Below are 56,778 nucleotides of genomic sequence, written 5' to 3'. Positions count from 1 at the left end.
TCCAGTACGTGCCGGAGCCGCACACGCTGCACTACGGCATCGAGCGCATCGGCTCGGGCGAGTGCCTGACCTGGCGGCCCGGCCCGGCCGGCGAGCGCACCGGCGGCGAGCTGACCAAGCGCCGCTGGTTCCGGCCGGTGCTGCGCCCGCAGCTGTCGGTGGACGACCCGAAGCGGCTGTTCGCGCAGATCCACGAGACGCTGCGTGAGAGCGTACGGCTGCACATGCGCTCGGATGTGCCGGTCGGCGCGTTCCTGTCCAGCGGCATCGACTCCACCGCGGTGGTGGCCCTGGCCCGGGAGTGGAACCCGAACATCCTGACCTTCACGGTCGGTTTCGACGTGCCGGGCTACTCCGAGATCGACGTGGCCCAGGAGTCGGCCCGGCACCTGGACGTGACCACCATCCCCACCAAGATCGGCGCCAGGGAGATGATGGAGGCGCTGCCGCGCATCGTCTGGCACCTCGACGACCCGGTGGCCGACCCGTCGCTGGTCCCGCTCTACCACGTGGCGCAGACCGCGGCCAAGCACGTCACCGTGGTGCTGTCGGGCGAGGGCGCGGACGAGTTCTTCGGCGGGTACGGCATCTACCGCGAGCCGCTGTCGCTGGCCCCGCTGACCCGGCTGCCGCACTCGTTCCAGCGCGGCCTGCGGGCGCTGTCCAAGGCGATCCCGCGCGGCATGCGCGGCAAGAGCTACCTGGAGCGGGGCACCATCCCGCTGACCGAGCGCTTCAGCGGCAACTCGCGGATCTTCACCGAGGACGCCGAGATCCGCCGCCTGCTGCGCCGCCGCGAGTCGGTCGAGGCGGCGGCCCGGTTCACCGACGTGACCGCGCCGCTGTACGCCGAGGCGGCCGCCGACGGCCTCGACGACGTGGCCACCATGCAGTACGTCGACATCCACACCTGGCTGCGCGGGGACGTGCTGGTCAAGGCCGACCGGATGTCCATGGCGCACTCGCTGGAGCTGCGGGTGCCGTTCCTGGACCGCGAGGTCTTCGCGGTGGCGTCGAAGATCCCGCTGGAGCTGAAGGTGCCGCCGCGCTCCAACGCGACGAAGTACGCCATGCGCAAGGCACTGGAGCAGGTCGTGCCGCCGGCCATCGTGAACCGGCCGAAGCTGGGCTTCCCGACGCCGACCCGGGTCTGGCTGGCCGGCGAGATGTACGACTGGGCCCGGGAGATCCTGCACACCTCGGGCGCCGACGACCTGCTCGACCTGAACTACGTCGACGGGCTGCTCAAGGAGCACCGGGCCGGGGGCGCGGACAACTCCCGCAAGATCTGGACGGTGCTGGTCTTCTGCGTCTGGCACTCGATCTTCGTGGCCCGCACCTTGGACCCGGGTGTGGCCCGCAACGAGTCCGCCCTGCTGACGAAACCCGTCGTCGGCTCCATGGTTTCCTGACCGTTACCGACGTGCCATGCTTGCTCTGACAACAGACGCCGCGTACGCGCCTGCGCTGTCACACCGTCCAGGTGGGACACCGCAGGCCGCGACCGGTGAAGCCGTCAGGGGAGGCGGGATGGCGCAGCCGGTCCTGGTGGAAGTCTCGTCCCTGTTGAGACCTGACGCGCTGGTCGCCGCCCGGGGACTCTGGCGCGCGCCGGGGCCTGGGCGCCTGCTGCACGCCGATGTCGCGGCCATGCCGGACACCGCGCTGCCCTGGCTGCGGGAACTGATCGAGGAATTCGGCCGCGACGCCGACCTGACCGTGCTGAGCATCCCCGACGTGAGCCGCCTGCACGGGCCGGTCCCGCCGCTGCGGCCCGCCCGCCGGCTGCGGGCCCTGGGTCGCGGGGCGGTGCTGCTGGTATGCGGTCCGGCCGTGTCGATCCTGATCTGCGACGACCCGGACGGCAGGCCCCGTGCGGACGGCCCCAGCGACGTCCTGATCGGACTGCCGGTAACGCCGACGTTACCGAACCTGCAGGCAGCACTGGGTTCCGGCGGTGTGCCGTGGGACGCACCGGGCTGGTTGGATCTAGCGAATCAGGCCGCCGCGGCCTAAGGTGCCTGAGTGCCCCTCGTACCTGACCCGGACAACGACGACACCGCGCCCGAAAGCCTCTTCGCCGTGCTGCGCCACGCGGTGCTGGACGGCCCCGGATCGACGCCGTCGCGGGTGCGCCACGTCGTCGCCCACGCCAAGCTCGAAGAGGTCTCCCACGAGCTGCGCGGCTATGTGGACACGATGCGCGAGCACGCCTGGCGCAGCACCGACGAGCAGGTACGCGACCTGCTGACCGTGGGCTGGTCGGAGGACCAGGTGTACGAGCTGACCGTGGCCGTGGCGCTGGGCGCCGGGCAGCGTCGGCTGGACGCGGGGCTGGCCGCGATCGCCCGGGCGCAGACCCGGCAGGCGGCCGCGCCCGCCGCCCCACCGCGGGCAGTGCCTGCCCAGGCCCTGCCGGTCGCGGAGGTGACGCGGCATGCGGCTGCCTAGCCTGAGCCGCTCCTGGCGCTTCAGCGACCGGGTCAAGCTGAAGATGATCAGGATCGCCAGCGGGCGACCGCCGGCCGACATCCTCAAGATCCTGCACTACCGCCGGGAGTACTTCGGCGAGCCGTTCACCGCGTGGGTGCACCAGGTGCTGCGCGGCCCGTCCGAGTGGAGCATCGGCGAGCGCGAGCTGATGGCCACCTTCGTGTCGAACCTCAACCAGTGCCGCTTCTGCGCGGGCAGCCACGGCGCGATCGTCGACGCGACGCTCGGATCGGAGCTGACCGCCGCCGTGCTGGACGACTGGCGCACCGCTCCGCTGCGGCCCCCGCTGCGGGCTGCGTTCGCGCTGCTGGAGACGCTGACCCTGCAGCCGGGCGAGGTCGGCCCCGAGCTGGTCGAGGCGGCCTACGAGCACGGCGTCACCGAGCAGGGTGTACGCGACGTGGTGCACGTCTGCGCGATCTTCTGCACCATCAACCGGATCGCCGACGCCGTCGACTTCGCGATCCCGGACGACAAGGGCTTCCAGGGCGACGCCTACCAGCTGCTCAAGCGGGGCTACGCCATCGGCTGAGGCTCAGCCGATGGTGTTCGGCGTGGCCGCGTCCAGCTGGGCGTAGCCGCGCCGGACCGCATGCTCGGCCTCGCGTTGCCCGGCCTCGCCCCAGCGGGCCAGCGAGCTGGCCGCGGCCACCTTGGCGACGTCGCCGCTGTCGCCGTGGGCCTCGCGGATCAGCCAGTCCAGGGCGGCCAGCTCGTCGTGGGCGATGGTGAGGAACTCCCGGTCGACGGGCTCGCCGTGGCCCGGCACCACCACCGTGTCCGGCCCGACCGTCCGGGTGAGCGCCACCAGCGTCTCCGGCCAGTCCAGCGGGTACGAGTCGGCGAAGCCCGGCGGGGCGCCCTCCTCGACCAGGTCCCCGGCGACGAGCACGTCGTCGACGCGTACCACCAGGTCACCGGCGGTGTGGCCGCGGCCGAGCCAGGCCAGGCGCACCAGCCGGCCGCCGATGTCGATCAGGTCCTCGTGCTCCACCGGGCTGTCCGGCGCGCGCAGCGTCACCCGGCCCAGCTCGCGGGCGATCCGCTCGTCGTCGGCCAGCAGCTCCTGCTCCCAGGACCGCTGCCACTCGCGGCCGTGCTCGCGCAGCTCGCGTACGCATTCGCGGTGCCCCCAGATCGGGGTGGACGGCCCGGCCAGCGTGGCGTTGCCGAAGCAGTGGTCGAAGTGGAAGTGCGTGTTGACGATGCCGATCGGCTTGGTGGTGACCCGCAGCACCGCCTCCTGCAGCTCGCGGGCCTGGGACTCGGTGGACAGCGTGTCCACCAGCAGCGCACCGGTCTCGCCGGTGATCAGCGTGCAGTTGACCCGCAGGTACGGGTACACCAGCACGAACACGCCGTCGGCGATCTCGGTGAACTCGGTCATGACGTAGTCGCCTTCTCCACGAAGCGGTGCCGGTCCACCAGGACCCGCTCCACCCGACCCTCCGCCGCCACCGTCTCGCCGTCGCGCACGGTCACCTCGAAGGTGAGCTTGCGGCCGTCGACCTTCGTCAGCAGCGCCTCCGCCACCACGGTACGGCCTACCGGCGTCGCCGACCGGTGATCCAGCTCGACACGCGTCCCGACCGTGGTCTGCCCGGACTCCAGCACCCGCGCGGTCGTCGCGACCGTGGCCGCCTCCGCCAGCGCGACCACCCGCGGCGTGCCCAGCACCGGGACGTCACCCGAGCCCAGCGCCTGCGCCGTGTCGGCGTCACTCACCGTCAACTGCACCTTCGCCGTCAGGCCTGCCGTGAGCTGCTGCATGCGCCACAGCCTAGGCGCTGTCCCGGCCGCCCGCACGCGACCGCGACGTCATCCGTTCGGGGCGGCGGAATCCGTGGTCACCCGGCACAGTGTCCAGTACACATTGGAGGTGGCGGTGCTGGTCGACTTCGACGGGGAGCGGCTGGACGTGGTCGCGGCCGACGGGCTCACCGCGGCGCACGCGGCCCAGATCCGGCAGGCGGTCTACGACGGGCGGCTGCTGCGCTTCCCCGACCCGGCGTGGCGGTGCGCCTACCTGGGCGCCGGCGAGGAGAAGGCCTGCTTCGGCGTACGCGACGCCGACGGCCGGATATTCGTGCTGGAGGTCATCGACGAGCGCACCTACCTCAACGGGCGCTTCGTCGGCGGGACCTACTTCGGCGACTACCGGGTGCCGGGGCTGGCCGGGGTGCCGAAGTCCGCGCGGGCGACCGTCGGGCTGCGCTTCACCGGCCTGGTCAAGGCCAGGCAGTGGGTACCCGGCCACGAGTGGGCGCGGTTCCCGTGGCGGCCGGACCGGCGCAGCCGCCTCGACGCGCTGCTCACCGGATACCTGCGGCTGGTCCTCGGCGGCCGCTACGACCGCTACCGGCGGCGGTACGCCGACGTGCACGAGCGCAACGTGCTCTTCGAGGTGCGCCCGGCGCGGGCCGGGGGAGTGCCGGTGCTCGCGCGGGACCTGTCCGGCCGTCTCCGGCTCATGCGGGTCGGCCTGCAGCCCATCGACCTGCGCTGAGCGGCTCAGACCGCGGCGACCCAGTAGAGCTGCTTGTGCCCGCGGGCCTCCATCTCGGCGGCCAGCGCCTCGGCCTCCTCGCGGGTCCCGCACCGGCGCACCTCGTACCGGTTGCCGTTGTCGTCCTGCCGCCACACGACCCAGCGGGGCGGGCTGCCTTCCGTGCTCATCTGTCTCCTCTGCGCGGGAATCGTCATTCTCCGTGGTAAAGCCGTTCGAGGTCGACCAGCTCCAAGCCGGGGTCCTCGGCGGCCAGCCGCTGGAGCGCGGGTGTGAATCCGGCGCGGCTGAACAGCAGCAGGCGGACCGGATCGGGCGTGACATTGCCCGGAAGCAGGTCGCGCACATGCCGCAGGCGGTGCAGTTCGGTCTCGCCGACCTGCTTCGCGGTGGCTTTCACCTCGCCGATGGCCAGCACCCGGCGCGGCTCGAAGGGCTCCTCCCGCATCGCGACGACGTCGATCTCGTGGCCCTGGCCGTGCTCGCGGCAGGCGACGACGGCGGAGCGCACCTGGTTGGGCCAGCCGCCGAGGGTCTGCTCGGCAGCATGGGCCTGGGTCCACTCCCGCGCGAGCTGCTCCAGGTGCGGGCCGTAGATCTTGGAACTGATCGTGTCGGCCTTGCTCTGCCAGACCCGCTTGCCCTGCCGGAGGGCGAACGCCGCATCGTTGCCGACGATGACCAGCTGGTGGAAGCGGATCAGCGGTTCCCAGATGCGGTAGGAGGGGCGCTGCCGGCGGAACGCGTCGTCGGCCCGCTCGATCAGCCGGACGCTCTCCAGCACCGCCAGCGGATGGCCGAGCGCGGTGTCCGGCCGGCCGAGGGCGTTGGCGATCTCGGAGCGGCGGTGCGCGCCCCGGCTGATCGCGGCGAGCACGGAGAAGTACAGCGCGGGGTCGGCGATCTCGCTCTGCTGGCGCAGCAGCACGTCACCCTCGTGGAACATGACCGAAGCCGGGTTGAGCAGGCGATCGACCACCCACTCGTCGAACTCGGCCAGTGTGTGCGGTGCGGTCTCCGACATGGCCGGGTAGGCAGGGGTTCCGCCGACCAACGCGTTGATGCGGAAAGCCAGCTCCGGGTCGCGTGCGCCCCAGAAGACGGCGGCGTCGCGGTAGCCGAGCGGGTGCACCAGCAGCTCAAGGGAAGCCCGGCCGCGCAGCGGCGCGGTGCCGCCCAGCACGTTGCGCATGGTCGTCATGGCGCTGCCGCAGAGGATGAGGCGGGCCTGGCTGCTGCCCCCGCGGTGATGCGGCTCCAGCGCGATCTGCAGGTGCGACGCGATGCCGTCGACGCTGTCCAACAGGTACGAGAACTCGTCGAGGACGACCGTGACGGGTGCGTGCTCGCCGAGGCGCAGCAGGGCGTCGATCGCATCCGGCCAGTTGGCGAACTGTGCCGGCGTCTGCCCGGTGAACTGGTGGTAGGCGGCGCTCAGGGCGGCGAGGTTCTGGTCGGCCGCCTGCTGGGCGGCGGTGAACATGAAGCCGCCGGTGGCGCGGGCCAACTGCGACAGCAGGAAGGTCTTGCCCTGCCGTCGGCGGCCGTAGACCAGGCCCAGCGACGCCGCCTTGCGGTCCTGGCTGACGAACCCGCTCAGCGCGTCCCACTCGTGGACGCGGTCGAAGAGTTCCCGGGGTTTGGCCACAGCGGGCTGCACTGCCATGGGCGGAAGTATAACTGAATTTATAGTAAGTCGAGTTATACCGTGGCGGCGCGAGCCGCTCGGGCGCGGGTGGTCAGCTCGTCGGCCCAGGTGAAGGCTTCGGCCAGCGGGCGGTGCACCGCGGCGGCCGGGGTCGCCCCGGCGACGTCGACGTAGACCGTGGCCAGGCCTAGGCGGCGCTGCCAGGGGCCCTCGGTTACCCGCACGCTCTGGATCCGGGCGTACGGCACCACGGTCAGCTGCCGGGTCAGCAGCCCGTCCACGGTGGCGAAGGCGTGCTCGGTCAGTCCCGCGGCCAGCACCCGGCGGCGCAGCGGGGCCAGCCAGCGGGCCTGCTGCGGCACCGGCGACAGGGCCAGCCTGGTGATGTCGAGTCCGGGCAGGGCCAGCGGCACGATCGTGCGGGCGGTGTCGACGGTGGCCACCGGCAGCAGCCGGTCGGTCTCGGCCCGGCTCTGCTGGCCGTCGGCGCCCACCGAGCTCTGCCCGGCCACGGCGAGGGTGACCCGCAGCCAGCCCTTGCCGCGCCACAGCAGCGGCCAGGTCACCGTCAGCGACTGGATGCGCCGCGGGCCGACCACCTGGCTGCGCGTCTCCAGCTTGCCGTGCCGGATGCGCAGGCGCTCGTCGGCGGCCCGCCCGATCCGGAAGTTCCAGAAGTTGAGGATGCGCATGACGGGCGCGCCGATGGTGCCCGCGACGGCGGTGACCATGCTGGCGACGGCGAAGACGCCGAACTCGCTGTTGAAGACGAGCTGGCCGACGATGTAGAGGACGGCCAGCGGGGTGAACATGACCGGCGGGGTCAGGAACTGGCTGAGCACCACGTCGTTGTTGTCGACCCGGTAGAGGTCGGGCTCCTCGGGCCGGGCCGCCTCGGGTTCAGCCGTCTCGGCGGCCGGGGCCGCGGTCCGGCTGGCCAGGGCCAGCAGCCGGGTACGCAGCGCGTCGGCCTCGGCCAGGGGCAGGAACGCCAGCGGGGCCTCGGCCTTGCCGGCGCCGGCCACATCGAGCTTCAGCTCGGCGAGCCCGGCCGGCCGGGCCAGCACCGGCTGCACCACCTCGATCGACTGGAGCCGCTCCAGCGGCACCGCCCGGGTGCGCCGGAACAGCGCTCCCTCGTGGATGCGCAGCTCCCGGCCGACCACCTCGTAGCCGGTGAAGCGCCAGGCGACGGCGGAGTAGAGCAGCACCAGCACCAGCAGACCGAGCAGCACCAGGGCGTACCTGTCCGGGCCGAGGTTCTGCAGGCCGCGCCAGGACACGGCGGCGACGACCAGGAACAGCGTGCGCACGCTCTTGAGCACCGGGCTCAGCGGATGCAGCCGCTGCCGGGCGATCACCTGCGGCGGGCCCGGCTGCTGCGGCACCGTGGCGGGCAGCGGCTGCTCCGGCGGGGTGGCGGGTGCGGTCACAGGCCCTCACCGGCGTCCTCGCCGAGCGCCGCGAGCCGGTCGCGCAGCCGGGCGGCCTCGGCGGGCTCCAGGCCCGGGATGGTCGCGTCGGACGCCGCGGCGGCGGTGTGCAGCTGCACGGTGGCCAGGCCGAAGGAGCGCTCCAGCGGGCCGGCGACGACGTCGACGTACTGCATGCGGGCGTACGGGACGATGGACAGGTGCCGGACCATGCGGCCGTGCCGGACCAGCAGGTCGCGCTCGCGCTCGGCGTAGCCGTAGGAGCGGGCGGCGCGCACCGCCACGGTGCCCCGCACGACGGTGAAGAACAGCACCACGGCGGCCGCGAGCAGCGCCCACCAGGACGTGGTGAAAGCCCAGATCACGCCGCATACCGCGAGCATGATCGCAGTGCTGATGGCGACCCGGGTCAGCTCCAGCGCCACCAGCCGCGGCGAGACAGGACGCCAGGCCAGCTCGCCCGGCCACGGGTCGAGGGCGCTGCGAGACGCGGTGTGCAGGGGTGCTTCCAGGCGCGGCTCGGTCACGTTTCGACGATAGACGATCAGGCCAGGGGCAGCGTCTCGCGCAGGAAGCCTCGCGCGGACAGGAAGTCGGCCAGGGTCGGCCGGTGCTCGTCGCAGGCGAGCCAGGTCTTGCGCCGCTGCGGATCGTGCAGCTTGGGGTTGTTCCAGCGCAGCTCCCATACGGCTGCGGCGCGGCAGCCCTTGCGTGAGCAGATCAGGGGAGCCTCGGCCTCGATCACGTCGTGGAGCCTACCCGCGCAACAAAAAAGCCCGAGCAGGGCTCGGACTGTGTTTGGCGTGCCGGGCGGCCACGGGGGAAGCCGCCCGGCAACGCACGAATATTAACCACGCGCCGGGCGCGGAGGGAAGAGCGGTGGCGCATCCGTTCGGATGAAATCAAACGCCGGGTCAAACAGACCCGGACAGCCGATGGTTTCGCCGGAATAACGGCACTATGCCGCATAAGTCTGCTGTTCATGCGAGGCTGGGGCAGGTCAGGAACCCGTCGGTAACGAGGAGCCGTGGTGCAGCCCATCACCTACGACAACGCCGCCGGCCCCGCGCTGACCGGCAGCGCCGAAGCCGGCCCCGCCGCGGCCGCCACCCCGGCCCAGGACGCCACGCTGCTGGAACGCGCCCTTTTCGAGGTCAAGAAGGTCATCGTCGGTCAGGACCGGCTGATCGAGCGCATGTTCGTGGCCCTGCTCGCGCGCGGGCACTGCCTGCTGGAGGGCGTGCCCGGGGTGGCCAAGACGCTGGCCGTGGAGACGCTGGCCACGGTCGTGGGGGGCTCGTTCGCGCGGGTGCAGTTCACGCCGGACCTGGTGCCCGCGGACATCGTCGGCACGCGCATCTACCGCACCGGCAGCGAGCGCTTCGACGTCGAACTCGGCCCGGTGTTCGTCAACTTCCTGCTCGCCGACGAGATCAACCGGGCCCCGGCCAAGGTGCAGTCGGCGCTGCTGGAGGTCATGGCCGAGCGGCACGTGTCGCTGGGCGGGGTGACCCACACGGTGCCGGACCCGTTCCTGGTCATGGCCACCCAGAACCCGATCGAGCAGGAGGGCGTGTACCCGCTGCCCGAGGCGCAGCGGGACCGGTTCCTGCTGAAGGTGCTGGTGGGCTACCCGACCGACGTCGAGGAGCGGGAGATCGTGTACCGGATGGGCGTCGCGCCGCCGCGCGCCGTGCCCGTGCTCACCACCGAAGCGCTCCTCGGCCTGCAGGAACGCGCCGATCAGGTCTTCGTCCACAATGCTCTGATCGACTACTCGGTGCGCCTGGTGCTGGCCACCCGCGCCCCGGCCGACCACGGCCTGCCCGACATCGCCCGCCTCATCCAGTACGGCGCCAGCCCGCGCGCCTCGCTCGGCCTGGTCCGGGCGACCCGGGCGCTGTCGCTGCTGCGCGGGCGCGACTACGCGCTGCCGCAGGACGTGCTCGACATCGCCCCGGACATCCTGCGCCACCGGCTGGTGCTCAGCTATGACGCGCTGGCCGACGAGATCCCCGCCGACTACGTGGTCAGCCGGGTGCTGGCCGCGGTGCCGCTGCCGTCCGTCGCACCGCGGCAGCAGGCGGCATGAGCGGTCGGATCGCGGGCGGGGAGCGGGCATGACCGCGGCCGCGCCGGAACGCACCGGCGGCGAGGCGGCGCTGCGGCGGCTGCAACTGCTGGTCAACCGACGCCTCGACGGCCTGCTGCAGGGCGACTACCTGGGCCTGCTGCCCGGACCGGGCAGCGAGGCGGGGGAGTCGCGGGAGTACCGGGCGGGCGACGACGTGCGGCGCATGGACTGGCCGGTCACCGCCCGCACCACGGTGCCGCACGTGCGGCTGACCGTGGCCGACCGGGAGCTGGAGACCTGGCTGGCCGTCGACCTGTCGCCGAGCCTCGACTTCGGCACCGCCCGGATGCTCAAGCGCGACCTGGTGCTGGCGGCGACCGCGGCGATGACCCACCTGACCGTACGCGGCGGCAACCGGGTCGGCGCGGTGATCAACGCGGGCGGCCCGGAGCTGGTCCGCCGCCCGGCGCGGCCCGGCCGGCGGGAGGCGCAGGGGCTGCTGCGCACGGTGGCGCGCCTGATCGACGAAGGCGGCGCGGCACGGGCCGAGCAGCGGCCCGCGGACAGCCTCGCGCCCCTGATCGAGGCGCTGAACAGCCCGCCCCGGCGGCGCGGGCTGGCCGTGGTGATCTCGGACTTCCTCGACCCGCCCGAGCGCTGGGCCTGGCAGCTGCGCAAGCTGGCCACCCGGCACGAGGTGCTGGCCGTCGAGGTGCTCGACCCGTGCGAGCTGGAGCTGCCCGCGGCGGGCGTGCTCGAGCTGCGCGACCCGGAGACCGGCGCCCTGCACGAGGTGCAGACCGGCGACCGGGACCTGCGCCGCCGCTACGCGCAGGCCGCGGCCCGGCAGCGCGAGCTGATCGCCGACGCGGTGCGCACCGCCGGGGCGCGCCAGGTGCGGCTGCGCACCGACTCCGACTGGCTGCTCGACCTGGTGCGGTTCGTCGCCGCGCAGCGTCACCGCCGTACCCGCGGGGGGAGCCGATGATCCGTTTCCTGGATCCGATGTGGCTGCTGGCACTGATCCCGGTGCTGGCGCTCGCCGGTGCGTACGCCGCCCGGCATCTGCTGCGGCGGTTCCGCCGGGACACCGCGCTGCCGTTCAGCAATCTGGAACTGCTGCGCACCCTGGTGCCCCGTGGGCTCGGCTGGCGACGCCACGTGGCCGCGGGGCTCTTCCTGGCGGGACTGTTCTCGCTGGTGACGGCGCTGGCCCGGCCGTCGGTGGAGGTCGAGGAGCCGCTGGAGCGGGCGACCATCATCCTGGCCGTCGACGTGTCGCTGTCGATGCAGGCCGACGACGTGACACCGACCCGGATCGAGGCGGCGCAGGAGGCCGCCAAGCAGTTCGTGCAGGAGCTGCCGACGTCGTACAACCTGGGGCTGGTGTCCTTCGCCAAGTCGGCGAACGTGCTGGTCTCGCCGGGCAAGGACCGGGCCGCGGTGACCGACGCCATCGACGCGCTGGAGCTGGCCGAGGCCACGGCGACCGGCGAGGCGGTGTTCACCTCGCTGGACGCGATCAAGGCGGTGCCGGGAGCGGGGGCCGAGGGGCCGCCGCCGGCCAGGATCGTGCTGCTGTCCGACGGATACCGCACCTACGGCCGGGCGATCGAGGACGCGGCCGCCGCGGCGGTCGAGGCCAACGTGCCGGTCACCACGATCGCCTTCGGCACCGACGCGGGCATGGTGGACATCGCCGGGCAGCTGCAACGGGTGCCGGTGGACCGGCAGGCGCTGGCCGAACTGGCCGAGACGACCGGCGGCTTCTTCTACGAGGCGGCTTCGGCGGCCGAGCTGACCCAGGTGTACCAGGACATGGGTTCGTCGATCGGGCACAAGCGGGTGCCCAAGGAGGTCTCGCAGTGGTTCGCCGGGGCGGCGCTGCTGCTGGGACTCGGCGCGGGCGCGCTCAGCCTGCTGTGGACCTCACGCCTGCCCTGACGGACGACGCTGCGCCTGCTCTACACCCGTCCGCGCAGCCGTCGAGGTGCTGCGCGGGCGGGTGCAGAGCAGGGTGGGTACGGCGCGCCGGCATCGTCGCGGGCGCGCTGCCGGTGGCGCTCAGCGCGCGCCGACCAGCAGGAAGATGGCTGCCACCCAGGTCGCGGCGAGGGTGAAGCCCAGCGGGGCGAGGTAACGGCTCATGACCTACTCCGGTGACTGTGTTGTACAGGCAACTACAGGGACACGCGGGTGTTGAGTCATGACCAGGTCAGGCGCAGCCCTCCCAGCCGGTGGAAGACACCGGCCCGGTTTTCGACGGGAGGACGCGCGGGGATGCGAGAGTCAGGCGCGGTCAGCGCGTTGCGGCTCGCAGGACCCGGCCATGACTCGGAGGATCGCTATCTCGCATAGCGATCACCTCCTTAGGCCGTAATCCGGGCTCGCAAACGTGGTGATCATACCGTATGGGCGATCGTGAGCCGCATCAGCCGTACCGGCAGGGTTTCCGTGTCCACCCGGACGGGTTGTCTGTGGGAACTCCACAAAGATTATAGTCGGATTTAGTCACGCCCCCGTACCTGCCGCCCTCAGCGCAGCGCCCTAGGCTCAGGCGGAACAACCTGATCGCGAAGGAGTAACCGTGTCTCGTACCGTCCTGGTCACCGGCGGCAACCGGGGTATCGGCCTGGCGATCGCGCAGGCGTTCGCCAAGCAGGGCGACCGCGTGGCGATCACCCACCGGGGCACCTTCGACCAAGCGCTGGCACCGGAGATCCTGGGCGTCACCTGCGACGTCACCGACCCGGCAGCGGTCGACGCGGCGTTCACCACCGTCGAGAACGAGCTGGGCCCGGTCGAGGTGCTGGTCGCCAACGCCGGCATCACCGACGACACGCTGCTGATGCGCATGTCGGAGGAGCAGTTCGGCCGGGTGCTCGACACCAACCTGAGCGGCGCCTGGCGCTGCGCCCGCCGCGCCTCCACCAAGATGGTCCGCGGACGCTGGGGCCGCATGATCTTCATCTCCTCGGTGGTCGGCCTGTACGGCGGAGCTGGGCAGGTCAACTACGCGGCCAGCAAGGCCGGCCTGGTCGGCATGGCCCGCTCCATCACCCGCGAGCTGGGCACCCGCAACATCACCGCGAACGTGGTGGCCCCCGGCTTCATCGAGACCGACATGACCGACAAGCTCACCGAGGAGCGCAAGGCCGAGATCCGCAAGGCCATCCCGGCCGGCCGGATCGCCGCGGTCGACGAGATCGCGGGCGTGGTCACCTGGCTCGCCGGCGACAGCGCCGGCTACATCTCCGGCGCGGTCATCCCGGTCGACGGCGGCCTCGGCATGGGCCACTGACGGTCCTTCACCACCGTGCTCGACAAGAATCGAATGAGGAGTAGACGTGCTGCTCGAAGGTAAGCGCATCCTGGTCACCGGCGTGATCACGGAGCAGTCGATCGCGTTCAACGTCGCGAAGATCGCCCAGGAGCAGGGCGCGACCGTGGTGCTGACCGGGTTCGGCCGCCTTTCGCTGGTGGAGCGGATCGCCAAGCGGCTGCCCGTCACCGCGCCCGTGATCGAGCTGGACGCGACGAACCCGGAGCAGCTGGCGGCGCTCGCCGACAACGTGCGCGGCTACGTCGACGGGCTCGACGGCGTGGTCCACTCGATCGGCTTCGCGCCGTCGACCGCGCTGGGCGGCACGTTCCTGCAGACGCCGTGGGAGGACGTGGCCACCGCGGTGCACGTGTCCACGTACTCGTACAAGGCTCTGGCCATGGCCACCCTGCCGCTGATGACCAACGGCGGCTCGATCGTCGGCCTGACCTTCGACGCCACCGTGGCCTGGCCGGTGTACGACTGGATGGGCGTGGCCAAGGCCGGCCTGGAGTCGGCCTCCCGCTACCTCGCCAACTACCTCGGTGACCAGGGCATCCGCAGCAACCTCGTGTCGGCGGGCCCGCTGCGCACGATGGCCGCCAAGTCGATCCCGGGCTTCGAGAAGTTCGAGGAGTCCTGGACCGAGCGCGCCCCGCTGGGCTGGAACCTCACCGACACCGCCCCCACCGCCAAGGCCGTCTGCGCGCTGCTGTCCGACTGGTTCCCCGCCACCACCGGCGAGATCATCCACGTCGACGGCGGCTACCACGCCCTCGGCGCCTAGCCGCCCCCGCTGCCGCAACTCTTAAAGAGTTGTGCTCTCCAGGCGTCACTCAGGCCGCGACTCTTTAAGAGTTGCGGCCTGAAGTGTGACGTGGCGATGACGGCGGGTGGGTGGTGTGTGGGCGGTCCGGGTGGGGTTCTAGCCTTTTACGCATGTACGACGCCTTCCTGCTGTTGTCGTTCGGCGGTCCGGAGCACCCGGACGAGGTGCTGCCGTTCCTGCACAACGTGACTCGGGGGCGCGGCGTGCCCCCGGAGCGGCTGGCCGAGGTGGCCGAGCACTACCTGCGCTTCGGCGGGGTGTCGCCGATCAACGAGCAGTGCCGGGAGCTGGTCGCCGCGATCCGGGCCGACTTCGCGGCCAACGCGGTGGACCTGCCGGTGTACTGGGGCAACCGGAACTGGCGGCCGATGCTGGCCGACACCCTGGCCCAGATGCGCGACCACGGCATCGAGCACGCGGTGGCCCTGGCGACCAGCGCCTACGGGTCGTACTCGTCGTGCCGGCAGTACCTGCAGGACATCGCCTCGGCGCGGGCCGCGGTCGGGCCGCGCGCCCCGGTGGTGGACAAGCTGCGGCACTTCCACGACCACCCGGGATTCGTGGAGCCGTTCGCCGACGCGGTCGCCGCGGCGCTGACGACGCTGGACCCGACCCAGCACGAGAAGACCCGGCTGGTGTTCACCGCGCACTCGATCCCGGTGTCCATGGCGGAGTCCAGCGGCCCCTGCGGCGGGCGCTACGAGGCGCAGCTGCGCGAGACCGCCCGGCTGGTGGCCGAGCGGGGCGCGCCCGGCCTGACCTGGGACCTGGTGTGGCAGAGCCGCTCGGGCGCGCCGCACATCCCGTGGCTGGAGCCCGACGTCAACGACCACCTGGAGGTGCTGGCCAAGGAGGGCGTGACCCAGGTCGTGGTCAGCCCGATCGGGTTCGTCTCCGACCACCTGGAGGTGCTGTGGGACCTCGACGAGGAGGCCGCCGCGACAGCCCGCCGGCTGGGCCTGGGCTTCGCGCGGGCAGGCACGCCCGGGGCCGACCCGCGGTTCGTGGCGATGGTGCGCGACCTCGTGCTGGAGCGGATGGCGCCGCCGGGCGACCGGGCGCGCACCGCGCTCGGTAGGCTCGAACACTGGGATGTCTGTGCGAGCAACTGCTGCCCGCCGCCGGTGCGCAGCAACAGAGAGGGAACCCGATGACCGACCGCAAGCCGATCGCCGCCTGGTTGACCGACATGGACGGCGTACTGGTCCACGAGGGTGAGCCGGTGCCGGGCGCGCCGGAGTTCATCGGCCGGCTGCGGGCGTCGGGCGTGCCGTTCCTGGTGCTCACCAACAACTCCATCTACACCCCACGTGACCTGCACGCGCGCCTGACCCGGCTGGGCTTCGACCTGCCGGAGTCGGCGATCTGGACGTCGGCGCTGGCCACCGCGCAGTTCCTGGCCGACCAGCGGCCGGGCGGCACGGCGTACGTCATCGGCGAGGCGGGCCTGACCACGGCGCTGCACGCGGCGGGCTACATCATGACCGACTACGAGCCGGACTACGTGGTGCTGGGCGAGACCCGAAACTACAGCTTCGAGGCGATCACCACGGCGATCCGCCTGATCAACAAGGGCGCCCGGTTCATCTGCACCAACCCGGACGCCACCGGACCGTCCAACGAGGGCGCGCTGCCCGCCGCGGGCTCGGTCGCCGCGCTGATCACGAAGGCCACCGGGATAGAGCCGTACTTCGTGGGCAAGCCGAATCCGATGATGATGCGCTCGGCGCTCAACAAGATCGGCGCGCACTCGGTGCAGGCCGCCATGATCGGCGACCGGATGGACACCGACGTGCTGTGCGGCCTGGAGGCCGGGCTGCACACCATCCTCGTGCTCACCGGCATCGCCACCAAGGCCGATATGGAGCGCTACCCCTACCGCCCGTCGCGGGTCATCAACTCCGTCGCCGACCTGATCGACGAGGTCGAGCCGCTGAAGGAAGCGGAGGTCGCGCCGGCCTGACGGTCGGCCCACCCCGCGTCTATGTGATGGGAGCGCGGTCGGCCCCGCGGGTCAGCCCTCGAACGGGGCGTTGCAGGCGGCCATGAGGGCGGCTCGGCACGCGCCAGCGAGCGGGCGCAGCGCCTCGTCGCGCTGCTGGGCCTCGAAGCTGTTCAGCGCACCGCCCGGCGCGGCCTGACCGGCCAGGGTGAGCACCCGGTCCAGCACGCAGGCGCGGGCGTAGAGCCGCCGGGCGCGCGGGTCGTAGCCCGGGGGCAGGTCGGTCTCCGCGTCGGGCTTGCGCAGCGCCTGGAGCGCCCCGGCCAGCTCCGGGCGCCACTGCGCCACGTCCAGGCGTACCAGGCGGGTGGTGGTCTCGGTCAGCGCCAGGCTCAGCGCGCCGTCGGCCTCGCGTACCCCCGGCAGCACCCCGTTCGGGACCTCGGGCAGCTCGAACGCGCGCCACAGCACCGTGGTGAAGGTGACGCCCGACCCGGACGTGTGCTGGCGGGTCTCGGGCACCAGGCCGAGCCGGCTGGCGATGACACCCTCGCCGTTGACCAGGGCGTGGCTCGTGAACGGGCCGGGGCCGGGCAGGCCGCGCGGGTCGCCGGGTGCGGGCAGCACCAGCCGGATCTCGTCGGGGTGCAGCTTGGCCAGCGCGGGCAGGGCCTCGCGCAGCTCGACCTCCTCGCGCCACTGGCCGGGCAGGTCGCGCACGTGCTGCTCCTCCTCGGCGGTGAGGTCGTCGAGGATCTCGTCGAAGGACACCAGTCCGGCGCGCCAGGCCCGGGTCCACGCGACGAAGCGGGCGGACCGGCGCGTGGTCAGGGTCACCTGCGCTGCGGGGGACATGCCGACCAGGGTACGTGCTGTTCCTGGGGTTTGTCCCGGACCGGCGCGTCATTGAGCGCGGAACCCGCACGCGGACTAGGGTGCCGTCGCATGCGCTACAGCGATGATGTGCTCGATTCCTTCGACCGCCGCAAGCCCCGCCGGGTGACCCCCGAACACGACGCTGAGCTGGGCATGGTCGTCGAGGACGCGGGCAGTGGCTTCTGCGGTGAGATCGTCGGCTTCGAGTACGGCGCGGTGACGCTGGAGGACCGCCACGGCCGCCGTCGGCACTTCCCACTGGAACCCGCCGCCTTCCTACTTGATGGGACGACGGTCACGCTCCGCCGCCCGCAGGCCTCCGCAGCCCCCGCCCAGCCGCGGCGCACCGCGTCCGGATCGGTCGCCGCGGCCCCCACCCGCGCGCAGGTCGCCCGCGCCGGGCGGATCTGGGTCGAGGGCCTGCACGACGCCGAGCTGCTGGAACGGATCTGGGGCGACGACCTGCGCGCCGAGGCGGTCGTGGTGGAGCCGCTGCACGGCGTCGACGACCTGCCCGCCGCGGTGCGCGAGTTCGCACCCGGCCCGGGGCGGCGGCTCGGTGTGCTGGTGGACCACCTGGTCACCGGCACCAAGGAGGCCCGGCTGGCCAAGGCCGTGGACAGCCCGCACTGCCTGATCGCCGGGCACCCCTACGTCGACGTGTGGCAGGCGGTGAAGCCGTCGCGGCTCGGCATGGAGGAGTGGCCGGTGGTGCCGTACGGGCACCCGTGGAAGGAGGGCATCTGCGCCGCCCTCGGGGTGAGCGAGCCCGCGCTGTTCTGGCGGCGGCTGCTGTCGCGCGTGGACAGCTACCACGACCTGGAGACGCCGCTGGTGAACTCCGTGGAACGCCTCATCGACTTCGTGACCGCGCCGCAGGAGTGACCGTTCGACGGGTGTCGCCCGCCGGAATAAGGGCAGGTGTCCCCATGATCGTTCACCTATGCTCGGCCGGTGACCGACACCCCCACGCCGTTGCTCGCCGCGGACGCGCAGGCGGTCCGCGCCGCCGTCGACGCCGCACGCTCGTCACTGGTCGATCGTGAACTGATCGCCGAGGTCGTCACGCTGTGCGCGGTCGCCGGCGAGCACCTGCTCGTGATCGGACCGCCCGGCACGGCGAAGTCGGCCGCGGTGCGCTCGGCCGCCGCCCAGCTCGGCGGCGCGTACTTCGAGTACCTCGTCGGGCGCTTCACCGAGCCCAACGAGATCTTCGGCCCGGTGGACCTGCGCCGGCTGCGCGAGGGCGTGATGGCGTACGAGACGGCCGGCATGCTGCCCGCCGCCGAGATCGCGTTCCTGGACGAGGTGTTCGCCGGGTCCACCGCGATCCTGAACACGCTGCTCGGCCTGCTGAACGAGCGGGTCTTCCGGCGCGGCGCGACCGAGCTGGCCAGCCCGCTGCGGGTGTGCGTGGGCGCGGCCAACGCGCTGCCCGACGACCCGGCGCTGGCCGCCTTCGCCGACCGCTTCCTGGCCCGGGTGCACGTGCACCCGGTGCCCGACGCGAGCCTCGAAGACCTCCTCGAACTGGGCTGGACCGGGCCGGAGCAGGCCCCCGCCGCGGGGGTCATGCCCGCGGTGGACCGCCTCGCCACCGCGGCGCGCGGGTGCGAGCTGGACGAGGTACGGCCGCTGCTGGCGGCCGCGCTGCGCCGTATGCGCGAGGCCGGGATCGGGCTGAGCGACCGGCGGGCCGTGCGTACGCAGCGCCTGGTCGCGGCCGCGGCAACGCTCGACGGCCGCCGGGTGGCCTCCGCCGCGGACCTGTGGGTGCTGCCGCTGACCGCCCCCACCGAGCACGACCAGGCACAGGCCCGGGAGGTGCTGGCCGACCTGCTGAAGCTGTCCGCCAGCGGCACGCTCGCCCACGCCGCCGAGGAGTTCTCCCGGGGCCCGCTCGCCCGTGCCGAGCGGCTGGCCACCGCCGGGAACCGGCTGCTGGCCCAGCTGGCGGGCACGGAACTCGCGCGCGACGACCGGCTGCGGCTGGAGGCGACCCTGCGCGAGATCGACGCCGGGTTCCCCGCCGACGAGCTGCCCGACGTGCTGCGCGAGATCCGCGGCCGGCTGGCGGGCCTGGTCGCCCCGTGACCGCCGGGCCGGCCTGGCGACGGCGCGAGCCACCGCTGGACCCGGCGGCGGTGCTCGCCACCGGAACGGCGGTCGAGGCGCTGGCGGCGCGTACCCGCGAGCACCCCGCGGCGGGCCGGTTGCGAGCGGCCGCCGGCGACGGGTGGCTGCTGGTCCTCGGCGAGGCGGCGGACCTGCCGTGGTCGCCGCAGGTGCGCTACCTCGGCTGGGACGCAGGCGTGCTGATGCCGACGGCGCTGCGGCCGGGCGCGCCGGCCGACCTCGCCGCGCGCGAGGCCCGCCGCCGGTGCGGGCAGGAGCTGGTCGTCCTGCTGCCGGACGCCCTGCTCGGCGGGCCGATGCCGGCCCGCCCGCTCGACGTGCGGCGGCTGCCGTCCCCGACGCAGACGCAGGCACCGTCGCAAGGCAAGACACCGTCGAGGCAGGCGGATTCGCCGTTCCCTGAGGCGACCCCATGACCGGGCTGCCACCGGCGCTGGCCCCGTGGTCGGCGCAGCTGTCGGTGCTGATCGACGAGGTCGCGCTGGCGCTGGGACCGCTGGTGCGCCGGATCACCGAGCTGATCGCCGACGACGGCTTCGCGGTGGCGCCCACCGGCGAGCCGGACGGCTACGACGGGCTGTCGCCGCGGGGCGGCCCGGACCGGCTGCTGGTGTCGGAGTGGCTGCTCGCGACCGAGCTGCCCGACGAGTTCCTGCGCCGCGCGGCGACCGGGGAGCTGAGCTACCTCGCCGCCGCGGCCCGGCGGCCCGCGCCCCGGGGCAGCGTGGCGGCGGTGGTGGACTGCGGGCCGGCGCTGTGGGGCGCGCCCCGGCTGGCGCAGCTGGCGACCCTGCTCGTGCTGCACCGGCGGGCCGCCGAGCGGGGTGTGCCGTTCGAGCTGCACGTGCTGGACGCGGCCGGCGCGACCCCGTACGGCGGCACGCTGGAGCAGGTGCTGCGGACCTTCCTCAAGGCCCGCTCGCACCTCGTGCCGGACCCGGACACGGTGCGGGCGGCGCTGGCCGGGCTGCCGGAGCAGACCTGGCTGCTGACCGCGCCCGCGCTCGCCGCCGCGGTGGGCCACCCGCGCACCGTGGCGTACGAGGAGGGAACCTGGACCGCGGCCGGGCCCGCCGAGGTGCGCCTGTGGCATCAGGGCCGCCGGTTCGCGCTCCCCATGCCGCCTGCCGGGCCGGCGGTGCGGCTGCTGCGCGGGACCGGCTTCGCGAACTGGCGTGATCCGGACGCCGTCCCGCGTACCAGGGCCGGGCTGCGCCTGCCGGTCTTCCCGGACACGTCCACGATGCTGCTGGCGCGCGGCGGCGACGACCGCACCGTAGTCAGCGCGCCGGTGCTCGACGGCCGGATGCGCCGGCACGGGTTCAGCCGGCCGGTGCTTACCGCGTGGCGGCAGGGGCGGCGCGTGCTCGCCCTGACCGAGGTCGGCGGCGACCGGATGCTGCTGGAGGTGGCCGGCAGGCCGCTGCCCGGCCTGCAGTACCGCACCTGGCCGCGGGAGGAGCTGAGGTGGCGACCGGACCGGCCGCTGCGGCCGGTGCACGCGTACGGAGGCGGCCTGCTCGTGGAATCGGCGGGGTCCTGGTGGCGGCTGACCGCCGCGGGAGCGGTGGAGAAGTCCGACGTGGTGGCCGTCCGCAGCCTGGCCGGCGGCAACCTGGTGCTGGCGCGGGACGTCGGCGGGGAGCGGACCACCGTCACCGACCGGCCGGACCTGCCCGGGGGGTGCCTGCTGACGCCCGACGAGAGCGGCGGCTTCGCGTGGTCCGAGGACGACTGCGTCTGGCTGAGCCCCGGCGGCAACGAGTTCCTGCCCGGTGGCGGGGTGCTCGGCGTGACCCTGGTGAGAGGCGAACCGTCGATGATCGAGAGCGAGCCGGACGGTTCGGGCGTGTTCCTGACGACCGAGCGCGGCCGCCGGGAGCTGACCCGGTGGTCGTACGGCGGCGGGCCGCCCTCGCTGCACCCCGGCCGGCCCTGGCTGGCCGTGACCCGGACCGACGGCACCGTGGAGGTCGTCGACCTCGACGCCGACCGGGTGGTCCGGCAGTGGGAGCCGCCGTCGTGAAGGGGTACGTGACGGCGTCCGCCTTCGTGCTCGACGTGGAGCTGACAGGCCGGGCGCGGGCGCGGGCCCGCGCCGCCGAGCTGTGGCAGCCGGGTGCCGCGCTGCGCCTGCTGCCCGGTGGCGGTTGGCTGCTGGAGCTGGCCGCCCCGGTGCGGGTGCGCTGGGACCGCGCGCCGGGTCTGCCGCTGGCGACGGCCGGGACCGGCCTGACCGCGTACGGCGTGGACGGTCCTGCCCCGGACCGCGAGGTCGTGCTCGCGCACGGGGTGCGGCACCGGCTCGACGAGCTGGTCGAGCTGCACCTGGACGTGGACCTCGGCGAGCTGCCGGTGTCGCTGCTGGAACCGCTGGACCAGCCCGCGCCGGAGCCGGACCCGCTGCCGGAGCCGCCCCGGGCGGTCGTCGAGCTGCGGCGACGTGCGGGCCTGACCGAGCCGCCCCGGTGGCGTTTCCGGGTCGGGGCCGCCACGGCAGCCGTCGCGCGTCTGCTGCCCCTGGCGCTGCTGGGCGCCTGCGTGATCGTGGCGGCGGTGGCGGTCGTGCGGCTGGTCCTCGACCTGCGGAGCCTGTCCGTCCCGGCTGCGTCGTGCGCCGTCGCCGCCCTGGCTGCGATGGTGCTGATCGCCCGCTGGGCGGACGGCGTGGAGGCGGGCGGTTCCGGTCACGGCCGGTCCGCCGGGGCAGGCGCGGGGCGCGGTCCCACGGGTGGCCGGGAGCGCTGGTGGCAGCGGCTGACCACGCGGCTGGCGGCGACCGCGCCGCTGCTGCGCCGCCGGCAACTGAGCTACCTGGAGCAGGTGCGCCGGTCGTTCGCCCGACGGGACTGGGACCGGGCCCTGCGGGCGGCCGTGCCGCTCGGCGGGGTGCCCGGGAAGGCCTCCCTGGGCCTGCCGCGTCCCTGGCAGGGCGCGCTCGCGCCCAGCCGGTTCGGCCGCTCCGGCGGCAGGGGACTCGGCGTGTCCGGCGTCGAGGACCTGTTCCGGGAGGTCTACCGGCAGGCCGCGGTCGACCTGGAACGGGCCGGGGAGCTCGACAAGGCCGCGTACGTGCTGGCCGATCTGCTCGACGCGCCGGCGGAGGCGGTGCAGCTGCTGGCCCGGCACGGGCGCCTCCACCTCGCCGCCGCGCTGGCCGAGAGCCGCGGGCTGGAGGCCGCCGTGGTGGTCCGGCTGTGGTGGCGGGCCGGTGAGCGCCGCCGCGCCGTGGACACGGCCCTGGCCCGCGGCGCGTTCGCACAGGTGCTGGACCGTCTCGGGAAAGACGACTCGGCGCTGGCGCGGGAGCTGCGCGCCGCCTGGGCGCAAGCGCGCCGGGAGGCCGGCGACCACCTCGGGGCGGTCACCGTGGCCTGGCCGGACCCGCTGCTGCGCCCGGCCGCCGGACCCGACATCGACGCCGCGCTCGCCCGCGGCGGCCCCGACGGCTCCGCCGCCCTGGCGTACCTGCTGGCCGGCGACGGCATGGCGGCCGAGACAGCGCGCACGCTGATCGACGACCCGGCCCGGACCGCGGACTGCGCGGCGTTCCTGGACGTCTTCGGCACGGTGCCCGCTGCGGACCCGTCGGCCGACCGCAGGATCGCCTCCGCGGCGCTGCGGCGGCTGACCGTGGATCCGACGCTCGCCGTCGGACACCGCGTCCGGGATGCCCTGGCCGCGCGGGCGGACCGGCTGCTGGTGGCCGACCTGCCCGCGCCGCTGCCGCCGCCCACCGCGCCGATCCTGCGGCACCGGATGCCGTCCGGCCGGGCCGGTGAGCTGCCGGTGCACGACGCCGTGCCCGTCTCGCCCGAACTGATCCTGCTCGCGCACGGGGCCCACGGCGTACGCCTGGTGCGCCCCGACGGCCGCGTCGCCGCGCGCTGGGACCTGCCCGCGCACCGCCTGATCCCGGCCGACCACGGCGCCCACGTGCTCGTCGCCTCGGCGGCCAAGGGGGCCGTCGAGCTGCACCGCCTGGACCTGGCCACCCGGCGGACCGAGGGCTGGGCGACGCTGCGCGTGCGGGTGCTGCCCACGTCGTACGACGGCAACGTGCTGGTCCACGCCGACGGCGACGGCATCGCGTTCGCCGCGACCACCGGCGGGCGGCCGCGGGTCACCTGGCGCGAGCTGGACTCGCGGCACGGCCTGGCGCTGCTGGCGCGCTCGGCCGACACGATGTCGGCGCTGGTCGCGCTCCCGGACGCGCCGACCGGTGCACTCCAGCGCTGGCAGTGGGACCTGCCCGGGGTGGTGCTGCGCGGGCGGCCGGAGGTGTACACCCACGACGTGACGCACGCGGTGCTGCTCGCCGCGGGCGACCTGATCCTGCGCACCGACGACGGGCAACTGCGGATGCTGGGCGGCGACAGCGGGTGGCAGGTGCTGCGCGAGCGGACCGGCGACGAGGCCGTGCTGCTCTCCTGCGGCGACGTGTACGCCGTCGCCGACGGCGGGCAGGTCACCGTGGCGACGGCGGCGGGCGGCGTCGCCGAGCTGGCCGGGGAGGCCGGTCAGGCCGGGCTGCGCGGGATGCACGCGCACCGGGGGTCGGTGGCGCTGTGGGACGCGCAGGACCGGGTGCTGGTGCTGGACACCGCGACCCGGCGGCCCACCGCGTCGTTCCCGACCCGCCTCGGCTGACCGCGGGTCAGGGCTGCCTGGTGTGCAGGAACGTGGCGATGTCCAGTTCCACCGGGGTGCGGTCGGCGTCGCGGCGCACCCGCATCACCTCGCCGTCGTTGCTGCCGCTGTGGCAGCGCCACACGTCCGCGCCCGCGGTGGTGAACCGCCACGGGGTGCCGGGCACGGTGACCGGGGTGAAGACCAGCTCGCCCGCGGCGGCGTCGAAGCGGGCGGCGAACTCGCGGCCCATCCACCACCAGGTCCCCTCCAGCTCGTGCGGCTGCCCGGCGGGCTGCGGCTGCCACGGGGCCGGGCGGTCCGGCTCGGCGTCGAGGACGTCGGCCAGCAGCTGCCGGCTGAGGTCGGCCATGCGCCGCCCGTGCAGCGTGTACGCGTTGGCGAAGGCGACCACGCCGGTCCGGCTGGGCCGGTGCGTCCACAGGTGGGCCAGGTAACCGGGCATCGAGCCGCCGTGCCCGGCGAAGATGCGCTCGCCGCTGCGGACCAGTTCCAGGCCGAGCCCGTGGCCGGTGGTCCAGGCGTCCAGATCGGTCATCACCACCGGGGCGCACATCTCGGCCAGGGTCGCCGGGGCGAGCATCGCCGGGTCCGGCTCGGCCAGGAATGCGGCCCATTTGAGCAGGTCGTTGGCGGTGGACCAGAGCTGCCCGGCGGGGGCCATCGCGCCGGCGTCGGTGCGCGGCTCCTCGTGCAGCGTGCCGTGCCACGGGTGCACCACGTAGCCGCGGGCGAACGGCTCGACCTCGCGGTAGCTGGTGCGGGTCATGCCCAGCGGCTCCAGCAGCCGCTTGGTGACCAGCTCCGTCCAGTGCAGACCGGTGAGCTTGTGGGCGACCGCGCCGAGCAGCCCGTAGGCCAGGTTGGAGTAGTGGTAGGCGCGGTGCGGCGGGTAGGCCAGCTTGTCCGGCGTCAGCGCGGCGAGGAAGGTGTCCAGGTCGGGGCCGTCGTGCCGCTCCCACCACAGGCCGTCGGGCTCGCGCTGCAGGCCGGAGATGTGGCCGAGCAGCTGCCGGATGGTGATCGCGCTGCCGACCGGGGTGCCGGGCAGGTGCCGGTAGAGCAGGTCGTCCAGGGACAGCGCGCCCTCGTCGCGCAGCTGCATCACCAGCACCGCGGTCAGCGTCTTGCTGATCGAGCCGATCCGGAACTGGGTGTCGCCGGTGGGCGCGGCCCCGGTGGCCGGGTCCGTGCCGGCCACGGCCAGGTGGGCCGGTCGCCCGTCGCGCACCACGGCCGCCACCAGGCAGGGGGTACGCCCCTGCGCCTGGGCGCCGGCGACCAGCTCGTCGAAGCGTGCCGCGGTCTGCGTGTTCAGCGTCATCGTCACTCCACCCTGTGCGCACCCGCCGGCGTGGTAAACCGCCTCGTGCGCTGCCAACTGCGCTGGACAACCTATGCGGACAACGGCGTCCAGGCCAAGGCGTTACCGCGGCTGGCTGCGCGTACCTCCGGATCTGGCCGAACGGACGAGGAGATCCAGGGCCCCCATCACTGGCGCGAGCGTGACACGATCAGCTCGTGGAAGATTGGATGTGGTGGCTACTCCTCGCAGCGGTGGCGGTGATCGCGGAGCTCTTCACCGGCACGTTCGTGCTGCTGATGCTTGCTGCCGGCGCACTCGTCGCCTCGCTGGTGGGTCTTGCCGGGGCGCCCGGCTGGGTCCAGGGCATCGCGTTCGTCGTGGTGTCCGTCCTCTCGCTGGCGGTGGTGCGCCCCTGGATGAAGCACCGCTGGTTCCGGCAGGATGCTGACGCCGCCTCGATGGGGCTGTCGGTCACCGAAGGCTCCGACGCGCTGGTCGTGGAGCGGGTCGACGCCGACAACGGCCTGGTCAAGATCGGCGGCGAGCTCTGGCGGGCCCGGCCGTACGACGCCACGAAGTCGTATGTCCCGGGTGACCGGGTCCGGGTAGTGAAAGTGGACGGCGCGACGGCGCTGGTCTGGAGGGATTGATGGAGACTTTTATTACCGCCCTGGTGGCCATCATTGCGCTGATCGTCCTGATCACGCTGATCAAGATGGTCAAGATCGTGCCGCAGCAGCGCAACGACGTGGTCGAGCGCCTCGGCAAGTACAACCGCACGCTGACCCCGGGTCTGAACATCCTGGTGCCGTTCATCGACGCCGTGCGGACCAAGGTCGACCTGCGCGAGCAGGTCGTCAGCTTCCCGCCGCAGCCGGTGATCACGTCGGACAACCTGGTGGTCTCCATCGACACCGTGCTGTACTTCAAGGTCATCGACCCGGTGCGGGCCACCTACGAGATCGCCAACTTCCTGCAGGCGATCGAGCAGCTGACCGTCACCACCCTGCGTAACGTCATCGGCTCGATGGACCTGGAGCGGTCGCTGACCAGCCGCGAGGAGGTCAACCGGCAGCTGTCGGCGGTGCTCGACGAGAACACCGGCCGCTGGGGCGTCAAGGTGACCCGTGTCGAGATCAAGGCGATCGAGCCGCCGCCGAGCATCCGCGACTCCATGGAGAAGCAGATGCGCGCCGAGCGTGACCGCCGTGCCGCGATCCTCAACGCCGAAGGCGTCAAGCAGTCGCAGATCCTCACGGCCGAGGGTGACAAGCAGGCGGCGGTGCTGCGTGCCGACGGTGACCGCCAGGCCCGCATCCTGCAGGCCGAGGGCCAGGCCAAGGCGATCAAGCTGGTCGTCGACGCCATCCACGTGTCCTCGCCCGACAACAAGGTGATGGCCTGGCAGTACCTGCAGGCCCTCCCGCAGATCGCGGCCGGCGCGTCGAACAAGCTGTGGATCGTCCCGGTCGAGCTGACCAAGGCGCTCGACGGCATCGCGTCGACCTTCGGCGGCCTGCGCAGCGACCCGGAGGCGGCCGAGGCCGCCCGCGAGTCCGGCGCCGAGGCCGAGGCCGAGGCGCAGCGGCTGGCGGCGGAGGCGGCCGCGGCCGTCAAGGAGATCGAGATCGAGACCAGCCGCCTCCCCAAGGAGTGACGGACGGCACGAAAGAAGGGGCCGGCAGCCTGGCTGCCGGCCCCTTCTCGTGTGCCCGGGTCAGCGCGGGTCGCGCCCCATCAGCAGCTTCCACGGCACGAGCGCCGACTCGATCTGCACGCCGAGGCTCATCTTGGAGACGCCTTCCTCGCGCTCCTCGAACTTGATCGGCACCTCGGCGATGCGCAGGCCGCGGCGTACCACGCGGTGGTTCATCTCCACCTGGAAGGCGTACCCGTTGCTCTGCACCGACGCGACGTCGATCGCGCGCAGGGTGGCCGCCCGCCAGGCCTTGTAGCCCGCGGTGGCGTCCTTGACCCGCAGCCGCAGGATCGTGTTGACGTAGAAGTTCGCCCAGGCCGACAGCGCCTTGCGGTGCCACGGCCAGTCGCTGGCGACCGCCCCGCCCGCGACGTAGCGCGAGCCGAGTACGACGGCCGCGTCGGTCTCCGCCAGCGTCTGCAGCATGGCGGGGATCGCCGTCGTCGGGTGGGACAGGTCGGCGTCCATCTGGATCACGATGTCCGCGCCCTCGTCCAGCGCCTGGGTCATGCCCGCCACGTAGGCCCGGCCGAGCCCGTCCTTGGCCGTGCGGTGCAGCACCCCGACCGGGACGGGCCCGTCGACGGCCAGCTTGTCGGCGACCTCGCCCGTGCCGTCCGGCGAGTTGTCGTCGACCACCAGCACGTGCAGGTTCGCCACCGGCAGTGCGGCCAGCAGGTCGACGAGCTTCGGCAGGTTGTCGCGCTCGTTGTACGTGGGCACGACCACGGTGATCTTCGGAGCGGTGCTCTTCATGGATACCTCGGGATTGGGGACGTCCGACCGGCTGAGCGGGTCAGGGCAGACGGCCGATGGACGGGCGGCGGTGGCCGATCCTACCTTCCGGCGGAGCCGAACGCCCCAAGCCCGGTGTCGCCGCCGGGCCGCGCCGCCCAGGACGGCAGAATCGGGACGTGGAACTGATCACGGATCCGGGCGACGAACGCATCGCCGACTACCGGGCGCTGACCGACGTCGAGCTGCGTACGCGCTGGGAGCCGCCGCACGGGCTGTTCATCGCCGAAGGGGAGCTGGTGCTGCGGCGGGCGCTGCGGGCCGGTTACCGGCCGCGGTCGTTCCTGGTCGAGGCCAAGCGCGCGGGGCAGGTCGCCGATCTCGACGGCGCGCCGGTCTACGGTGCCGACCCGGAGGTGCTGGAGCAGGTCACCGGCTTCCACGTGCACCGCGGGGTGCTGGCCAGCTTCCACCGCCAGCCGGCACTGCTCGCCTCGGACGTGCTGGCCGCGGCGCGGCGGGTGGTGATCCTGGAGGACATCAACAACCACACCAACATCGGGGCGATCTTCCGGGGCGTGGCGGCGCTCGGCGTGGACGCCGTGCTGCTCTCGCCGACCTGCGCGGACCCGCTCTACCGGCGCAGTGTGCGGGTGAGCATGGGCGAGGTGTTCGCGATCCCGTACGCCAAGCTCGACCCGTGGCCGCAGGCGCTGTCGGAGGTGCGGGACGCGGGATACACCATCCTGGCGATGACCCCGGCCGCCGACGCGGTGCCGATGCAGCGGCTCACCGACACCCAGCGGCTGCGCCCGGCGCTGCTGCTGGGCGCGGAGGGGCCGGGCCTGTCCCGGCACGCCCTGGACGCCGCCGACGTACGGGTGCGCCTGCCCATGCGCCGCGGCGTCGACTCCCTCAACGTGGCCGCCGCCACGGCCGTCGCCTGCTGGGAACTCACCCGCGACGACCCCGCCTGACCCGGCCCGGCCCGCACCGCTCGCAAGATCCGTTTTTGTGGACGCCGGACGTTGCCATGACAGCGTCCGGCGTCCACAAAAACAGATCATGGTTGCCGCGCGGCCGGGTCTGCGCGCGATGGTTGCCACTGCCTACACTGCGCGTCATGAATCTCCGAGGCGGGGGACGCCGTGCTGACCAGGCTCGGGCGGCGTATCGGCTGGTGGGTGGTGCCGGTGGAGGTGCTGGCCCTGGTCGGGGCGATGCATCTCCTGCTCGTGGTGCTGATCGCCGTCCTCGGTTCGGAGCCGGGCCCGTTCAGCTGGCCGATGTTCCTCTCCGTCTGGATCTTCTTCGCGGCCTTCGGGACGGCATCGGCCTGGTGGGAACGGCGCCGCGGCGTCCCGCCGGACGAGCCCGAATGGCGTGCCCGTGCGCCGCGGCGGTTGCTGCCGGGCATCGCGGTCGCCGACGTGTGGTGGACGGCCACCGTCGCCGCGTCGGGGCTGACGGTGTACCAGGGCGGCCTGGGGCTGTGGTACGGCGCTCTGCTGAACGGGCTGGGGGTGCTCCCGCTGGTGCTGCTGCGCCATCTGGCCGACCGGTACCAGCAGGCGGAGACGGCAGCTTCGTGACCGGGTGGCCGGGGCGGCGCGGCGGCGTGGATAGGCTGAACGCACCATAGGGCTGTCGAGGTCGGGGAATGGCCAGCTGTTGTAGACGTGCCGGGCGCGACGCCGCGGCGGGACCGCGGTGACCGCGGTGTTCCCGACGGTGCGTGAGGTGATCGCGCTGGACTCGGTGCGGATCGGCGCGCCCCGGCTGGTCGCGGGGGAGTCAGGGCTCGACCGGCCGGTGCGCTGGGTGCACTCGGCGGAGGTGCCCGACATCGCGACCCTGCTGCGCGGCGGCGAGCTGGTGCTGACCACCGGCATCGGGCTGCCCGCCGACGACGCGGGCGTGCGCGCCTTCGTCAACGACCTGGCCGAGGTCGGCGTGGCCGGGCTGATCGTGGAGCTGGGGCGGCGGTACACGGCGAGCGTGCCGCGGGTGATGGCGGCCGCCGCGCAGAAGGCCGGGATGCCGCTGATCGAGCTGCGCCGGCCCACCCCGTTCGTGCAGATCACCGAGGCGGTGCACGCGCTGATCGTGGACGCGCAGCTGGCTGAGCTGCGGGCCACCGAGCAGATCCACCAGCGCTTCACCGAGCTGAGCGTGGAGGGCGCGGAGCCCGCCGAGGTGGTGCACCAGGCCGCGCAGCTCGCGGGCTGCCCCGTGGTGCTGGAGAACCTGGCCCGGCAGGTGCTGGCCTACGACGCGGCCGGGGACCGCGCGGAGATGCTCCTGGACGGCTGGGAACAGCACTCCCGGCGGGTCAAGGCGCAGCCGTCGGGCAGCGGCCGGACCGGCTACGACCCGGACACCGGCTGGCTGGTGACCCCGGTCGGGGCGCGCGGGCAGGACTGGGGGCGGCTACTGCTGCGCTGGCCCGCGTCGGGCACGGCGCAGGGCTTCGCGGCCTCCGGTGGCGGGGACGCCCCGGCGGACGCCGGGCCGGGCGTGACCCGGCCGGCGCCGGCTGAGCACCTGGCAGGGGCAGGCTCGGCAGAGCGCGCGGGGTCCGGGCGCGCGGGCGGACCGGGGGCACCCGCCGATCGCCCGGGGGCCGGTGCGGCGCCGGGTCGGGACGCCTCGTGGGAGGAGCCGGATGCGGGCTTGGCCGCGCCCTCGGCGACACCTCCGACGCGGTTGACGATCCTGCTGGAGCGGGCCGCGTCGACGCTGGCGCTGGGGCGGCTGATCCGCCGCGACGCTGAAGGGCTGGAGCGGCAGCTGCACGGCACCCTGCTGTCGGCGCTGCTCGACCACAGTCTGCCGGTGTCGGAGGTGGCGCTGCGGGCCGCCGCGCTGGGCATCCAGCTGGAGCGCCGCCGCCTGGTCGGGGTGGTGGTCCGGCACCGGGACGAGTCGCTGGCGGCGGGCACCGAGGCCGGTCAGGCCGCGCTGCGCGACCTGGCCGACGCCGTGTCGCAGGCGCTGCGCGAGGCCAAGCAGACCGGGCTGACCAGCGCCGTCGACGATCGTGCGGTGGGGGCGCTGCTGGCGGTGCGCGGGGAGGAGGAGCCCGCGCTGGAGTCCTTCGCCGCCGCGCTGCGCCGGGGACGGGCCGACACGCTGCTGATCGCGGCGGGTTCGGGCGTGGACAGCCTGCGCGAGGCCCGGCGCTCGCTGGTCGAGGCGCGCCAGGTGGCCGAGGCGGCCCGGCATGATCCGACCGGCCCGGCCGTGCAGCGGCTGCCCAACGTGGGCCTGCCCGGCCTGCTGCACCTGCTGCGGGACGAGCCGCGGCTGCAGACGTTCGTGGAGCGCCAGCTCGGGGCGCTGCTCGCGTACGACGCCGAGCATCCGAAGGACGCGCTGCTGCCGACGCTGCGGGTGTTCCTGGAGCACGGGCGCAACAAGTCGATCGCCGCGGGCGCGGCGCACCTGTCCCGGCCCGCCTTCTACGAGCGGCTGGCCCGGATCGAGCGCATTCTTGGAGTAGACCTGGACTCGGTGCAGGTGTGCCTGTCACTGCACGTGGCGCTGCTGGCTCGGGACGCGTTGCGGGGCTAGGCCGAAACCTTCGATTCTTAGGCAAGGCGCCCGGCGCGTACTCCCTCGGGTTGACGACCTGTCAGGCGGACGCGGCGGCGGCTGGCAGGATGTAGCTTGCCCGGGGCAGCCGGAGCTGGGAGCGTCCAGGGTGATCTGACACACAGCCGTATACCGCCCGCCGAAGGACGTGTTAGCCCATGAGCACCGACGAACTGCTCAACCGCCACCGCGCTGTCATGCCCAACTGGATCAACCCGCTGTACGCCGAGCCGATCGAGCTGGTGTCCGGTTCGGGCTGCCGGGTCACCGACGCGTCGGGGCGCACGTACCTTGATTTCTTCGGCGGCGTGCTCACCAACATGATCGGGTACGACATCCCGGAGATCTCCGACGCGGTGCGCCGCCAGCTCGACAAAGGCATCGCGCACTCCTCGACGCTTTACCTGATCCGCAAGCAGGTCGAGCTGGCGGAGAAGATCGCGAAGGTGTCCGGCATCCCGGACGCGAAGGTGTTCCTGGCCAACTCGGGCACCGAGGCCAACGACACCGCCCTGCTGCTGGCCACCCAGTACCGGCGCAGCAACCAGATCCTCGCGATGCGCAACAGCTACCACGGCCGCAGCTTCGCGGCGCTCGCGGTGACCGGCCAGCGCAGCTGGTCGGCGACCTCGCTGTCCCCGGTGAACGTCAGCTACCTGCACTCCGGCGACCGGCTGCGCGGCGTGTTCGCGGGGCTGTCCGACGCGGAGTTCATCGCGCGCTCGGTGACCGACCTCCGCGAGGTGTTGGCCACCACCACCGCGGGCGACGTGGCCTGCCTGATCGCCGAGCCGATCCAGGGCGTGGGCGGCTTCGTCGCACCGCCCGACGGCTACTTCAAGGCGATCAAGGAGGTGCTGGACGAGCACGGCATCCTGTGGGTCTCCGACGAGGTGCAGACCGGCTGGGGCCGCACCGGCGAGCACTTCTGGGGCTACCAGGCCCACGACGCGGTGCCGGACATGCTGACCTTCGCCAAGGGCATCGGCAACGGCTTCACCCTGGGCGGTGTGGTGGCCCGCGCCGAGATCATGGACTGCCTGAACGCGGTCTCGTTCAACACGTTCGGCGGCAACCCGATCAGCGCCTCGGCGGGCCAGGCGGTGCTCGACTACGTGCTGTCCCACGACCTGCAGTCCAACGCGGCCCGGGTCGGCGAGGTGCTGCACGCCGGCGTACGCGGCCTGGACTCCCCGATCGTGGCGGAGGTGCGCGGCAAGGGCCTGATGCTGGCGTTCGAGCTGGTCCGGCCGGGCACCGGAGACCCGGCTCCCGAGCTGGCGCTGCGGGTGCTGGAGGAGACCAAGGCCAACGGCCTGCTGGTCGGCAAGGGCGGCCTCTACGGCAACGTGATCCGGATGGGCCCGCCGCTGACGCTGACCGAGGCCGAGGCCAAGGAGGGCCTGGACATCCTGGCCGCCGCGCTGTCGGCGGCGCACCGCCAGGCGACGGCATGACCGGGTACGACGGACATTCCGGCACCGCCCACGCGGCGGCGTCCGGCGGCACCACGCGGACCGCGCCCCTGGCCGGCCGCGCAGGAAACGAGGCACAGGCATGAGCGGCGACATCGGATACATCACCCATTTCGTGGACGGCAAGCCGTGGGAGCACGGCGCGACCCGGCAGGGCGAGGTGTACGACCCGGCGTCCGGGCAGGTGGCCGCGCTGGTGGACTTCGCGTCGGCGGCCGACGTCGGCGCGGTGGTGGGCGCCGCCGACCGCGCGGCGCGGGCCTGGCGCGACGCCTCACTGGCCAAGCGCAGCACGGTGCTGTTCGCGTTCCGCCAGCTGATCCACGAGCGGCGCGACGAGCTGGCCGCGGCGATCACCGCCGAGCACGGCAAGGTGCTGTCGGACGCGGCGGGGGAGGTGCAGCGCGGCCTGGAGGTGGTCGAGTTCGCCTGCGGCATCCCGTCGGCCCAGCGCGGCTTCTTCAGCGAGAACGTGTCCACCGAGGTGGACTCGTACTCGATCCGCCAGCCGCTGGGCGTGGTCGCGGTGATCACGCCGTTCAACTTCCCGGCGATGGTGCCGCTGTGGTTCGCGCCGATCGCGATCGCGTGCGGCAACGCGGTGGTGCTCAAGCCGAGTGAGAAGGACCCGAGCGCGTCGGTGCTGCTGGCGTCGTGGTTCGCCGAGGCGGGGCTGCCCGACGGCGTGTTCAACGTGGTGCACGGCGACAAGGAGGCCGTGGACGCGCTGCTGACGCACCCGCAGGTGAAGGCGGTGTCGTTCGTCGGCTCGACGCCGATCGCGCGGTACGTGTACGAGACGGGCACCGCGCACGGCAAGCGGGTGCAGGCGCTGGGCGGGGCGAAGAACCACATGGTGGTGCTGCCCGACGCCGACCTCGATCTGGCCGCCGACGCGGCGGTCAACGCGGGCTTCGGCTCGGCCGGCGAGCGCTGCATGGCGATCTCGGTCGTCGTCGCGGTCGACCCGGTCGGCGACGAGCTGGTCGGCAAGATCGCGCAGCGGGTGGCGGGCATCCGCACCGGTGACGGCCGCCGCGGCTGCGACATGGGCCCGCTGGTCACCAGGGTGCACCGGGACAAGGTCGCCTCGTACGTCGACGCGGGTGAGCGGGCCGGCGCGAAGGTGGTCGTGGACGGCCGCAGCGTGCAGCCCGACGCCGACGGCTCCGGGTTCTTCCTCGGGCCGACGCTGTTCGACCAGGTCACGCCGCAGATGTCGATCTACACGGACGAGATCTTCGGGCCGGTGCTGAGCGTGGTCCGGGTCGGCACGTACGACGAGGCGCTGGCGCTGGTCAACGGCAACCCGTACGGCAACGGCACGGCGATCTTCACCAACGACGGCGGGGCCGCCCGGCGCTTCCAGCACGAGGTGGAGGTCGGCATGATCGGCGTGAACGTGCCGATCCCGGTGCCGATGGCGTACTACTCCTTCGGGGGCTGGAAGGCGTCGCTGTTCGGCGACACCCACGCGCACGGCGCGGAGGGTGTGCACTTCTTCACCCGGGGCAAGGTGGTCACCAGCCGGTGGTTGGACCCGCGCCACGGCGGGATCAACCTGGGGTTCCCGACCCAGCACTGATCGTCGACCGAACCCCGTCCATGCGGCCTGAGCTGCGTGGACGGGGTTTCGTGTTTGTGAGAGGATCGGCCCCCGCGGCTCCGATCGTGCCGCTCCGGCGAGACGGTCGGAGCTTTCGTCATGTCCGGGCGGGGGGAGTGGTGAAAACTTTCACCGCGCGGGGTAGATGAACGGCTGATCAACGGGTCATGAACGCCTGGGGGCGAATTATGGGGGTTCTGTAGAAGCTCTACGTAACGTTTCTGCGGCGACACCTTGCCTACTGGTGACGGCGGCCGTAAGAATCCTTCAGAACACGGCCGAAACTTGTAGGGAAATACCAGACCGTCTCTGGCAAGGAGTGGTGATGGCTCAGTCCGACCTGAACCGGCGAACGGTGCTGCGGCGTGCCGCCGCGGCGGGCATTCTCGCCGGTCCGGCCGCGGGGCTGCTCAGCAGCTGCGCGCTCGGCGACGACACATCCGGCGACACGTCCGGCAAATACGAGGGCACCAAGAGCGACAAGAACCCCCTGGGTGTGAAGGAAGACGCCCCGCTCGACGTCGTCATCTTCAATGGCGGCTTCGGCGAGGACTACGCCAAGGCCCACGAGGCGATGTACAAGGAGACCTACCCCAAGGCCGAGGTCAAGCACTCGGCCGTGGTGGAGATCAACAAGGAGCTGCAGCCGCGCTTCGTCGACGGCACCCCGCCGGACTTCGTGAACAACTCCGGCGCCGGCCAGATCGACCAGGGCGGCCTGGTCGCCCAGGGCGCGCTCGCCGAGCTCAGCCCGCTGCTGGACGCGCCGAGCCTGGACGTGCCCGGCAAGACCGTGCGGGAGACCCTGCTGCCCGGCACGGTCGAGAGCGGCAGCTTCGACGGCAAGACGTACATCCTGAACTACGCGTACACCGTCTACGGCATCTGGTACTCCACCAAGCTCTTCACCGCGAAGGGCTGGGAGTACCCGAAGACCTGGGACGACCACATCGCGCTGTGCAAGAAGATGAAGGCGACGGGCCTCGCGCCCTGGACCTACCAGGGCAAGCACCCGCGGTACATGTCCTGGCCGGTGATCTCCACGGCGATCAAGTTCGGCGGGCCGCAGGTCGCGCTGGCGATCGACAACCTGGAGCCGGGCGCGTGGACCTCCGACGCGATGAAGGCCGCGGCCGACGCCTGGTACCAGATCGTCAAGGACAAGTACATCCTCGAGGGCTCGCCCGGCCTGGACCACAAGCAGTCGCAGACCGAGTGGTGCAAGGGCAACGCCGCGTTCATCTCCTGCGGTTCCTGGCTGGAGAACGAGCAGAAGGCGGTCACCCCCGAGGGCTTCAACATGGCCGTCGCCCCGACGCCGAGCCTCGGCTCGGGCGACAAGCTGCCGTTCACGGCCATCCGCGGCACCGCCGGCGAGCCGTTCGTGGTGCCCGCCAAGGCCAAGAACGAGCGCGGCGGCATGGAGCTCATGCGGCACATGCTGTCCATGAAGGGCGCGAAGGACTTCACCGGCAAGGTCTCCAGCCTGTCCGTGGTGTCCGGCGCGGCCGACGGGATCACCCTGCCGTTCGGTCTGACCAGCGCCGTCAAGGCGCTGGCCGACTCGGGCAGCAACGGCTTCAACTGGGTCTACAACGTGTACTACCGCAAGCTGGAGCGCGAGCTGGTGGACGCGGCGTGCGGCGAGTTCTTCTCCGGGCGCACCACGCCCGCAGAGTTCCTCGCGGCCTGCCAGAAGGGCGCCGACCTGATCGCCGCCGACACCACCTTCAAGAAGTACAAGCGCAACGCGTGACGCGCTGAATCCGCGGCGTCCGCCGGGCCCGTACCTGGGCCCGGCGGACGCCGTACCGCACTCGATGGGGAGGGCAAGACGTGAGACACGGGAAGTATCCGCTGCTGTTGGCGTTCCTACTGCCACCGTTGGCGCTGTACGGCTACTTCGTGGTGTCCCCGTACGCCCAGTCGTTCCTGATCGCGATGACGAACTGGCAGGGGCTGTCGCCGGCGTACGAGTTCGTCGGGTTCGACAACTTCAAGCGCATGATGGGCGACGAGTACGTCTGGAACGCCCTGCTCAACAACCTGTGGCTGCTGGTCCTGCTGCCGCTGCTGACCATCGCGCTCGGCCTGTTCCTGGCCACCATGCTCAACGTGGGCGGCCGGGGTGGGCGCAGCACGGTCACCGGCGTGCGCGGCTCCGCGCTCTACAAGGTCATTTACTTCGCGCCGCAGATGCTGTCGGTGTCGATCGTCGGCGTGCTCTGGGCCGAGGTCTACAACCCGCGCAGCGGCCTGCTCAACTCGGCGCTGCGGGCGCTCGGGCTGGACGGGCTGGCCAAGGTCTGGCTCGGCGACCCCGCGTACGCCTTCTGGGCCGTGCTGGCGGTCATGGTCTGGGCCAACGTCGGCTTCTACGTGGTGCTGTTCGGCGCGGCCATGCAGTCTGTGCCGCGCGACATCTACGAGGCCGCCGCCCTGGACGGGGCGAGCCGACTGACCACCCTGGTGCGCATCACCGTGCCGCTGCTCTGGGACACCATCCAGGTCGCCTGGGTGTACCTGGCCATCCTGGCGCTGGACGGCTTCGCGCTGATCCACGTGATGACCCGCGGCGGCCCGAACTTCTCCACCGACGTGGTCGGCCTGCGGCTCTACACCGAGGCGTTCGGCGACTACAAGTGGGGCTACGCGTCGGCCATCGGGGTCGTGATGTTCTTCGTGACCCTCAGCGTCACGGTGCTGTCCCTGCGCCTGACCCGCCGCGAGAGGATCGAGCTTTCATGAGCGAGCGAATCATGTGCGCAGGCACTCATGCAGGCGACGAGCGAAGCGAGGAGACGGCATGAGTGAGCAGACCATGGACGCCGCGCCCGCGACCGTCGCCGCGCGCAGCCCGCAGAACGCGCCGGCGGACCGCCCGGTCAAGCCCGCCGCCGGGGAGGCCGGCCGGGGCCGGAAGGTCTTCGACGGCACGCTCAACGTGTTCTCGCACGCCTTCCTGGTGGTGTGGGGCCTGCTGACCGCGCTGCCGCTGCTGTGGGTGGTGCTCAGCTCGTTCAAGGACGACGCCGAGATCCTGGGCGACCCGTGGGGCCTGCCCAGCGCGCTGCGCTTCGACAACTTCGCCCGCGCCTGGACGCACGGCAACATCGGGCAGTACTTCGTGAACACCGGCATCGTGCTGGCCGGTTCGCTGACGCTGACCATGCTGCTCGGCGCGACCGCCGCCTACGCCCTGGCCCGCTATAAGTTCTTCGGCAGCCGGCTGGTCTACTTCGTGTTCGTCGGCGGCATGATGTTCCCGGTCGTGCTGGCCTTCGTGCCGCTGTTCAAGATCGTCGGCGGAGTGGGGCTGCGCGACACCCTGCCCGGCCTGATGCTGATCTACACGGCGTACTCGCTGCCGTTCACGGTCTTCTTCCTCACCGCGTTCTTCCGCACCCTGCCCGACGCGGTCGCCGAGGCCGCCTACATCGACGGCTGCGGGCCCTTCCGGACCTTCTTCAGGGTCATGCTGCCGATGGCCAAACCCGGCCTGATCAGCGTCGGCATCTTCAACTTCCTCGGCCACTGGAACCAGTACCTGCTGCCCGTCGTCCTGATCACCTCGGACGAGAAGCAGGTGCTCGCCCAGGGCCTGGCCAACCTCGCCATCAGCGAGGGCTACCGCGGCGACTACTCGCGGCTGTTCGCCGGCCTCACCCTGGCCATGCTGCCGGTCCTGGTGGTGTACGCGGTCTTCCAGCGCCAGGTGCAGTCCGGCCTCACCGCCGGCCAGATGAAGTGAGTCCTAGCACAACCGCGCCATAGGGGACGCCCGTACGGGGCGACGACCAGCGTTTATCCATCTGGGGACCGAGGGCGGGGGTGACCCCGCCCTCTACCGTCGAAGACAGCCGCGGCGAACACGCCGCACCGCTCTTCGGGGAGTTGACCAAGATGGCCTCATCGGCTCGGCGGCTGTACCGGCCGCGTCACGGACGCTGGATCGCGGGTGTCTGCGCCGGCCTGGCGCAGCGCTTCAACATGCCGGCCTGGCTGGTCCGACTGCTGTTCCTGCTGTCGTGTCTGCTGCCGGGACCCCAGTTCATCGTCTACATCGCGATGTGGGTGATCGTCCCCGAGGAGTGAGCGCGCGGCGTCCGCGTCGCGTGACCGTCGAGGGCTGTGCCGGGGGCCTCCGGCACGGCCCTCGTGCCGTCTGTCAGGCCTCTTCGGATGCGCCGAGCGCCCGCACCGCGTCCAGGGTGTCGGCCTCGGCGGCGCTCTTGTCCTCGCGGTAGCCCAGCACCCGCGCGAACCGCAACGTCACCCCGCCCGGGTAGCGCGTGCTGCTCTGCACCCCGTCGAAGGCGATCTCGACGACCAGCTCGGGCCGCACCGTGACCTGGAAGTCGTCGCGCTCGACCGCCAGCTGCAGCAGCCGCTCGGTCTGCCAGGCCAGCATCGCGTCGGTCAGGCCCTTGAACGTCTTGCCCAGCATCACGAAGCCGCCCTGCGGATCCCGGGCCCCCAGGTGCAGGTTGGACAGCCACCCGCGCCGCCGCCCGTTGCCCCACTCGGCGGCCAGGATCACCAGGTCGAGCGTGTGCCGGGGCTTCACCTTCACCCAGCCCGCACCGCGCCGGCCCACCTCGTACGCCGCCTGCGCCGCCTTCACCACCACGCCCTCGTGTCCGGCCGCCAGCGCTCTGGCGAATGCCTCGCGCGCCTGCTCGGGCGTCTGCGCGAGCGTCCGCTCCACGCGCATCGCGGCGGGCAGCATCGCGTCCAGCGCGGCCCACCGCGCGGTGCCCGGCTCGTCGATCCAGTCCGTGCCGTCCAGATGCAACAGGTCGAAGAAGTACGATGTCAGCGCCCCCGACGCCCGCTGCGCGGCCCGGCCCGACGTCTCCTGGAACGGGCGCGGCCGCCCGCGCTCGTCGACCGCGATCGCCTCGCCGTCGAGCACCACCGAACGCACCGGCAGGCCGCGCACCGCCGCCACGATCTCGGGCACGCGCGCGGTGATGTCGTCCAGGCTGCGGCTGAACACGGCGACGTCATCGCCGTCGCGGTGCGCCTGGATGCGGATGCCGTCCAGCTTCGCGTCCACCGCCGCTGGAACCCCGGTCGCGGCCAGCGCCTGCTCCGGATCGGGTGCCGACTGCGCCAGCATCGGCGCGAGCGCGGTGCCGACCGACAGCCGCAGTGCGGACAGTCCGGCCTCGCCCACGGTCAACGCGGTCACCGCCACCGTCTTCAGGTCCCCCGACAGCAGCAGGGCCCGGCGCACCACCACCGCCGGGACCGTCGCGGCCGACGCGACCGCGTCCGCCAGCAGGCCCGCCTGCGCGCCCTGCCGCAGCTCGCCACGGATCAGCCCGCTGAGCAGCTGCTGCTCGTCCGCGGTGGCCGCGCCGAACAGCGCCCCCACCGCATCGCGCCGCCGGGCCTGCGAACCCTGGCCGCTGATCAGGCCCATCGACTCCAGCGCGGCGTCGACCGCGCGCACGTCCAGGGTGGCCGCGTCGGCTGGTGGCGGCAGTTCCCGCAGCGACGCCCAGCCCACCCCGATCTGCCGCTGGCGCAGCTCACCGCTCAGGTAGGCGGCCCCCGCCGCGATCTCGATCGGGTCACCGCCCGCGGCCAGCTCCTTGAGAGCGGCGGCCAGCAGCTCCACTTTCGCCTTGCGGCCCGAGGTGGCGGTCACGGCGGCCGACGTCGCGGCGATCCCGGCGAAGAGCATGCCCCCATCCTGGCAGGCCACCCCGACACCCCACCCCCGAAACCGCCGCCGCTCCTTAAGTCCCGCCCCGACGGCGCTCCGCGCCGCGTTTGCTATAGACGTTGGCCTATCTAATCGAGTTTTCGTAGATCGAACTCAATCAGATAGGCCAACGTCTATTGAAGGATGGGTCGTGGGCGAGCGCTTGCCGAGCCTCGGGCGATTAGAAGATCTCCAGGCCGTGGGGGGCTCGGGTCCAGGTGAAGGCCGGGGCGGTGGTGGCCACGGCACCGGGGTGGAGTTCGTCGACGCGGCCGGCCGCGGCGAGCGAGCCTAGGCTGTTGCCGCCCAGGTACACAGCGGCCAGGGTGGCCGTGTCCAGGCGCAGGTGGGGCTCGGCGGCGGTGGGTTCGCAGGTGGCGTGGTCGGGGCCGCCGCGCAGCCGGAACACGCCGCCGCTGCTGGGCAGCAGCTCGTCGACGACCTCCAGGACCACGTCGACCTCGGCGGCGTACCGGCGGCCGGACAGTGCGGCGGGCACGTCGAGCAGGCGGGCCCACAGGCCGTCGCCCAGTCCCATGCCGAGCCGGCGCGGGTCGTTGGCCAGGTACTGCAAGGGCTCGTCGACGGCGCCGAGCCACATCCCGACGCGGCGGGTGAGGTCGACGTTGAGCAGGAAGTCCCACAGCGTGAGGTAAGCCGCGGGCGTGGACGCCACCGCCTCCATCACGCCGACCTCGCCGTTCGGGCCGCTGTCGTCCCAGCTGGACCGGAGCCGGTAGAGGGCGTAGCCGAGAGCGGTGTCGCCGTCGCGGCAGACGACCGCCTGCAACGGGCCCGCTCCGCCGCGGTGCCAGGCCTGGTCGGCGAGGCGATAGTCCCACCAGCGGGCGTCGCGCCCGGCGAACCCGGGCCGGATCGGGCGCTCGCCCTCGTAGACCTCGGTGATCTCGTCGCGATGCCGCGCGGCGGGACCCGCCTGCAGGCGCAGCCCGTCCAGGCGGGACTTGTCGAACCGGGAGCCGTCGATGCGGGCCTCGCGCCGGTCGATGTCGAACTTCAGCCGACGGCTGGCCATGCCGTAGCCGTACCGGCCGTAGATGCCGCCCTCGCTGGCCCAGAGCACGGCCAGCGCCTCGCCGCGGTCGCGGATGTCGCCGAGCTGGCGGGTGAGCATCGCCGAGGCCAGGCCCCGGCGGCGGTGCGTGCCGGCCACGGCGACGACGGTGACGAACCCGGCCGGCAGCACGCCGCCGGGCACGGTCAGTTCGCGGGTGTACGTGCCGACGTGCCCGACGACCTGGTCGCCGTCCACGGCCAGCACGGACCGGGCGGGCTCGAACAGGGCCCGTTCCTCGTCCCACTCGCGCCCGCCGGGGTCGCCGAGGAAGGCGCGCTGGACCAGCTGGTTGACCTCGTCGTAGTCATCCTCGACGCCGGTCCGGAAAGTCACCATGGGAGCTTCTTATCCCGCGGCCGCGGCCACGGCAACCGTATTCGCCGGTGTGGCGGCTCAGCCCGCCCGGCCGGCCCACCACGCCTCCACGTCGGCGGCCAGTGAGCTGTCCCGCTCGGCGCGCTCGGTGAGCGCCTCCAGCCACCGTCCCACCAGCTCGGACACCCGGTGCAGGTCCTCGGGGCGCACCTGCGGGTGCTCGGCGAAGTAGGCCAGCAGGCCCTGGGTCTCGGGGCGGCCGGCGTCGCACTGCGGGCACAGCCCGACGGTGCGGGTGCGGCTGGAGCGGGGCAGCGGCACCTGGGCGGTCAGGCACAGCGCCTCGGCGCAGCTGCCGCAGCGGGTGCCGCCGGCGGCCCGGACCTTCACGTCCGTCATCGCGACGCCTCTGGAGGGAACTGGCAGACCTGCACCGGAGCAGGTTACCGGGCGCACCTGCCCGCACCCCGCCAGCCCCGCACCGTCCCACGTCCGCGCCGCTGCGCGTCCCCCGTCCGGGCGGGTGGATCAGGCGGGGGTCAGCAGGCGGGTGTGCAGGGTGCGGGGGTCGGGGGCGGTGGGTAGGGCGGCTAACCAGGCGGCCGCGGCGGCGGCGTCGCCGGCCGGGCGCGGCGTGGTGGCGGGCCAGCTCACCGAGATCGCGGCGGCCAGTTCGGTGGCCAGCGGGGTGTCGTTGGTGAGCAGGCCGCCGCCGCGGACCAGGACGGTGGTCTCACCGGGGGCGCGCACCATGGCGACGGTGTCGGCCAGGTGCGCGGCGCCGCGGCGTACGACGTCAACGGCGGCCGGGTCGCCGGCGTCGTAGTGGCGCAGCACCAGCGGCGCGAGCCGGGCCATGGCGATCGGGGACTCCGCGACGACGGCCTGGACGAGCGCGGCGGCGGTGTCGCGGCGGCGGGGCGCGACGGTGTCGGTGCCGAGCAGTTCGGTCAGCACGCCCGCGGCCAGCGCGCCGGGTGCTCGCTCCTTGTCCAGGTCGCGCAGGGCGCTGCGGACCGCCTCGCGGCCGAGCCAGTAGCCGGAGCCGAGGTCGCCGAGCAGCCAGCCGTGGCCGTCGGCGACGTGGTCGAGCCGGTGGCCGCGGACCCGGGCGGCGATCGCGCCGGTGCCGGCCACGATCACGGTGCCGTCGGGGTCGGGGGTGCCCGCGGCGTACGCCGCCAGCACGTCGCTGACCAGTTGCGGTTCGCAGCGCAGGCCGAGGCCGGCCCAGGCCTGGTCGAAGGCGGCACGCAGGGCGGGGTCGGCCCCGAGCCGGGTGAACCCGGCCATGCCGAGCACCGCCCCGGCGACGGACTCGGGCGCGGTGCCGCCCAGCGCGCCGCGGATCGCCCCGGTCAGCTCGGCCAGCGCGGCGGCGCCGTGGGTGGTGGGGTTGCCGCCACCGGCCCGCCCGGCCCCGAGCCGCTGCCCGTCCGGCGTGGCCAGCACGGCCCGGGTGCTCGTCCCACCGACGTCCAGCCCTAGTACCAGCTTGTCCGACATGTCACCTCTTACCTCGTCCAAACGGTCAGCGCTGGTGTGGCCTATGCGGCATTCATGCTGCCCGGAGTGGCCGCCGGGAGCAAGGGCCGGGCAGCATCGCCAGGTAACAGCTTTGAAAAGTTTGCCCGTGCACTTGACAAGAGGGGGTCGTCAGTAAGAAGTTTTACCACTAACAGTTAACTTCCTTTCGGTTAACTGTTCGGTACCCGGTCAGTAGGAGCAGTCAGTGGTGGAGCGCGTGGAACCGGTCGCGGCGGTGCAGTCCGCCCCGCTGGAGATCCCGCACGCCCGGCTCAGCGGCCTGGACCGGCCGGACAGCGTGCTGGTGCGGGTACGCGGACAGCTGCCCGAGTTCACCGGCGCCCTGCAGCGCGTCGCCGAGCAGGTGCTGACCGACCCCGCGGGCGCGGCCCGCGCCACCATCGTCGAGCTGGCCGAGCGCTCCGGCACCTCGCCCGCCTCGATCACCCGCTTCTGCCGCGCGCTGGGCTTCGAGGGATACGCCGATCTGCGCCTGGCCATCGCTGGGGAGACCGGTCGCGCGGCCCGCTCCGCGGGCTGGGCCGAGGACATCGGCCGGGCCATCGAGCCGGGCGACCCGCTGGAGCGCGTACTCGCGCAGATCATGGCGGCCGACACCCAGGCCATGCGCGACACCGCCGCGATGCTCGACCTCGCCGAGGTCGAGCGGGCCGCGGCCGCGATCTCCTCGGCCAACCGGGTGGACATCTACGGCGCCTCCGGCTCCGCGCTGGTCGGCGCCGAGATGCAGTTCTCGCTGCACCGCATCGGCATCGCCGCGTGGACCTGGCCCGATGTGCACAACGGCCTGGCCAGTGCGGCCCTGCTGCGCACCGGCGACGTGGCGCTGGGCATCTCGCACACCGGGCAGACCCGCGAGACGGTGGAGATGCTGGCCGAGGCGGGTTCGCACGGCGCGGTCACGATCGCGCTGACCGGCTTCCCGCGTTCGCCGCTGGCCGAACTGGCCGACATCGTGCTGCTCACGGCGAGCCAGGCCACCTCGTTCCGCCCTGACGCGCTGTCGGCGCGCCACCCGCAGCTGGTCGTGCTCGACCTGCTCTACATCGCGGTGGCCCAGCGCACCCACGACCGCTCCCATGCCGCGTTCCAGCGCACCGCCCGCGCGGTGGACGCGCACCGTTTCAGCAACGGCCAGAGCAAGGAGGGCGAGCTGTGACCGCCCCCGCCTGCGCCGTGCTGCCGATGACCGTGCTCGACCCGATCGAGCACTGGGCCGACACCACATCGGGCAACGACGCCCGGTGTGGTGCCGCACTGATTCCCGGTGCGGCCGGGTCCGCCGCGGCCGCGGGCTTGCCCGTGACCGTGACTGCCACAGGCACCGCCTCACCACACCCTCGAGTAGCTGTCTCAGCAACCCGAATCTGAGGAGACAATGATGTCCAACCACACCGACAGCCCGTCGGCCCTGAGCCGTCGCAGCGTGCTGCGCCGGACCGCGGCAGTCGGCCTGCTGGCCACCCCCGCCGCCGGCCTGCTCTCCGCCTGTGTCGGCGGCGGCACCGACGAGCCCTCCACCTCGGCGACCGGCCAGGTCACCGCGGAGAACCCGCTGGGTGTCTCCGTCGAGACCCCGGTCGAGGTTGTGATCTTCGATGGCGGTCTGGGCACCAAGTACGCCACCGACGTGCACATTCCGTCGTACGAGAAGAAGTTCCCGAAGTCCAAGGTGAAGTTCTCCTCGACGCAGGAGGTCTCGACCACCCTGCAGCCGCGGTTCGCCAGCAACACCCCGCCGGACATGGTCAACAACGCCGGCTCGAAGCTGATGGACCAGGGCAAGCTCGTCGAGGCGCAGCAGGTCGCCGACCTGAGCGACCTGTTCGCCGCGCCGTCGCTGGACATCGCCGGCAAGACCGTCGGTGAGACCCTGATCCCGGGCACCATCGAGCAGGGCACCTTCAACGGCAAGCCGTACGTGCTGAACTACGCCTACACCGTGTTCGGCCTGTGGTACTCCGGCAAGCTGTTCAAGGACAACGGCTGGGCCGCGCCGACCACCTGGGCGGACTTCACCGCGCTGCTGGACAAGATGAAGGCCAAGGGCATCACCCCGTACTCGTACGCGGGCGCCAACGCGGCCTACTACCAGTACCTGGTCATCCTGACCACCGCCGCCAAGATCGGTGGCGCGGACGTGCTCAAGGCGATCGACAACCTCGAGCCGAACGCGTGGAAGTCCGACGCCGTCAAGCAGGCCGCCACGCTGTGGGGCGAGATCGGCGCCAAGTACGGCGACAAGGCGCACCTGGGTCTCAAGCACACCGAGGTGCAGCTGCTGCAGAACCAGTACAAGGTGGGCTTCTACCCGTCGGGTTCCTGGCTGGAGAACGAGCAGTCCAAGGACACCCCGGCCGGCTTCGACTACCAGGTCGCCGCGATCCCCGGCGCGACCGCGTCGGACAAGCTCCCGGCCACGGGCCTCTACGCCGCCGCGGGCGAGATGTACTTCGTCGCCAGCAAGGGCGGCAACGTCCAGGGTGGCAAGGAGTACCTGCGCCACATGCTGTCCAAGGCCGGCGCGAAGGGCTTCACCGAGCTCACCAAGTCGCTGACCGTCGTCACCGGCGCGGCCGAGGGCCTGACCCTCTCGCCCGGTCTGACCTCGGCCAACGCGGCGCTGACCGCGGCCGGTGCGGCCAACTTCAGCTTCCGCTGGGACGCCTGGTACAAGAACCTGGACGACGAGTGCCGCGCCGCCACCAACGAGCTGATGTTCCAGGGTGGCAACGCCGACAAGTTCTGCTCCCGTATGCAGGCTGCGGCTGACAAGACCGAGAAGAAGTTCTCCCGCTAAATCCCCCCGAAGCCGGAGTAGTTGATCATGCGGCAAGGTAAATACCCGTTCGTCATCGGGTTCCTGATCGCCCCACTTGCCCTTTACGGCATGTTCGTCCTGCGCCCGATCGCCGCGGCGGTCCAGGTGTCCATGACGAACTGGAGCGGCCTGTCCCCGAATTTCGATTTCGTCGGCCTGGAGAACTTCTCCAAGCTCCTGGACGACGACAAGGTATGGCTGGCGGCGAAGCACCACGTCTTCCTGCTGGTCACCTTGCCGGTGATCACGATCGCCCTCGCCCTGTTCTTCGCGTTCCTGTTGAACATGGGCGGGGGCACCCGCGGCGGCATGATGACCGGGGTCTGGGGGTCGAAGTTCTACCGCGTGGTGTTCTTCCTCCCCCAGGTCCTGGCCGTCGTCATCGTCGGCGTCATCTTCGGCCGGGTCTACGCCCCCGACGGCAGCGGCGTCCTCAACCGCTTCCTCGGACTGTTCGGAATCGACGCGGTGCCGTTCATGGCCGAGTACGGGCTGTGGTCCATCCTCGGCGTGCTGGTCTGGCAGGCGGTCGGCTTCTACGTGGTGCTGTTCGCCGCGGGCATGTCGAGCATCCCGGCCGAGATCTACGAGGCGGCCGTGATGGACGGCGCCAGCCGGGTCACCATCTTCTTCCGGGTCACCATCCCGCTGCTCATGGAGACCGTCAAGGTCGCCTGGGTGTACCTGGGCATCCTGGCCATGGACGCCTTCGCGCTGGTGATGGTGCTCTCCATCGACGAGGGCGGCCCCGACGGGGCCACCACCGTGCTGCCGGTGCAGATCTACAAGTCCGGCATCCGGGAGTCGGACTACGGCTACGCGTCGGCGCTCGGCGTGGCGCTGGCCGTCTTCACCATCATCTTCGCGGTGCTGTCCCTGCGTGGCGGCAAGCGCAACGCGGTCGAGCACTGAGCGGGGTCTGTCGTGGCAAACAAGTCTGAGAAGCGCAGCAGCGCCGGCGTCCTGAACAAGCTCTCCCACGTCGCGCTGGCCGTCTGGGCCATCCTGATCATCTACCCGCTGATCTTCACGTTCCTGGCGGCGTTCAAGAACAACACCGAGATCTTCATCGGCAACCCGTTCGCGCTGCCGAGCCACTGGGACTTCGGCTCGTTCGGCCGGGCCTGGACCGAGGCGAAGGTCGGCACGTACTTCCTGAACAGCCTGATCGTGGTGTCGATCTCGACGTTCGGCACCATGCTGCTCGGCGCGATGGCCGCCTACGTGCTGGCCCGCTACGAGTTCATCGGCAACCGCTTCATCTACTTCCTCTTCATCGCCGGCCTGGCCTTCCCGGTGTACCTGGCGCTCACCCCGCTGTACATCGTGGTCCAGGAGCTGGGCCTGCTCGGCACGCACACCGGCCTGATCCTGGTGTACATCGCCTACTCGCTCCCGTTCACCGTGTTCTTCCTGGCAGCCTTCTTCAAGACGCTGCCCAACGCGGTGGCCGAAGCCGCGATGATCGACGGCGCCTCCCACACCAAGCTGTTCTTCCGCGTGATGATGCCGATGGCCAAACCCGGCCTGATCAGCATCACCATCTTCAACATCATCGGCCAGTGGAACCAGTACGTCCTACCGGTCTCCCTGCTCCCCGGCGGCGCCGAGGGCCAGGAGAAGTGGCTGCTGACCCAGGGCATCGCGAACATCTCCACGGCCGCCGGCTACCAGGCCGACTGGCCCGCCCTCTTCGCCGCCCTGAGCATCGCCATCATCCCAATGATCATCGTCTACACGATCTTCCAGCGCCAGATCCAGTCCGGCCTCACCGCCGGCGCCGTCAAGTAACACCACCCCGCACCACCCGCACCACCCGCACCGCCAAGATCGCGACGATCTTGCGTGGACTGTGGGGATGACACGCCCTTACCGGGCGTATCCCCAACCGTTCGCGCAAGATCGTCGCGATCTTTCAGTAGGGGCGGGCTACGGAGCAGTAGGCGTAGAGGTGGGTTTGGGGTTGGGCGTCGACGGTGGGGAGGGCGGGTTCCCAGAGGTCGGTGACCAGGTCTTCGACCGTGAAGCCGTGGCGGTTGAGCAGGTGGCGGAGGTCTTCGCGGGGGTATGCGGTGAGGGGGACGCGGGTGCCGAGGAAGTCGCGCATCAGGTGGTCGGTGTCGCCTTCGACCATGCCGGCGACGAAATAGCCGGTGTGGTCCAGGACGTGGTGGATGTCGTCGAGGGCCTTGTCGATGTCCGCGCGGGAGAGCATGAGCAGGGAGAAGAAGGCCACCACGGCGTCGAAGCGCTGCTGGGTGGGGTGCAGGCCGTCCAGGTCGAACAGGTCGCGCTCGACGTAGATCGCCTCGGGGACGGTGTTGCGGGCCAGTTCCAGCATCACCGGTGAGGTGTCGATGCCCACCACGTGGCAGCCGCCGTCGATGAGCTGGCGGTCGGTGGGCGTGCCCGAGCCGCAGCCGACGTCGAGCACCAGCGGGTGCTGCCGATCGGACAGCCGGTCCAGCAGCCACCGGCCCGCGGCGAGCTGACCCGGCCGATCCGCGAACGCCTCGCTGTAGGTCGCGCCGATCCGGTCGAACACGGGCTCCGATGCGGTCATAAGTCCTATATATCCGCCATCGCCGCCTCCCGTGGCCGAATCCCCACCCCCGCCCTCCACCGAGCGGGCAGGGCAGTGGACGGGCCGGCCCGTGGGGAAGGGCGCCTTCTACAACGTATGGCGATGTGAAGGTGCCCTTCCTTCGCTGGGGATGTCGGGAGGGGGCAGCAGAATGGCGGGGTGGCGGTGATCGCGGTGCTGGCGGACGGTGGTGGCGGTGGGCTGCTGCGGTCGCTGGATGCTGCGGGCGTGGCCAGAGGGCCCGTCGAGACCGTGGTCGACCTGGCCGCCGCCGTCACCGAGCGGGAGCGGGCGAGCGGGCCGCGCTGGCTGTGGGGGTCGACGGAGCACGTCTACGGGCCGATGCTGGGGGCCGGGGTGCGGGTGCGCCGCTGCCATGACGTCGAGCTGGCCGAAGGGCTGCTGCTCGGCAGCGCCGGACGGTACGGCGAGCCGCGCTCGGCCGCGGCGGCGTACGCCCGGCTCGTCGGTGCGCCGGTACCCGCCGACCAGGTCGCCCGGCCCGCCCAGCCGCCCGGTGATCTGCAGGGCACCCTGTTCGGCGACGCGCCCGCCCCGGTTGCGGCACCGGACGGCGTGGACCCGCTGGACGCCCTGGCCGCGGTGTACCGTGACCAGCTCGCCCGTACCGCCGCCGTCGAGCATCCGGCGCGGATGCGGCTGCTGATCGCGGCCGAGTCGGCGAGTGCGCTGATCGCCGCCGAGATGGGGCACACGGGCATGCCGTGGCAGGCCGCGGCGCACGACGAGATCCTGGTCGGGCTGCTGGGCGAGCCGTCCCCGGTGGGTGGGCCGCCGCGGCGGCTGGCCGAGCTGTCGGGCCGGGTCGCTGAGCTGCTGAAGTCGCCCGGCCTGCACCCCGAGTCGCCCGCCGAGTTGCGCAAGGCGCTGCGCCGGGTCGGGATCGACGTGCCCAACACCCGGTCCTGGGTGCTGCGCGCGGTCGACCATCCGGTCATCGAGGTGCTGCTGGAGTTCAAGGAGCTCTACCGGATCTGGACCGCGCACGGCTGGAGCTGGCGGGAGCAGTGGGTGCAGGACGGGCGCTTCCGGCCCGCGTACGTGCCGGGCGGGGTCGTCACCGGCCGGTGGGCCACCCGGGGCGGGGGAGCGCTGCAGATCCCCAAGGCGGTGCGCGGCGCGGCCCGCGCCGATGCCGGTTGGCGGCTGGTCGTGGCCGACGCCGGGCAGCTGGAGCCGCGCATCCTCGCCGCGGTGTCCGGCGACGCCAGGCTGGCCCGCGCCGCGGCCGCCGGTGACCTCTACGCGGTGCTGGCCGCAGAGGCGTTCAAGGGCGACCGGGCGGCCGCGAAACTGGCCCTGCTCGGCGCGATGTACGGCCAGACCGGCGGGGCCGCCGCACCGGCGATCGCGGCGCTGCGCGGCAGCTACCCCAAAGCCTGGGCGTACGTGGAGGCCGCCGCGCGCACCGGGGAGACCGGCGGCCTGGTGCGCTCCTGGCTGGGCCGCACCTGCCCGCCGTCGGCGCTGGAGTCGTCCTGGGCCGACGAGGGGGCTTCGGGCCGCTCGCGGGGCCGGTTCACCCGCAACTTCGTCATCCAGGCCACCGCCGCCGAGTGGGCCGCCTCGCTGCTGGCGACGCTGCGCGCCCGCCTCTGGGACACCCGTGCCGAGCTGGTCTTCTTCCAGCACGACGAGGTCATCGTGCACTGTCCGGCAGACGAGGCGGACGCCGTGGTGGCGGCCCTGGAGGACGGCGCCAAAGCGACGGGCGAGCTGCTGTTCGGCAGCTCGCCCGTGCGGTTCCCGCTCACCGTGGCCGTGGTCGACTCGTACGGCGACGCGAAGTAGTCCGTGCCCGGTCAGACCTCGATGTCGAAGCGCTTGAGCAGCGCCGGGGCCAGCAGGCCGGCGCCCGCGACGAACGAGATCACCGTGAAGGCGGTGCGCAGCACCGTGGTCTCCACCTTGCTGCCGGCTTCGATGGCGAAGGTGTCCGGCAGGCCGATCATGCGCCACATGCGCCGCCCGGTCGGGATCGGCCACAGGATCGGCACCCCGGCCCGGGTCACGATGTCGCCCATCAGGTGCACGATGCAGCCGACCCCCACCGCCAGGCCGATCATCGGATACCCGCGGTCGGAGCTGGGCAGGAAGTTGAAGGCGAAGTACGCCGCGCCCGCCGAGGTCAGCGTCACGATGACCCAGCCGGCCCGGTCCGCCCACTTGTCGAACAGGCCGCGCAGCGCGAAGCCGAACATGAAGAACAGGATGCCGATCACCGCCCACCGGCCGTACCTGGTGCACAGCCAGATCGAGCCGAAGCCCATCAGCGCCGCGAACGGCAGCGTGTGGGTCAGCGTCCGGTGGCCGTTGTGCCGGTCGGGGTCCTTGCTCAACTTGGTGGCCGTGTAGACGCCCACCGAGATCTTCTCGATCACCTCAGCGACGAACAGCGAGAAGACGCCGAAGCTGCGGGAGACGGTCGAGCCGCCCTGGCCCTTGGTCACCTTGCCGGACATGTCCAGATCGGGCAGCAATGCCGCACCGGCGCAAACCGCGGACCCGACGGCGATGGTCGTGGCCGACTGGGGGTAGTCGAAGAACTGCGAGGCCACCCAGGACCCGGTCAGCCACGTGGCCGCGCCGGACAGCGCGTGCTGTGGACCCATCATGATTGTTGATTCCTCCCCTGACCACCACAACGTCGCGTTGCGATCAACGCGCGCACACTGTGTCAAACTATGGCGTCCGGATGCAATCGGCTGGACCTCCATAGCAGACGGTGGCGGCTGCGTCACGCAGGGCGGCGCGGCGTGCCGTATGTTTGCCGGCCGGATACGCCCAGCTCATCGCGCAGTGCGTTCTCCGTCAGCGGATACGGGTGGTCCGGGTCGAGCCGCTCTGGCGTTGTCGGATCCCCGTCATCGTCGATCGGCAGGCCGACCGCGACGCGTTCCCGGTCGGGCACCGGCACCCAGTCGTGCCCGTTCCACATCACGTCGTCGCGGGAGCCCGCCCCGGGCCGGGCGTGGCCGGTCAGGTCGTCCCAGACGTGCGCCAGCTCGTGGTACAGCACCACGACCGGCGGCGCGTTGCCGGTGAGCCGGTCGAAAGCGGGCTCGTACTCGATCAGGTGCCGGTCGGCGTCGCCGTCCGCGAAGCCCGCGAAACCGTTGGCCGACCCGAACGGCAGCTCCCGGATCTCCAGGGTGTCCGGCCCGTCGCCGGGCAGCCAGCCGTCGGCGTCGGCGAGCGCGGTGTCCAGCTCGGCCAGCATCTGCCGCCCGGTCGGTGAGGCCCGCAGCAGGTCCAGATCGGACTCCACCCGCTCGGTGAACTCGGGCGAGCCGGTGACCGTGATCCCGCCACCGGGCGCTGCCTGCGGCGCGACGTGCGAGGACTCGGTCTCGGCCGCCGGGTCGGCGAGGTCGAGGTAGGCGCGGTCGAGGCCGGCCGCGCCGTCGAGGGTGTCCGCGCCCGCGCCGCCGACCAGCACGTCGTCGCCGTCCCCGCCGTACACCAGGTCGTCGCCCCGCCCGCCGGACAGGTGGTCGCGGCCCGCGCCGCCGCGCAGCGTGTCGTCGCCGCCCAGGCCGTACCCGGTGTCGTCGCCGAGCCCGCCGTCGGCGACGTCGGCGCCCGCCCCGCCGTCCAGGTAATCCCGGCCGTCGCCGCCCAGCAGCAGGTCGTCGCCGTCCCGGCCGAGCAGCGTGTCCGCCCCGGCCGCGCCGTGCAGCAGGCTGCCGCCGTCCACCCGGTCGTCGCCCGCACCGGCCAGCACGGTGACCGCCCCGGTCACGGCGGCGTCGACGTGCACCCGGTCGTCGCCCCCGCCGGTGCGCACCACCAGCCGCCCGTCCGGCACGGCGGCCACCGTGCGGCCGTTTACCAGCACCAACGGCCGGCCGGCGGCGTCGGTGGTGACCACCACGTCGTCGTCGCGCGCCCCGGTGTTCACCAGGGTCACCCCGTCGGCCCGCACCACCACGGTCTCCGACGGCTCGGGCGTGGGCGGCTCGGCGGCGGGCGGGAACATGCCCGCCAGCTCGTGCCAGCCCGCCGCGGCGGCGGCGAGGGCTGCCTCGGCCTGCCGGGTCGCCGCGGCCAGGTCGCCGTGCAGGCCCTCGGCCTCGTCCGCGGCGGCGTGCACCCGCGCGGCCTGCGCGGGCCCCAGCGCGTAGAACAGCACCCGTTCCGCGCCGCCCCGGCACGGCACCGCTGCCGCGGCCCGGGCCAGCGACTCGTCCAGGTGCCGCTGCACCGACGACAGCCGCCCGGCCAGCGCCTCCAGCGTGCTCGCCGACCGCCCGGCGAGCTCGGCCGCGAGCGCCGCCCCGTCGGCCAGGCGCCTGCGCCGTTCCTCGAAGGCCGTCGCGTCCCGGCCGGTCCAGGCGGCGCGCACGGCGGTGGCCGCGGCCAGCCCCTCGGCAGCGTCGGCGGCCGCCGCGGCGCAGGACCGCCAGCGCTGCGCCGCGGCGAGCAGCGGCGTCGCGTGCACCGGCAGTGACCACAGCGGCGGCAGGGCCATCACGAGCACCGGTGCGCCGTCCGACGCTCCGGCGGGCCTCACCAGATGCCCCTCGGGTGGGCCGGCTCGCGGATCTGGCGGAGGGTCGCGGCCGACTGCTCCTCGGCGCGGCGGTGCGTCGCCCCGACACGGTAGAGCCGGTCGGCGTCGGTCAGGAGACCGTCGGCCAGCGCCGCTAGCGCCCCGGTCGCCGCGTGCACCGTGGAAAGGTGGGCGGCCGCGACCGCGGCATCCACTCCGGACGGACGTTCCGGTGGGGGTGGTGACACCCGATGCAGGGCTGTGGCCAGGGATTCCAGATCCGCGGCCAGCCGCAGGGTCTGCGGGGGATCGCTCGTCAGCTGCGTCACACCATGCAGCGTGGCAGCGCGTGAGGGGCGGCACAACGCCCCTCACGCGATCTGTGGATAACTCTGCCTCAGGCGACCGCCGCCGGGGTGAACAGGCCGCTGACCAGCTCGGTGAGCAGCTGCGGCCCGTGCTCGGTGAGCACCGACTCGGGGTGGAACTGCACGCCCGCGAAGCCCGGCCCGCGCAGCGCGTGCACGAACCCGGTGCCGTCCTCACGGGACAGCTGCATGTCGCCGTACGCGGTGGGCAGGGTGTCGGCGGCGGCGACCGCGGTGAAGGTGGAGTAGAAGCCCACCCGGCGGGTCACCCCGAACAGGTCGATGTCGCACGGCAGGCCCTGGTAGGGCACGTCGCGGCGGTGCATCGGCAGGCCGAGGCGGCGGCTGAGCACCTGGTGGCCCAGGCACACGCCGAGCAGCGGCGCGCGCCGGGACAGCCGCTCCTCCACGACCCGGCCCAGCGCCGCCACGCGCGGGTCGGTGTCGTCGCCCGGGTCGCCCGGTCCGGGCCCGGCCACCACGAGGTCGTACGAGCTGAGCCCGCCCAGGGCCGTGGTCGGTTGGACGGTGACCCGCATGCCCAGCGAGCGCAGCACGTGCCCGAGCATGCCGGTGAAGGTGTCCTCCGCGTCGACGATCAGTGCGGTGCGGCCCACCAGCGGCCCGGTCACGGGCTCGGCGGCGCGCTCGGCCAGCCAGAACCGGGACAGCCGCTCGTTGCGGGCGAGCAGCGTGGCGCGTACCGCCGGGTCGGCGGCCAGCTCCTTGATGTCGGCGTCGGAGTGGGCTGTCGGCGCGGTGCGCAGGCCGAGCGCGGTGAGCACGCCGCCCGCTTTGGCGTGGGTCTCGGCGACCTCGCCGTCCGGAGTGGAGTCGCGTACCAGCGTCGCGCCCGCCTTGACGGCGATGGAGCCGTCGGCGGCGATGTCGGCGCAGCGGAACAGGATCGGCGCGTCCAGGGTCTGCCCGCCGTCGGCGTCGCGGCCCAGCAGTGCCAGCACCCCGGCGTAGTAGGCCCGGCCGGAGCCCTCGTAGCGGGCGATGACGCGGGCGGCGTTCTCGATCGGGCTGCCGGTCAGCGTCGGGGCGAACATGGTCTCCCGCAGCACGTCGCGCACGTCCAGGCCGGTGCGCCCGGCCAGCAGGTACTCGGTGTGGGTGAGGTGGGTCATGTGCTTGAGGTAGGGGCCGAGCACCTGGCCGCCCTGCTGGGCGACCACCGCCATCATCTTGAGCTCCTCGTCGAGCACCATGGACAGCTCGTTGATCTCCTTGCGGTCGCTGAGGAAGCTCAGCAGCGTCTCGCGCCCGTCCGGGCCCGGCGCGAGGTCGCGGTGGCGCAGGGTGCCGGAGATCGGGTTCATCATCACCAGGCCGTCGTCGACGCTGACGTGGCGTTCCGGGGACGCGCCGACCAGCGTGCGGCCGCCCTCGCCGGGCAGGTGGACCAGGAACGACCAGTACACGCCGCGCTCGCCGGAGATCAGCCGGCGCAGCGCCGCCCCGGCGAGCAGGCGCGGTTCGGCGTCGGTGTGCGCGCGGGCGGTGCGGTGGATGACGAAGTTGGACCCCGCGCCGTGGCCGATCTCGTCGCGCAGCACCGCGGCGACCAGCTCCCGGTATGCCGCGTCGTCGATGTCGAAGCCGAGGTCGGTCACGTCGGGCACGGTGTCGGGCAGCGCGGCGAGCGCCTCGGCGAGCGGGATGCGGTCGTACGACTCGACGCTCAGGCAGGCCAGCGGAGTGCCGTCGTCGATGCGGTCGAACCCGCGTTCGGCGAGCTGGCGGTAGGGCACCAGGGCGAGCGTGCGCGGGCCGGCCTCGTCGCCGTCTGCGTGCTCGGGCAGGGGGATGTCGGCCAGCCGTGCCACGGTGGACAGCGGACCGCGCAGCACCTCGAGGTGCTCGGAACCTTCGCGTCGCAGCAGCGCGAACGGGCCCGGGTCGGGCGCGCCGAGCAGATCGTGGAGCAGGTTCATCGATGGTCTCCCGGTTCGGGTGGCCGGACCCCGGGCGACCGATACACAAAAGGCCGCCTCTTCGAGGCGGCCGCGGTGTGGGTATGCCTACCCGCGTGTGTCGACGGCCGCCGGTCGGGCGCGCCACCACAGGTTGCGGGTGGAAGTCATGGCGGTAACCGTACCGGCGACTCGCGCGACTGTCCAGAAGCCTCACCGGGTCCGGTGTCATATTCGTGCTCACCTATCCACTTTTCAATGTGTGACGGGTAACATACCGCGAGTCACCATTGGTGGCGGTGGTGCAGCCGAGGCAGGGGAGGGCCGGTGGCGGGCGACGCGGGCGAGCGACGGGTGGCATCCCGTCTCACGGCCGCGACGACCCTTCCCCTGGCCGCCTTCGCGATCGCGGCGTGCGCCCTGCTGGGCTGGGCCGTGGCCGACGCCGTGGAGCTACGTGAGCTGGTGGCGCTGAGGATCGACGGCGCAGCCCATGCCGAGGACGTCGCCTGGCGGTGGGTGGGCGTGATCGCGGTCGGTGCCGTGCTGACCATGGCGGTGCTCGTCCGCCTCGTCCTGACCGCCCAGCGGGATCTGCTGACCGCGGCCGAAAGGCTGCGAGGGCAGGCGCAGGCATTGGCCGACGACGTTCCGGTGACCTTCGAGCGGCTACGGGCGGGCAATGGCGAGGACGCCACCGCCGACTCGACCGACCCGCCGACCGCCGCCGGTGGCCCGGACGGCGAGTTCGCCGAGGTCGGCGCAGCGCTGGCGGCGGTTCGGGCCAGTGTCATCGCGCTCGCGCTGCGGCAGGCCCGCTCCCGGCGGGCCGTCAACGGGATCTTCACGAACCTGGCCAGGCGCTCGCAGATCCTGGTGGAGCGGCAGTTGCGGCTGCTCGACGACATGGAGCGCGACGAACGCGACCCCGACCGGCTGGCGGCACTGTTCAAACTGGACCATCTGGCCGCCCGGCTGCGCCGCAACGACGAGAACCTGCTGGTGCTGGCGGGGGCCGAGCCACGCCGCCGGTGGCGTGAGGGCGTGCCGCTCGCCGCGCTGGCGCTGGCCGCCCTCTCCGAGATCGAGCAGTACGAGCGGGTCCGCGCCGACGTCGACGACTCGCTGTACATCGCCGGGCACGCCGCCGCCGACATCGGCCATCTGCTGGCCGAGCTGCTGGACAACGCCGCCGCCTTCTCCGCCCCGCACACGGCGGTGCGGGTGAGCGCCCAGGCGGGTCCGGACGGAGCGCTGGTCGAGATCGTCGACGACGGCATCGGTCTCAGCGAGCGGGCGCTGGCCGAGGCGAACGCGCTGCTGGCCGTGCCCGCCGAGGTCGACGTGGCGGTCAGCGAGCGGATGGGCCTGGTGGTGGTGAGCCACCTCGCGGCGCGTCACGGCGTGCGGGTGAGCCTGTCGCTGAACCCGGAGACCGGCGTGCGCGCGGCCGTCGAACTGCCCGCCGCGCTGCTGGTCGAGCCCGCGGACCCACCGGTCCGGCCCGCGCCGCCCGTTCCGGCGGCCCGCCCGATGCCGGGGGCCGCCCCGGCCCGCCCGATGCCGGGGGCCGCCCCGGCCCGCCCGATGCCGGG

The 56,778-nt window shown here is 72.7% G+C and carries 53 protein-coding genes (1 of these 53 only partly in view); 34 read left to right on the top strand and 19 right to left on the bottom strand.

Annotated elements, in window-relative coordinates; genetic code table 11:
• The 4 genes from asnB to F6W97_RS33495 all read left to right on the top strand — a co-directional run.
• Positions 1-1,412 carry the 3' portion of an asparagine synthase (glutamine-hydrolyzing) gene (gene asnB / locus F6W97_RS33510; protein WP_155374568.1) on the top strand. 604 nt of this gene lie to the left of the window's left edge, so the window shows 1,412 of its 2,016 coding nt (coding positions 605-2,016); its start codon lies beyond the left edge, outside the window; it ends in the stop codon at positions 1,410-1,412.
• A gap of 118 nt (positions 1,413-1,530) precedes the next feature.
• The gene (locus tag F6W97_RS33505; protein WP_155374567.1) at positions 1,531-2,016 is read left to right on the top strand and encodes a hypothetical protein; all 486 of its coding nucleotides are present in this window, start codon (positions 1,531-1,533) and stop codon (positions 2,014-2,016) included.
• Positions 2,017-2,025: 9 nt separating this feature from the next.
• On the top strand, positions 2,026-2,451 hold the full coding sequence (locus F6W97_RS33500; protein WP_155374566.1) for a hypothetical protein: 426 nt from the start codon (positions 2,026-2,028) through the stop codon (positions 2,449-2,451).
• The gene (locus F6W97_RS33495) at positions 2,438-3,025 is read left to right on the top strand and encodes a carboxymuconolactone decarboxylase family protein (protein WP_196279437.1); all 588 of its coding nucleotides are present in this window, start codon (positions 2,438-2,440) and stop codon (positions 3,023-3,025) included. The genes F6W97_RS33500 and F6W97_RS33495 overlap by 14 nt, the downstream gene beginning before the upstream one ends.
• A 3-nt stretch (positions 3,026-3,028) precedes the next feature.
• Here F6W97_RS33495 and F6W97_RS33490 read toward each other — a convergent pair whose 3' ends face one another.
• Complete coding sequence (locus F6W97_RS33490; RefSeq protein WP_155374565.1) at positions 3,029-3,880, bottom strand: MBL fold metallo-hydrolase; 852 nt, start codon at positions 3,878-3,880, stop codon at positions 3,029-3,031.
• Positions 3,877-4,263 carry a thioesterase family protein gene (locus F6W97_RS33485; RefSeq protein WP_120315939.1) on the bottom strand — a complete coding sequence of 129 codons (387 nt, stop codon included), beginning with the start codon at positions 4,261-4,263 and terminating at the stop codon, positions 3,877-3,879. The genes F6W97_RS33490 and F6W97_RS33485 overlap by 4 nt, the downstream gene beginning before the upstream one ends.
• A 109-nt stretch (positions 4,264-4,372) precedes the next feature.
• Here F6W97_RS33485 and F6W97_RS33480 point away from each other — a divergent pair, with 109 nt between their 5' ends.
• Positions 4,373-4,999: a hypothetical protein gene (locus tag F6W97_RS33480; RefSeq protein ID WP_155374564.1), complete on the top strand. Its 627-nt coding sequence runs from the start codon at positions 4,373-4,375 to the stop codon at positions 4,997-4,999.
• Between the two features lie 5 nt (positions 5,000-5,004).
• On the opposite strand, the gene F6W97_RS40285 is transcribed toward F6W97_RS33480, so the two are convergent.
• The 5 genes from F6W97_RS40285 to F6W97_RS33460 are packed head-to-tail and all read right to left on the bottom strand — an operon-like array spanning position 5,005 to position 8,825.
• The gene (locus tag F6W97_RS40285) at positions 5,005-5,169 is read right to left on the bottom strand and encodes a hypothetical protein (protein ID WP_196279436.1); all 165 of its coding nucleotides are present in this window, start codon (positions 5,167-5,169) and stop codon (positions 5,005-5,007) included.
• Positions 5,170-5,192: 23 nt separating this feature from the next.
• A complete protein-coding gene (locus tag F6W97_RS33475; RefSeq protein ID WP_230687195.1) occupies positions 5,193-6,665 on the bottom strand; it encodes an AAA family ATPase in 1,473 nt (490 codons plus the stop codon).
• A 35-nt stretch (positions 6,666-6,700) separates the two neighbouring features.
• Positions 6,701-8,080: a PH domain-containing protein gene (locus F6W97_RS33470; RefSeq protein WP_230687194.1), complete on the bottom strand. Its 1,380-nt coding sequence runs from the start codon at positions 8,078-8,080 to the stop codon at positions 6,701-6,703.
• On the bottom strand, positions 8,077-8,607 hold the full coding sequence (locus tag F6W97_RS33465) for a PH domain-containing protein (RefSeq protein WP_230687193.1): 531 nt from the start codon (positions 8,605-8,607) through the stop codon (positions 8,077-8,079). Before F6W97_RS33465 ends, F6W97_RS33470 begins: the two co-directional genes overlap by 4 nt.
• Before the next feature lie 17 nt (positions 8,608-8,624).
• Positions 8,625-8,825: an acetone carboxylase gene (locus F6W97_RS33460; RefSeq protein ID WP_230687192.1), complete on the bottom strand. Its 201-nt coding sequence runs from the start codon at positions 8,823-8,825 to the stop codon at positions 8,625-8,627.
• Between the two features lie 282 nt (positions 8,826-9,107).
• On the opposite strand from F6W97_RS33460, the gene F6W97_RS33455 reads away from it, so the two are divergent.
• From F6W97_RS33455 to F6W97_RS33425, 7 genes are all read left to right on the top strand, one after another.
• On the top strand, positions 9,108-10,172 hold the full coding sequence (locus F6W97_RS33455; RefSeq protein WP_407924633.1) for an AAA family ATPase: 1,065 nt from the start codon (positions 9,108-9,110) through the stop codon (positions 10,170-10,172).
• Positions 10,173-10,200: 28 nt separating this feature from the next.
• The gene (locus F6W97_RS33450; RefSeq protein WP_155374563.1) at positions 10,201-11,142 is read left to right on the top strand and encodes a DUF58 domain-containing protein; all 942 of its coding nucleotides are present in this window, start codon (positions 10,201-10,203) and stop codon (positions 11,140-11,142) included.
• Positions 11,139-12,098 carry a VWA domain-containing protein gene (locus tag F6W97_RS33445; protein WP_155374562.1) on the top strand — a complete coding sequence of 320 codons (960 nt, stop codon included), beginning with the start codon at positions 11,139-11,141 and terminating at the stop codon, positions 12,096-12,098. The genes F6W97_RS33450 and F6W97_RS33445 overlap by 4 nt, the downstream gene beginning before the upstream one ends.
• Positions 12,099-12,741: 643 nt before the next feature.
• Entirely contained in the window at positions 12,742-13,455 is a 714-nt protein-coding gene (fabG, locus tag F6W97_RS33440) for a 3-oxoacyl-ACP reductase FabG (protein ID WP_155374561.1), read from the top strand.
• Positions 13,456-13,501: 46 nt separating this feature from the next.
• Positions 13,502-14,263 carry an enoyl-ACP reductase FabI gene (gene fabI, locus F6W97_RS33435; protein WP_155374560.1) on the top strand — a complete coding sequence of 254 codons (762 nt, stop codon included), beginning with the start codon at positions 13,502-13,504 and terminating at the stop codon, positions 14,261-14,263.
• A 152-nt stretch (positions 14,264-14,415) separates the two neighbouring features.
• Positions 14,416-15,459, top strand: coding sequence for a ferrochelatase (locus tag F6W97_RS33430; protein WP_155374559.1), 1,044 nt, complete (start codon positions 14,416-14,418; stop codon positions 15,457-15,459).
• Entirely contained in the window at positions 15,456-16,268 is an 813-nt protein-coding gene (locus F6W97_RS33425) for an HAD-IIA family hydrolase (RefSeq protein WP_155374558.1), read from the top strand. Before F6W97_RS33430 ends, F6W97_RS33425 begins: the two co-directional genes overlap by 4 nt.
• Before the next feature lie 51 nt (positions 16,269-16,319).
• Here F6W97_RS33425 and F6W97_RS33420 read toward each other — a convergent pair whose 3' ends face one another.
• Positions 16,320-17,102 (bottom strand): hypothetical protein, encoded by a 783-nt coding sequence (locus tag F6W97_RS33420; RefSeq protein WP_155374557.1) that lies wholly within the window; start codon positions 17,100-17,102, stop codon positions 16,320-16,322.
• 90 nt (positions 17,103-17,192) lie between these two features.
• On the opposite strand from F6W97_RS33420, the gene F6W97_RS33415 reads away from it, so the two are divergent.
• The 5 genes from F6W97_RS33415 (at position 17,193) to F6W97_RS33395 (ending at position 23,909) form a co-directional block, all read left to right on the top strand.
• Complete coding sequence (locus F6W97_RS33415; protein ID WP_155374556.1) at positions 17,193-18,008, top strand: DUF3097 domain-containing protein; 816 nt, start codon at positions 17,193-17,195, stop codon at positions 18,006-18,008.
• A gap of 69 nt (positions 18,009-18,077) precedes the next feature.
• Positions 18,078-19,217 carry an AAA family ATPase gene (locus F6W97_RS33410; RefSeq protein ID WP_230687191.1) on the top strand — a complete coding sequence of 380 codons (1,140 nt, stop codon included), beginning with the start codon at positions 18,078-18,080 and terminating at the stop codon, positions 19,215-19,217.
• On the top strand, positions 19,214-19,675 hold the full coding sequence (locus tag F6W97_RS33405) for a bpX5 domain-containing protein (RefSeq protein ID WP_155374555.1): 462 nt from the start codon (positions 19,214-19,216) through the stop codon (positions 19,673-19,675). Before F6W97_RS33410 ends, F6W97_RS33405 begins: the two co-directional genes overlap by 4 nt.
• Positions 19,672-21,285: a hypothetical protein gene (locus F6W97_RS33400; protein ID WP_155374554.1), complete on the top strand. Its 1,614-nt coding sequence runs from the start codon at positions 19,672-19,674 to the stop codon at positions 21,283-21,285. Before F6W97_RS33405 ends, F6W97_RS33400 begins: the two co-directional genes overlap by 4 nt.
• Positions 21,282-23,909, top strand: a complete 2,628-nt coding sequence (locus F6W97_RS33395) for a bpX6 domain-containing protein (RefSeq protein ID WP_155374553.1) — start codon at positions 21,282-21,284, stop codon at positions 23,907-23,909. Before F6W97_RS33400 ends, F6W97_RS33395 begins: the two co-directional genes overlap by 4 nt.
• 7 nt (positions 23,910-23,916) lie before the next feature.
• Here the strand turns inward: F6W97_RS33395 and F6W97_RS33390 are convergent, their stop codons facing one another.
• Positions 23,917-25,233, bottom strand: a complete 1,317-nt coding sequence (locus F6W97_RS33390) for a serine hydrolase domain-containing protein (RefSeq protein WP_155374552.1) — start codon at positions 25,231-25,233, stop codon at positions 23,917-23,919.
• A 197-nt stretch (positions 25,234-25,430) separates the two neighbouring features.
• On the opposite strand from F6W97_RS33390, the gene F6W97_RS33385 reads away from it, so the two are divergent.
• A complete protein-coding gene (locus tag F6W97_RS33385; protein WP_230687190.1) occupies positions 25,431-25,865 on the top strand; it encodes an NfeD family protein in 435 nt (144 codons plus the stop codon).
• Positions 25,865-26,872, top strand: coding sequence for an SPFH domain-containing protein (locus tag F6W97_RS33380; RefSeq protein ID WP_155374551.1), 1,008 nt, complete (start codon positions 25,865-25,867; stop codon positions 26,870-26,872). Before F6W97_RS33385 ends, F6W97_RS33380 begins: the two co-directional genes overlap by 1 nt.
• Before the next feature lie 60 nt (positions 26,873-26,932).
• On the opposite strand, the gene F6W97_RS33375 is transcribed toward F6W97_RS33380, so the two are convergent.
• Positions 26,933-27,670, bottom strand: a complete 738-nt coding sequence (locus tag F6W97_RS33375) for a polyprenol monophosphomannose synthase (RefSeq protein ID WP_155374550.1) — start codon at positions 27,668-27,670, stop codon at positions 26,933-26,935.
• A 158-nt stretch (positions 27,671-27,828) separates the two neighbouring features.
• Here F6W97_RS33375 and F6W97_RS33370 point away from each other — a divergent pair, with 158 nt between their 5' ends.
• From F6W97_RS33370 to F6W97_RS33330, 9 genes are all read left to right on the top strand, one after another.
• Entirely contained in the window at positions 27,829-28,626 is a 798-nt protein-coding gene (locus F6W97_RS33370) for a TrmH family RNA methyltransferase (RefSeq protein WP_230687189.1), read from the top strand.
• Between the two features lie 171 nt (positions 28,627-28,797).
• On the top strand, positions 28,798-29,241 hold the full coding sequence (locus tag F6W97_RS33365; RefSeq protein WP_155374548.1) for a hypothetical protein: 444 nt from the start codon (positions 28,798-28,800) through the stop codon (positions 29,239-29,241).
• Positions 29,242-29,368: 127 nt separating this feature from the next.
• Positions 29,369-31,222, top strand: a complete 1,854-nt coding sequence (locus F6W97_RS33360) for a PucR family transcriptional regulator (protein WP_456236812.1) — start codon at positions 29,369-29,371, stop codon at positions 31,220-31,222.
• Between the two features lie 179 nt (positions 31,223-31,401).
• Positions 31,402-32,700, top strand: coding sequence for an aspartate aminotransferase family protein (locus tag F6W97_RS33355; RefSeq protein WP_155374546.1), 1,299 nt, complete (start codon positions 31,402-31,404; stop codon positions 32,698-32,700).
• 100 nt (positions 32,701-32,800) lie between these two features.
• Entirely contained in the window at positions 32,801-34,303 is a 1,503-nt protein-coding gene (locus F6W97_RS33350; protein ID WP_155374545.1) for a CoA-acylating methylmalonate-semialdehyde dehydrogenase, read from the top strand.
• Between the two features lie 346 nt (positions 34,304-34,649).
• Positions 34,650-36,080, top strand: coding sequence for an N-acetylglucosamine/diacetylchitobiose ABC transporter substrate-binding protein (ngcE, locus tag F6W97_RS33345; RefSeq protein WP_196279435.1), 1,431 nt, complete (start codon positions 34,650-34,652; stop codon positions 36,078-36,080).
• Between the two features lie 80 nt (positions 36,081-36,160).
• A complete protein-coding gene (locus tag F6W97_RS33340; RefSeq protein WP_155374544.1) occupies positions 36,161-37,072 on the top strand; it encodes a carbohydrate ABC transporter permease in 912 nt (303 codons plus the stop codon).
• Positions 37,073-37,130: 58 nt separating this feature from the next.
• Complete coding sequence (locus F6W97_RS33335) at positions 37,131-38,075, top strand: carbohydrate ABC transporter permease (protein ID WP_230687188.1); 945 nt, start codon at positions 37,131-37,133, stop codon at positions 38,073-38,075.
• Positions 38,076-38,227: 152 nt separating this feature from the next.
• Positions 38,228-38,419: a PspC domain-containing protein gene (locus F6W97_RS33330; RefSeq protein WP_155374543.1), complete on the top strand. Its 192-nt coding sequence runs from the start codon at positions 38,228-38,230 to the stop codon at positions 38,417-38,419.
• A gap of 73 nt (positions 38,420-38,492) precedes the next feature.
• Here the strand turns inward: F6W97_RS33330 and F6W97_RS33325 are convergent, their stop codons facing one another.
• The 4 genes from F6W97_RS33325 to F6W97_RS33310 all read right to left on the bottom strand — a co-directional run bounded on the left by F6W97_RS33325 (position 38,493) and on the right by F6W97_RS33310 (position 42,936).
• Positions 38,493-40,016, bottom strand: coding sequence for an ATP-dependent DNA ligase (locus F6W97_RS33325; RefSeq protein WP_155374542.1), 1,524 nt, complete (start codon positions 40,014-40,016; stop codon positions 38,493-38,495).
• A 202-nt stretch (positions 40,017-40,218) separates the two neighbouring features.
• Positions 40,219-41,451 (bottom strand): GNAT family N-acetyltransferase, encoded by a 1,233-nt coding sequence (locus tag F6W97_RS33320; RefSeq protein ID WP_155374541.1) that lies wholly within the window; start codon positions 41,449-41,451, stop codon positions 40,219-40,221.
• 57 nt (positions 41,452-41,508) lie between these two features.
• Positions 41,509-41,829: a DUF6300 family protein gene (locus F6W97_RS33315; RefSeq protein ID WP_155374540.1), complete on the bottom strand. Its 321-nt coding sequence runs from the start codon at positions 41,827-41,829 to the stop codon at positions 41,509-41,511.
• Between the two features lie 129 nt (positions 41,830-41,958).
• Positions 41,959-42,936 carry an N-acetylglucosamine kinase gene (locus F6W97_RS33310; RefSeq protein ID WP_155374539.1) on the bottom strand — a complete coding sequence of 326 codons (978 nt, stop codon included), beginning with the start codon at positions 42,934-42,936 and terminating at the stop codon, positions 41,959-41,961.
• Positions 42,937-43,192: 256 nt separating this feature from the next.
• Here F6W97_RS33310 and F6W97_RS33305 point away from each other — a divergent pair, with 256 nt between their 5' ends.
• The 4 genes from F6W97_RS33305 (at position 43,193) to F6W97_RS33290 (ending at position 47,590) form a co-directional block, all read left to right on the top strand.
• Complete coding sequence (locus F6W97_RS33305) at positions 43,193-44,137, top strand: MurR/RpiR family transcriptional regulator (protein WP_155374736.1); 945 nt, start codon at positions 43,193-43,195, stop codon at positions 44,135-44,137.
• Positions 44,138-44,359: 222 nt separating this feature from the next.
• Positions 44,360-45,778, top strand: a complete 1,419-nt coding sequence (ngcE, locus tag F6W97_RS33300; protein WP_155374538.1) for an N-acetylglucosamine/diacetylchitobiose ABC transporter substrate-binding protein — start codon at positions 44,360-44,362, stop codon at positions 45,776-45,778.
• 27 nt (positions 45,779-45,805) lie between these two features.
• Positions 45,806-46,711, top strand: coding sequence for a carbohydrate ABC transporter permease (locus F6W97_RS33295; protein ID WP_155374537.1), 906 nt, complete (start codon positions 45,806-45,808; stop codon positions 46,709-46,711).
• A 12-nt stretch (positions 46,712-46,723) separates the two neighbouring features.
• A complete protein-coding gene (locus tag F6W97_RS33290) occupies positions 46,724-47,590 on the top strand; it encodes a carbohydrate ABC transporter permease (RefSeq protein WP_155374536.1) in 867 nt (288 codons plus the stop codon).
• Positions 47,591-47,714: 124 nt separating this feature from the next.
• On the opposite strand, the gene F6W97_RS33285 is transcribed toward F6W97_RS33290, so the two are convergent.
• A complete protein-coding gene (locus tag F6W97_RS33285) occupies positions 47,715-48,362 on the bottom strand; it encodes a class I SAM-dependent DNA methyltransferase (RefSeq protein WP_155374535.1) in 648 nt (215 codons plus the stop codon).
• Positions 48,363-48,542: 180 nt separating this feature from the next.
• On the opposite strand from F6W97_RS33285, the gene F6W97_RS33280 reads away from it, so the two are divergent.
• Entirely contained in the window at positions 48,543-50,195 is a 1,653-nt protein-coding gene (locus F6W97_RS33280; RefSeq protein WP_230687187.1) for a bifunctional 3'-5' exonuclease/DNA polymerase, read from the top strand.
• An 11-nt stretch (positions 50,196-50,206) separates the two neighbouring features.
• Here the strand turns inward: F6W97_RS33280 and F6W97_RS33275 are convergent, their stop codons facing one another.
• The 4 genes from F6W97_RS33275 to F6W97_RS33260 all read right to left on the bottom strand — a co-directional run bounded on the left by F6W97_RS33275 (position 50,207) and on the right by F6W97_RS33260 (position 55,204).
• A complete protein-coding gene (locus F6W97_RS33275) occupies positions 50,207-51,019 on the bottom strand; it encodes a metal-dependent hydrolase (RefSeq protein WP_155374534.1) in 813 nt (270 codons plus the stop codon).
• A gap of 122 nt (positions 51,020-51,141) precedes the next feature.
• The gene (locus tag F6W97_RS33270; RefSeq protein WP_155374533.1) at positions 51,142-52,917 is read right to left on the bottom strand and encodes a M91 family zinc metallopeptidase; all 1,776 of its coding nucleotides are present in this window, start codon (positions 52,915-52,917) and stop codon (positions 51,142-51,144) included.
• Positions 52,914-53,225, bottom strand: coding sequence for a hypothetical protein (locus tag F6W97_RS33265; RefSeq protein ID WP_155374532.1), 312 nt, complete (start codon positions 53,223-53,225; stop codon positions 52,914-52,916). Before F6W97_RS33265 ends, F6W97_RS33270 begins: the two co-directional genes overlap by 4 nt.
• A 68-nt stretch (positions 53,226-53,293) precedes the next feature.
• A complete protein-coding gene (locus F6W97_RS33260) occupies positions 53,294-55,204 on the bottom strand; it encodes a chorismate-binding protein (protein ID WP_155374531.1) in 1,911 nt (636 codons plus the stop codon).
• Positions 55,205-55,537: 333 nt separating this feature from the next.
• Here F6W97_RS33260 and F6W97_RS33255 point away from each other — a divergent pair.
• Positions 55,538-56,778, top strand: a 1,241-nt coding sequence (locus tag F6W97_RS33255) for an ATP-binding protein (RefSeq protein WP_230687186.1), incomplete at its 3' end; no start/stop codon positions are given.

The sequence above is a fragment of the Catellatospora vulcania genome (assembly GCF_009720385.1).
In the GTDB taxonomy this organism is placed as follows: Bacteria; Actinomycetota; Actinomycetes; order Mycobacteriales; family Micromonosporaceae; genus Catellatospora; species Catellatospora vulcania.
The sequence above is the reverse complement of the archived record's forward strand: the minus strand, read 5'-3'. Positions and strand labels throughout refer to the sequence as shown.

What these genes read in the sequence shown, in the direction of transcription:
- F6W97_RS33310 (WP_155374539.1), bottom strand. Translation starts at nt 42,936, where the DNA reads ATGTCGGACAAGCTGGTACTAGGGCTGGACGTCGGTGGGACGAGCACC.
- F6W97_RS33315 (WP_155374540.1), bottom strand. Translation starts at nt 41,829, where the DNA reads ATGACGGACGTGAAGGTCCGGGCCGCCGGCGGCACCCGCTGCGGCAGC.
- F6W97_RS33420 (WP_155374557.1), bottom strand. Translation starts at nt 17,102, where the DNA reads ATGTCCCCCGCAGCGCAGGTGACCCTGACCACGCGCCGGTCCGCCCGC.
- F6W97_RS33505 (WP_155374567.1), top strand. Translation starts at nt 1,531, where the DNA reads ATGGCGCAGCCGGTCCTGGTGGAAGTCTCGTCCCTGTTGAGACCTGAC.
- F6W97_RS33415 (WP_155374556.1), top strand. Translation starts at nt 17,193, where the DNA reads ATGCGCTACAGCGATGATGTGCTCGATTCCTTCGACCGCCGCAAGCCC.
- F6W97_RS33380 (WP_155374551.1), top strand. Translation starts at nt 25,865, where the DNA reads ATGGAGACTTTTATTACCGCCCTGGTGGCCATCATTGCGCTGATCGTC.
- F6W97_RS33485 (WP_120315939.1), bottom strand. Translation starts at nt 4,263, where the DNA reads ATGCAGCAGCTCACGGCAGGCCTGACGGCGAAGGTGCAGTTGACGGTG.
- F6W97_RS33390 (WP_155374552.1), bottom strand. Translation starts at nt 25,233, where the DNA reads ATGACGCTGAACACGCAGACCGCGGCACGCTTCGACGAGCTGGTCGCC.
- F6W97_RS33475 (WP_230687195.1), bottom strand. Translation starts at nt 6,665, where the DNA reads ATGGCAGTGCAGCCCGCTGTGGCCAAACCCCGGGAACTCTTCGACCGC.
- F6W97_RS33325 (WP_155374542.1), bottom strand. Translation starts at nt 40,016, where the DNA reads ATGCTCTTCGCCGGGATCGCCGCGACGTCGGCCGCCGTGACCGCCACC.
- F6W97_RS33320 (WP_155374541.1), bottom strand. Translation starts at nt 41,451, where the DNA reads ATGGTGACTTTCCGGACCGGCGTCGAGGATGACTACGACGAGGTCAAC.
- F6W97_RS33425 (WP_155374558.1), top strand. Translation starts at nt 15,456, where the DNA reads ATGACCGACCGCAAGCCGATCGCCGCCTGGTTGACCGACATGGACGGC.
- F6W97_RS33355 (WP_155374546.1), top strand. Translation starts at nt 31,402, where the DNA reads ATGAGCACCGACGAACTGCTCAACCGCCACCGCGCTGTCATGCCCAAC.
- F6W97_RS33430 (WP_155374559.1), top strand. Translation starts at nt 14,416, where the DNA reads ATGTACGACGCCTTCCTGCTGTTGTCGTTCGGCGGTCCGGAGCACCCG.
- F6W97_RS33400 (WP_155374554.1), top strand. Translation starts at nt 19,672, where the DNA reads ATGACCGGGCTGCCACCGGCGCTGGCCCCGTGGTCGGCGCAGCTGTCG.
- F6W97_RS33450 (WP_155374563.1), top strand. Translation starts at nt 10,201, where the DNA reads ATGACCGCGGCCGCGCCGGAACGCACCGGCGGCGAGGCGGCGCTGCGG.
- F6W97_RS33275 (WP_155374534.1), bottom strand. Translation starts at nt 51,019, where the DNA reads ATGATGGGTCCACAGCACGCGCTGTCCGGCGCGGCCACGTGGCTGACC.
- F6W97_RS33295 (WP_155374537.1), top strand. Translation starts at nt 45,806, where the DNA reads ATGCGGCAAGGTAAATACCCGTTCGTCATCGGGTTCCTGATCGCCCCA.
- F6W97_RS33260 (WP_155374531.1), bottom strand. Translation starts at nt 55,204, where the DNA reads ATGAACCTGCTCCACGATCTGCTCGGCGCGCCCGACCCGGGCCCGTTC.
- F6W97_RS33375 (WP_155374550.1), bottom strand. Translation starts at nt 27,670, where the DNA reads ATGAAGAGCACCGCTCCGAAGATCACCGTGGTCGTGCCCACGTACAAC.
- ngcE (WP_196279435.1), top strand. Translation starts at nt 34,650, where the DNA reads ATGGCTCAGTCCGACCTGAACCGGCGAACGGTGCTGCGGCGTGCCGCC.
- F6W97_RS40285 (WP_196279436.1), bottom strand. Translation starts at nt 5,169, where the DNA reads ATGAGCACGGAAGGCAGCCCGCCCCGCTGGGTCGTGTGGCGGCAGGAC.
- F6W97_RS33495 (WP_196279437.1), top strand. Translation starts at nt 2,438, where the DNA reads ATGCGGCTGCCTAGCCTGAGCCGCTCCTGGCGCTTCAGCGACCGGGTC.
- F6W97_RS33490 (WP_155374565.1), bottom strand. Translation starts at nt 3,880, where the DNA reads ATGACCGAGTTCACCGAGATCGCCGACGGCGTGTTCGTGCTGGTGTAC.
- F6W97_RS33445 (WP_155374562.1), top strand. Translation starts at nt 11,139, where the DNA reads ATGATCCGTTTCCTGGATCCGATGTGGCTGCTGGCACTGATCCCGGTG.
- F6W97_RS33285 (WP_155374535.1), bottom strand. Translation starts at nt 48,362, where the DNA reads ATGACCGCATCGGAGCCCGTGTTCGACCGGATCGGCGCGACCTACAGC.
- F6W97_RS33350 (WP_155374545.1), top strand. Translation starts at nt 32,801, where the DNA reads ATGAGCGGCGACATCGGATACATCACCCATTTCGTGGACGGCAAGCCG.
- F6W97_RS33335 (WP_230687188.1), top strand. Translation starts at nt 37,131, where the DNA reads ATGAGTGAGCAGACCATGGACGCCGCGCCCGCGACCGTCGCCGCGCGC.
- ngcE (WP_155374538.1), top strand. Translation starts at nt 44,360, where the DNA reads ATGTCCAACCACACCGACAGCCCGTCGGCCCTGAGCCGTCGCAGCGTG.
- F6W97_RS33330 (WP_155374543.1), top strand. Translation starts at nt 38,228, where the DNA reads ATGGCCTCATCGGCTCGGCGGCTGTACCGGCCGCGTCACGGACGCTGG.